We start from the raw sequence: 55,153 nt of genomic DNA, 5'->3' as shown, positions 1-55,153 counted from the left end.
GTGTGGTGGGTGTTGAACACCGGGTGGGCGAGGATGGCGTCGCTGCGCAGCAGGCCGGCGGGCAGGGCGCCGCCAGCGGCGACCACCGCGGCATCCAGCGCGGCGAGGTCGCTGCCGGCGCCGAAGAGCGCCAGCAGGGCGGCAACGTCGTCCGCGGTGGTGGTTTCGTCCATTGCCACGCCGACCGTCTCGCCGGAGGCCTGGCGCAGGTTGAAGCCGGCCGCTTCCGCGGCGACGAGCAGTTGCGCGGTGCGTGCACCGGTATGCACCAGCACGGTGTCGAAGAAGTGCCTGCTGAGCACCTTGATGCCGGCCTGGCGCAGGCCTTCGGCGAAGATCGCCGCCAGGCGGTGGATGCGCGCGGCGATGGTCTTCAGGCCCTGCGGGCCGTGATAGACGGCGTAGAGGCCGGCCATGTTGGCCAGCAGCACTTGGGATGTGCAGATGTTGGAGTTGGCCTTCTCGCGGCGGATGTGCTGCTCGCGGGTCTGCAGCGTCATGCGCAGCGCGGTCTTGCCGTGGCGGTCCTTGGAGACGCCGATGATGCGCCCCGGCATGGCGCGCACGTAGGCCTCGCGGGTGGCGAAGAAGGCGGCGTGCGGGCCGCCGAAGCCCATCGGCACGCCGAAGCGCTGGGCCGAGCCGAGCGCGATGTCCGCGCCCATCTTGCCGGGCGACTTGAGCAGCAGCAGGGCCATCAGGTCGCAGGCCACCGCGCTGATCGCGCCCTTGGCCTTCAGCGCGGCGAGCGGGGCGGCGAGGTCGCGCACCTCGCCATTCACGTCCGGGTATTGCAGCAGGGCGCCGAACACGTCATGGCTGGCGGCCTCGACCGCCGGCCCCAGGATCAACTCGAAGCCGAAGTAGTGCGCGCGGGTGCGCAGCACGTCCAGGGTCTGCGGGAAGCAGGCTTCATCGACGAAGAAGGCGTTCGACTTGGCCTTCGACACGCGGCGCGCCATTGCCATGGCTTCGGCGGCGGCGGTGGCTTCGTCCAGCAGCGAGGCGTTGGCCAGTTCCAGGCCGGTGAGGTCGATCACCATCTGCTGGAAGTTGAGCAGGGCCTCCAGGCGACCCTGGGCGATCTCGGCCTGGTAGGGCGTGTAGGCGGTGTACCAGCCCGGGTTTTCCATGACGTTGCGCAGGATTACCGCCGGGGTGTGGGTGCCGTAGTAGCCCAGGCCGATGAAGGACTTCTTCACCACGTTCTTCGCCGCGATGGCGGCCAGCGCGGCGAGCGCCTCGTGTTCCGGGCGGCTGCCGGCCAGCGCCAGCGGCTTCTCCAGACGGATCGCCGCGGGCACGGTCTGGTCGATCAGCGCGTCCAGGCTGGGCGTACCGAGTGCGGCCAGCATGGTGGCGATCTCGGCCGGGTTGGGGCCGATGTGGCGTTCGAGGAAGGCGTCGCGCTGTTCGAGGCGGGCGAGCGGGGCGGTGAGGAAATCCTGCATGGTCGTGGTCCGGGCCGTGGGGTCGGGAATAGGTCGGCGCCTGCAAACTGTTCGCCCTGAGCTTGTCGAAGGGCGTTTCCGGTGCAGGCTGCTATCGGGCTTCGACTGGCTCAGCCCGAACGGTGGAGGGCGTATCTCAGGCGATCGCGGCGGCGTAGCCGGCGGCATCCAGCAGACCGCCGAGGTCGGCGCCGGCGGCCGGGCGCAGCTTGAACAGCCAGGCGGCGTAGGCGTCGGCGTTGACGCTTTCCGGCGCGTCAATCGCGGCCTGATTGCAGTCGATGATCTCGCCGGCCACCGGGGCATAGATGTCGGACGCGGCCTTCACCGACTCGATCACCGCGCAGGCTTCACCGGCGGCGACCACGCGGCCGGCTTCCGGCAGTTCCAGGAAGACCACGTCGCCGAGCGCTTCCTGAGCGTGGTCGGTGACGCCGATGGTCAGCGTGCCGTCGGCTTCGACGCGGATCCATTCGTGGGACGGGGTGTACTTCAGGTCGGCAGGCATGTTGCTCATGGCGGGCTTCCTTTGTGGGACGGTTTCAGGGATGTTCGAAAGGGTTCAGCAGGCCGATCCCGCAGCCCTCGAAGTCGCGGGTGTTGCGGGTGACCAGGGTCAGGTTGTGGGCCTGGGCGGTGGCGGCGATGAGCATGTCCGGCTGACTGCGGACAATGCCAAGGCGGGCGAACTGCCCGCGCAGTGTGCCGGCCCGGCGGGCGATGTCCTCGGTTACGGGCAGCACGGTGCAGCGCTCCGCGAGGAACTGCTCGTAGCCGGTCAACAGGGCGTAACGCTCCTTGCGCACCAGACCGAAGACGGATTCATCGACCGAAACCGCCGAAAGTGCGTAACGGGCCTGTCCAGAGAGCCAGGCCACGACACCGGCGTTGGGGCGCGGACGCATCAATTCGCTGACGATGTTGGTGTCGACCAGGTACTTCATGCCAGCCGGTCGTCCTCTTCGAGCATCTCGTCGAAGGCGTTCGGGCGCATTGCGGCAAAGCGGTCGGGCTCCGGAATCGGGTCCTCATCACCGCCAGCAAGCGCACGCAGGATGGCGAACTCCTCCAGCAGGGTGCGCTGGGGTTTCTGCTGGCTGGCTTTCCAGTTCTGGAAGGCTTCCAGTTCGTCAGCCGGAATCACCGCGGCCACCGGGCGGTTGCGGTTGTAGATGAGCTGCGGCTCTTCGGCGGCGAGGCGCAGCACTTCGGAGAGGTGCTGCTTGGCTTGGGCGACGTTCCAGTTCATGGCTGTGTCCTCATGTCCATCTTCATGTTCATTATAGACATGATGGATGGTCCTGCTCGCCGCTCAGACCAGCGCCTTGCCGTTGCGCACGAAGGGCAGTTTCACCGTGCGGGCGGCGAGCGCCTTGCCGCGTACCTCCACCTGCACGCTTTCACCGGGTTCGGTGCCGGCGGGCAGGCGCGCGAAGGCAATGGACTTTTCCAGCGAGGGCGAGAAGCTGCCGCTGGTGGTTTCACCCTCGCCGCGCGCGCTGGCCACCTTCATGTGGGCGCGCAGTACGCCTTTGTCTTCCAGGATCAGGCCGAGGAAGGCCTTCGCTTCGGTATGGGTTTCCAGCATGGTGCGGCCGACGAAATCGCGGCCTTCGTCGCGCAGGTCCACGGTCCACGCCAGTCCGGCATCCAGCGGGCAGACCTGCTCGTCCATGTCCTGGCCGTAGAGGTTCATGCCGGCTTCCAGGCGCAGCGTGTCGCGCGCGCCCAGGCCGCAGGGGCGCACGCCGGCGGCGAGCAGTGCCTCCCACATGGCCGCGGCCCGCGCCGCGGGGACGGCGACCTCGATGCCGTCTTCGCCGGTGTAACCGGTGCGGCCGACGAACAGGTCGCCCAGGCGCACGGCGGAGAAGGGGGCGGGAATGCCGCTGGCGGTGTTCAGTTCGGGGATGGCCTGCGCTGCACGCGCCAGTGCGTTGGGGCCTTGCACGGCGATCATGGCGAGGTCGCGGCGCGCCTCCAGGGTGACGTTGGCGCCACTGGCGGCGATGCGCTGGCGCATCCAGGCGACGTCCTTGTCTGCGGTGCCGGCGTTGACCACGATGCGGTATTCCGCCTCGGACATGCGGTACACGATCAGGTCGTCGATGACTCCGCCGGTTTCGTTGAGCATGCAGCTGTAGAGCGCCTTGCCGGGCGTCTTCAGACGTGCGACGTCGTTGGCCAGCAGACCGCGCAGGAAATCGGTGGTGCCCGCGCCGGAGAGGTCCAGGCCAAGCATGTGGGAGACATCGAACATGCCGGCGTCGCGGCGCACCGCGTGATGCTCCTCGATCTGCGAGCCGTAGTTCACCGGCATCTCCCAGCCGGCGAAATCCACCATGCGTGCGCCGGCGGCGAGGTGGGCGGAGTACAGCGCGGTGCGCTTGGCGGGGGCGGTCTGCGGGGTGCTCATGGCGGGCTCCGGAAAGGTGAACGAAAAAGGGCGAGGCCGGCCGCCTTGGCCCGCTTCGCCCCATCTGTCCCTTCTACCTGAGAGATTCCGGCGGATGCGCCGGGTGCCCCTTCGGTGGATGCGCCGGCGCATCCTGCGCCCGCATCGCTCTCCAGACTTGAATTGCCGTGCGCGGTCCTTTTGCCTGAGCGGTTCCGGGGGGTTACGCCTTCGGCGACTCGACTGGGAGTGCTCTCCCGCGCGACCGGCGGACGATAGCACTCCCGGGGGGGCGGAGCAAGCACCGGGCGGTATCAGCCCGTGCCGTCGTGCACGCGCTATGCTCTCGCCTTCGCTTTCCGATCCTTCCGCAGCCCGCATGCGTCCTTCACGTTCCCGCTTCGTCGACATCCGCGGTTTCTCCTGCCATCTGCGCGAATGGGGCGCGGCGGGCGCGCCGCGCCTGTTCATGCTGCACGGCTGGATGGACGTCTCGGCCTCCTTCCAGTTCGTCGTCGATGCGCTGGCCGACGATTGGCACGTCATCGCGCCCGACTGGCGCGGCTTCGGGCGCAGCGCGTGGTGTGGCGATGCGTACTGGTTTGCCGATTACCTCGGTGATCTCGATGCGCTGCTGCGTGCCTTGTCGCCTGAACAGCCGGCGCGTCTGGTCGGGCACAGCATGGGCGGCAATGTCGCCTGCCTGTATGCCGGGGTGCGCCCCGCGCGGGTGGCCGCGGTGGTGGCGCTGGACGCCTTCGGGCTGGCTGACCGCGCGGCGGAAGAGGCCCCCGGGCGCTACGAGAAGTGGCTCGACGAGCTGGCGCGGCCGCAGGCCTTCCGCAGCTATGCCAGCTTCGACGAACTTGCCGCCCGCCTGATGCGCGACAACCCCCGCCTGCCCGCCGATCGTGCGGCCTGGCTGGCCCGCCATCTGGGTGAGGACGACGGTGCCGGCGGCGTGCGCCTGGCTGGCGATCCGGCCCACAAGCGCGTCAACGCGGTGCTCTATCGCCGCGCCGAAGCCGAAGCCTGCTGGCGCCGGGTGCGCGCGCCGGTGCTGTGGGTGGAGCCGGAGAGCGACGAACTGCGTCGTCGGCTGGGCGTGGATGCGCACGCGCATGCTGCCGCCAAGGCCTGCTTCCGCGACTTTCGCGAAATCGTGCTGCCGCATTGCGGCCACAACCTGCACCACGACCGTCCGGCTGATGTGGCGCGGGCAATCGAAGGTTTTTTCAGTAGATGAAGCGTGGCGCCAGCGACGTCAGGTTCAGTTCGGCGAGGATGGCTTCGGCGCGTGCGCGGGCGTTGCCGCGCGGCTGGCCGCTGCGGCGGGCGATGATCAGTTCGTTCTTCATCGAGTGTTCCCAGCCCACCAGCTCGGTCACCGTGAGGCTGTAGCCGTGCGCTTCGAGCAGCAGGCAGCGCAGCACGTTGGTGAGCTGACTGCCGAATTCGCGGGTATGGATGGGGTGGCGCCAGATCTCCGCCAGCGGGGTGCGCGACAGTGATGCGGACTTGTGCTGGCGCAGTGCGGCGGCGACTTCGGCCTGGCAGCAGGGCACCAGTACGATGGACTGCGCCTGCTTGTGCAGGGCGAAGCGGATGGCGTCGTCGGTGGCGGTGTTGCAGGCGTGCAGCGCGGTGACGATGTCCACCTGCGCGGGCAACTGTGCGGAGGTGATCGACTCTTCCACCGACAGGTCGTGGAAGCGCATCCGCGCGAAGCCCAGGCGGTCGGCCAGTGCGCGCGAGCTCTTCACCAGCTCGGCGCGGCTCTCGATGCCGATCACCTTGCCCTGCGCGCGCGCCTTGAGGAAGAGATCGTAGAGGATGAAGCCGAGATAGGACTTGCCGGCGCCATGGTCGACCAGCACCGCATCGGCGCTGCGCGCGAAGCTCTCTTCGAGCAGGGGTTCGATGAAGTTGTAGAGGTGATAGACCTGCTTGAGCTTGCGCCGGCTGTCCTGGTTGAGCTTGCCGTCGCGGGTGAGGATGTGCAGGGCCTTGAGCAGTTCGATGGACTGTTCGGGGCGGATTTCCGGGGCGGCGGGCATGGCTGGTGGCGGCTTGGGGGTGCGGGGGAGGGCGCTCATTCTACCGGGTGGCGCGGTGCCGTGCCGGCAGAGGCGTTAGAATGCGCGTCATGAACGCCGACCTGCATTGCCACTCCACCGTTTCCGACGGCCTGCTGAGCCCTGCGGAGGTGGTCCGGCGCGCCTGTGCCAACGGTGTCGACCTGCTTGCGCTGACCGATCACGATGAAGTCGGCGGTGTCGATGAGGCCGCTGCGGAGGCCGCACAGCACGGGCTGGCCTTCGTGCCCGGGGTGGAGATCTCGGTCTCCTTCGCTGGGGAGACCATCCACATCGTCGGTCTCGGCATCGATCACCGCAACGCCGCGCTGCTTGCCGGTCTGGCGCAAGTGCGCGGCGGGCGCGATGCGCGCGCCGTGCGCATGGGCGAGGAGCTCGCCCGCATCGGCATTCGCGGCGCACTCGAAGGTGCGCGCGCCTTTGCCGGCAACCCGGCACTGGTGAGCCGTTCGCACTTTGCCCGTTTCCTCGTCACCAGCGGCGTGATGCCCGACGTCAAGACCGTCTTCGACCACTACCTGGTGCGCGGCAAGCCCGGCTTCGTCGAGCATCAGTGGGCGCAGCTGGAGGAGGCGGTGGGCTGGATCCGTGGCGCCGGCGGCATTGCCGTGGTCGCCCATCCGGCGCGCTACCGGCTCTCCGGCGACAACATGCGCCGTCTCTTCGACCGCTTTCAGGACGCCGGCGGTGAAGCTGTGGAGGTGGTCTCCGGCGCCCATACGGCGGAGGAGGCCGCCCGCTTCGCCAGCGAGGCGCGCCGCCGTGGCCTGCTGGCGTCGCGCGCCTCCGATTTTCACGGCGAAAGGGAGAGCGCAGTTGACCTCGGGCGCTGCAATCCGCTGCCACCCGACCTCGTGCCGGTGTGGTCGCGCCTGCCGCACTGACGCTGCCGCTGCGCCCGTGCGCACCATAACTACAACAGATTCGAGATCATGGCCCAGTTCTTCGCACTGCACCCCGAGCAACCCCAGCCACGGCTGATCCGTCAGGCCGCGGAGATCATGCGTGGCGGCGGCCTTGTCGCCCTGCCCACCGATTCGGCCTATGCCCTCGCCGCGCTGGCCGGAGACGGCAGCGTGCTGGCGCGCATCCGCCGCATCCGCGACGTCGACGAGCGCCACCATTTCACCCTGATGTGCCGCGACCTCTCCGAGATCGCCACCTTCGCCCGTGTGGACAACGCCCAGTTCCGCCTCCTCAAGGCCACCACGCCGGGGCCCTATACCTTCATCCTGGAGGGCACCAAGGAGTTGCCGCGCCGCGTGCTTCACCCCAAGCGCAAGACCATCGGCCTGCGCGTGCCCGCCCACCCGGTGGTGTCTGCGCTGCTCGAAGAACTCGACGAGCCCATGCTCACCTCCACCCTGCTGCTGCCCGGCGAGGCGCTGCCGCTGACCGACGCCGAAGAGATTCGCGAGCGCCTGGAAAAGCAGGTCGACCTGGTCATCGAGGCCGGCTACTGCGGCCCGGAAGCCACCACCGTGATCGATCTCAGCAGCGGGGCGCCGCAACTCGTGCGTGCCGGACGCGGCGACCTGGCACCCTTCGGGCTGGAAGCGGACTGAGCCGCGGGGGGCTTCATCCCGCTCTGCTAGAATGCCCGCTTTCCGAGCCGAACATCCATGGATTCGCTGATCCCCACGCTGGCCATCTGGGCCCTCCCGGTCCTGCTGGCGATTACCCTGCATGAAGCCGCGCATGGCTACGTCGCGCGCCATTTCGGTGATCCCACCGCGCATCTGGCCGGACGCATCACGCTCAACCCCTTCAAGCACATCGACCCGGTGGGCACCATTCTGGTCCCCATCGCCATCCTCACCCTGAGCACCCTTTTCGGTGGCGGCGGCATCCTCTTCGGCTGGGCCAAACCGGTGCCGGTGGATTTCGGCCGCCTGCGCAACCCCAAGGGCGACATGCTGTGGGTGGCTGCGGCCGGGCCCTTCGTGAACCTGCTGATGGCGCTGGGCTGGGCGCTGGTGTTCAAGATTGCCAGCAGCTCGCCGGAGAACGCCTATACCCTGCCGCTGGAACTGATGGCCGAGGCCGGCATGATCATCAACGCCGTGCTGATGTTCCTCAACCTGCTGCCGATTCCGCCGCTCGACGGCGGGCGCATTGCGGTGAGCCTGCTGCCGGGCCGGCTGGCCTGGCAGTTCTCCCGTCTCGAACCCTACGGGTTCCCCATTCTCCTCGTGCTGCTGTTCACCGGCGTGCTGGGGTCCATCCTCGGGCCGCTGATCGCCGGGTTCCGCTTCGTCCTTGCAACGACTTTCGGGTTCTATCTCTAAGCCATGTACGCAGAACGCGTTCTCTCCGGCATGCGGCCTACCGGCCGCCTGCATCTGGGCCACTACCACGGCGTCCTCAAGAACTGGGTGAAACTGCAGGAGGAATACCCCTGCCTGTTCTTCGTCGCCGACTGGCACGCCCTGACCACCGCCTACGACAGCCCGCAGGTTATCGAGGAGAGCATCTGGGACATGCTCATCGACTGGCTGGCGGCCGGCGTCGACCCCGCCCAGGCCACGCTGTTCATTCAGTCGCGGGTGCCGGAGCACGCCGAACTGCACCTGCTGCTCTCCATGATGTGCCCGCTGGGCTGGCTGGAGCGCGTGCCGACTTACAAGGATCAGCAGGAAAAGCTGTCGGAAAAGGACCTGTCCACCTACGGCTTCCTCGGCTATCCGCTGCTGCAGTCGGCCGACATCCTGATCTACCGCGCCGACAAGGTGCCGGTGGGCGAGGACCAGATCCCTCACATCGAATTCACCCGCGAAATCGCGCGGCGCTTCAACCACCTCTACGGCCGTGAGCCCGGCTTCGAGGACAAGGCGCGCGATGCGGTCAAGAAGCTTGGCTCCAAGCGAGCCCGCCTGTACGAGGAGTTGCGCGTACGCTTCCAGCAGGAAGGCGACGAGGCTGCAGTGGAACAGGCCCACGCCATGCTCGAAGAAGCGCAGAACCTCAGCCTTGGCGACCGCGAACGTCTGTACGGCTACCTCGAAGGCAGCGGCAAGATGATCCTGGTGGAGCCGGAATCCATGCTCACCGAGGCTTCGCGCATGCCCGGCCTGGACGGCCAGAAGATGTCCAAGAGCTACGGCAACACCATCTTCCTGCGCGAGGACGACGAATCGGTCACCAAGAAGATCCGCACCATGCAGACCGACCCCGCACGGGTGCGGCGCACCGATCCGGGCGACCCGGAGAAGTGCCCGGTGTGGCAGTTCCACGTCATCTACTCCGACGACGGCACGCGCGACTGGGTGCAGCAAGGCTGTCGCAGCGCCGGCATCGGCTGCATCGAATGCAAGCAGCCGGTGATCGAGGCGGTGGTCAAGGAGCAGGGCGAAATGCGTGAGCGTGCCCAGCCCTACGTCGACGACCCCAGTCTGGTGCGCAACATCATCGCCGACGGCTGCGAGCGCGCGCGCAAGCTGGCCCAGGACACCATGCGCGACGTGCGCGAGGCCATGGGCCTCAGCTACGGCTGAAGCACGCCTCCGCATGAACATGCCGCTCGACCTCGCGCCGGCCGAGACGCCCAGCGAGGCCGCGGCCGTCGCGCGCCTCTACGGCCAGCCCATGCTGGAGCTGCCGCGCGACCTCTACATCCCTCCCGATGCGCTGGAAGTCTTCCTCGAAGCCTTCGAAGGCCCGCTGGACCTGCTGCTCTACCTGATCCGCAAGTCCAACGTCGACATCCTCGACATCCCCATGGCGCCGCTGACGGTGCAATACCTGGCCTATGTCGAGGCCATGCGCGCCACCAACCTGGAGCTGGCCGCCGACTACCTGCTGATGGCGGCGATGCTGCTGGAGATCAAGTCGCGCATGCTGCTGCCGCGCCCGCCGCGCGAAGCCGAGGGCGAGGAGGGCGACCCGCGCGCCGAACTGGTGCGCCGCCTGGTCGAGTACGAACAGATGAAGCAGGCCGCCGCCCGCCTCGATGCGCTGCCGCGCGTGGAACGCGATTTCGAATGGGTCAGCGTGTTCGTTGCCGAGAAGGTTGTCGAGCGTCTGCCCGAGCTCACCCTGCACGACCTGCAGCACGCCTGGCTGAAGATCATGCGCAAGGCCCGCCTCAACCAGCATCACCGCGTCGAGCGCGAGGAACTCTCCGTGCGCGAGCACATGAGCGAGATTCTGCGCCGCCTCGGCGGCGGCGACTTCGTCGTCTTCGACGCCCTCTTCGATCCGGCGCTGGGTCCTGCCGGACTGGTGGTGAGCTTCCTGGCGATGCTCGAACTGGTCAAGGAAAAGCTCGTCGAAGTCACCCAGAACGACGCCTTTGCGCCCATCTACGTGAAACTGGCCGATGCAAGCACCGAGCACGCCTGAAGAATTCAAGCGCGTCATCGAGACCGCGCTGCTCGCCGCCGCCGCCCCCATGCCGGTGACCACGCTGCGCCGCCTCTTCGAAGAAGACCCCGGCGCCGACTTTGTCCGCCGCCTGCTCGACGAACTGCGCGGCGACTGGGACGGCCGCGGCGTCGAACTGGTGCAGAGCGCCAGCGGCTGGCGCTTCCAGACCCGCCCCGAATACCAGCCCTACCTCGACCGGCTGAAGGAAGAAAAGCCGCCGAAATACTCCCGCGCCGTGCTGGAAACGCTCGCCATCATCGCCTACCGCCAGCCCGTCACACGCGGCGACATCGAGGACATCCGCGGCGTCGCGGTGTCGCCCAACGTGCTGAAGACGCTCGAATCGCGCGGCTGGATCGACGAAGTCGGCCACCGCGACACCCCCGGCCGCCCCGCACTGTTCGCCACCACCCGGCGTTTCCTCGACGACCTCGGGCTGCGCAGCCTCACCGAACTGCCCGCGCTCACCGAGATCGAGCGCATCATGGACCTGGTGGAACTGCCGGGGCTGGGCGCGGCTGCCGACGCCGGTCCGGCGGAAGAGGGCGAATCCTGAACCGCGCGCCACAGCACCTGTATCCTCCCGGTCCGTCCGCTGCACGGCGGCTATAATCCGCTCATCGATGGCCATCCCGCACGGGTCGGCCGACAAATCAATCCTTCAGGAAGCGAATTCCCTTGTCCACACCGCGCAAGAGCCGCAGTCCGCTGCGACCCCCGACCCAGAAGAAGGCGCATGCCGAGCCGGCGGCGCCGGTACGACGTCCGCGTCCTGTCGATGAATCCGCCGAACAGGCGGTGCGCGGCGAGCCTGCGCGTGCTGCACGGGGGCGCGCACCGGCAGGGCGCGGCAAAGCGGCTGAGCCGCAGATCGAACCCGAGCGCCTGCAGAAGGTGCTTGCCGCGGCCGGGGTTGGCTCGCGGCGCGAGATCGAGGGCATGATCGAGGCCGGGCGTATCGAGGTGAATGGCACCCCGGCGACGCTGGGGCTGAAGATCGGTCCGGGTGACCGCGTCAAGGTCAACGGCAAGCTGGTGCCGCTGCGCTTTGCCCAGCGCGCGCCGCGCGTGCTGCTCTATCACAAGCCGGAAGGCGAGATCGTCTCGCGCGAGGATCCGGATGGTCGTCCGACGGTGTTTGAGCGCCTGCCCATCCTGCGCCGCGGGCGCTGGATCGCGGTGGGGCGGCTGGACTTCAATACCTCGGGGTTGCTGTTGTTTACCAACGACGGCGAGCTCGCCAACAAACTGATGCATCCGCGCTACGAGCTCGAGCGTGAGTACGCCGTGCGCCTGCTCGGCTCGCTCGGCGACGAGCAGGTGGCCTCGCTGCGCGCGGGCATACAGCTCGAGGACGGCGAGGCGCGTTTCAACAGCCTGGTTGATGCGGGCGGGGAAGGGGTCAACCACTGGTACCGGGTGACACTTTCCGAAGGCCGCAACCGCGAGGTGCGACGCATGTTCGAGGCCGTCGGGCTGACCGTGAGCCGGCTGATCCGCGTGCGCTACGGCGCGGTGGAGCTGCCTTCGCGGCTCAAGCGCGGAATGTGGATGGAGATGAGCGACGAGGATGCCTGCCGGCTTGCCGGCCTGCCGCCGCCGGTGGTGAAGCCGGGCGAGCGCAAGCGCGAGGCGCGGGTGCACCGCACCACGCCGCGCGCTTGAGCGCAGCCTCCGGCCGTGCCGCCGGGCCGCCGCCGCAGCCTGCGCGCGGTCGGCGGTGGCAAGACCCGTCATGAGCTGTCGCCCGCTTCCGGCGGCGGGGGCAGATCGGTTATCATCGCGCTTTCCCGCAGTTGCATTCCCATGACCAAATACGTCTTCGTTACTGGCGGTGTCGTGTCCTCCCTGGGCAAGGGCATCGCAGCGGCCTCCCTGGGGGCCATCCTGGAATCCCGCGGCATCAAGGTCACGCACCTCAAGCTGGATCCCTACATCAACGTCGATCCGGGCACCATGAGCCCGTTTCAGCACGGCGAGGTCTTCGTGACCGAGGACGGCGCTGAAACCGACCTCGACCTCGGCCATTACGAGCGCTTCACCAGCGCCAAGATGAGCAAGCGCAACAACTTCACCACCGGCCAGATCTACGAGGCGGTGATCAAGAAGGAGCGCCGCGGCGAGTACCTCGGCAAGACGGTGCAGGTCATTCCGCACATCACTGACGAGATCAAGACCTATGTCAAGCGCGGCGCCGAAGGCGCCGACGTGGCCATCGTCGAGGTTGGCGGCACGGTGGGCGACATCGAGTCGCTGCCCTTCCTGGAGGCCATCCGCCAGATGGGCATCGAGGAAGGCCGCAACGCCACCTGCTTCATCCATCTCACGCTGCTGCCCTACATCCCCACGGCTGGCGAGCTGAAGACCAAGCCCACCCAGCATTCGGTGAAGGAGCTGCGCGAGATCGGCATCCAGCCCGACATCCTGCTGTGCCGTGCCGACCGCTCGATCCCGGCCGACGAGCGCCGCAAGATCGCGCTGTTCTGCAACGTGATGCCGGAGGCGGTGATCGAGTGCCTGGATGCGGATTCGATCTACAAGATCCCCGCGGCGCTGCACGACCAGATGCTTGACGAGATCGTCTGTCACAAGCTCGGCATCCTCGCACGCGCGGCCGACCTGGCGGTGTGGGACAAGCTCATCCACGCGCTGGAAAACCCCGAGCACCAGGTCGATGTCGCCTTTGTCGGCAAGTACGTCGATCTCACCGAGTCCTACAAGTCGCTGATCGAGGCACTCAACCACGCCGGCATGCATACGCGTGCGAAGGTCAACATCCACTATCTCGATTCCGAGGATATCGAGCGGGACGGTTGTGCGGTGCTGGCGAAGATGGATGCCATCCTGGTCCCGGGCGGCTTCGGCAAGCGCGGCACCGAGGGCAAGATCGCGGCGATCCGCTATGCGCGCGAGAACAAGGTGCCCTATCTGGGCATCTGCCTCGGCATGCAGCTCGCGGTGGTGGAGTTCGCCCGCGACGTGGCCGGCATGGCGGGCGCGCATTCGACCGAATTCGAGAAGGACAGCCCCTATCCGGTGATCGGCCTGATCACCGAATGGAAGGATCGCAGCGGCAGGATCGAGAAGCGCAGCGAGGATTCCGACCTCGGCGGCACCATGCGCCTGGGCGGGCAGACCTGCCACCTCAGGGACGGTTCGCTGGCACGTGAGATCTACGGTGCCGCCGACATCGTCGAGCGCCATCGCCACCGTTACGAAGTGAACAACACCCTGCTGACGCAACTCGAAGACAAGGGGCTGGTGGTCTCCGGCCGTGCGCCGGTCACCGACCTGTGCGAGATGGTGGAACTGCCGCGCGACGTGCATCCGTGGTTCGTCGGCTGCCAGTTCCATCCGGAATTCACCTCCAATCCGCGCAAGGGCCATCCGCTGTTCACCGCCTACGTGAAGGCGGCGCTGGCGCGCAAGGCGGGCTGAGGAGTCTGACGATGAAGCTGTGCGGTTTCGAGACCGGCCTGGACCGGCCGCTGTTCCTCATTGCCGGGCCCTGCGTGGCCGAGTCCGAGCAGATGTGCCTGGACATCGCCGGGCAGATGAAGGAGATCTGCGCCGAGCTGGGCATCCCGTACATCTTCAAGGCCTCCTACGACAAGGCCAACCGCAGCTCGGGCAGGAGCTTCCGCGGCCACGGCATGGATGCCGGGCTGAAGATGCTTGCAGCGGTGAAGAGCCAGCTCGGCCTGCCGGTGCTCACCGACGTGCACACCGTGGAAGAGATTCCCGCAGTGGCGGCGGTGGTGGACGTGCTGCAGACGCCTGCCTTCCTGTGCCGGCAGACCGATTTCATCCATGCGGTGGCCGCCTCCGGCAAGCCGGTGAACATCAAGAAGGGGCAGTTTCTCGCTCCGGGCGACATGAAGAACGTCGTCGACAAGGCCAAGGAGGCCAACGGCGGGGCGGACACCATCATGGTGTGCGAGCGCGGCGCTTCCTTCGGCTACAACAACCTGGTGTCGGACATGCGCTCGCTGGCGATCATGCGCGACACCGGCTGCCCGGTGGTGTTCGACGCCACCCATTCGGTGCAGTTGCCGGGCGGGCAGGGCACCGCTTCGGGCGGACAGCGCGAGTTCGTGCCGGTGCTGGCGCGTGCCGCGGTGGCCGCGGGGGTGGCGGGCCTCTTCATGGAAACCCACCCGGACCCCGCCAAGGCGCTGTCCGACGGCCCCAATGCCTGGCCGCTGCCGAAGATGAAGGCGCTGCTCGCCGTGCTGCGCGACCTCGACCGGCTGGTCAAGGCCAGCGGCTTCACCGAACTGCAGGCATGAGCAAGCCTGCCTACCTGGTGGTCGATGCCCGTGTGCATGATGCTGAACGCATTTTGCGTTATCGTGAACTCGCCGAGATCGCCGTTGCGCGTTTCGGCGGCCGCTATCTCGCCCGCGGCGGCGCCACCGAGACGCTGGAAGGTGGATGGGCGCCGCAGCGTCTGGTGATCGTCGCCTTTCCGTCGATGGAGGTCGCGCGCAGCTTCCACGACTCGCCGGAGTATCGCGCGGCGCGTGCGGCGCGTGCCGGCATTGCCGACTTCGACATACTGCTGACCGAGGGGCTGGAAGAGGCCCCCGCGGACAGCGTTTGATTTACCCCACTTTCGATCGATACAGGAAGAACCATGAGTGCAATCGTTGATGTGATCGCCCGCGAGATTCTCGATTCCCGCGGCAATCCCACCGTCGAAGCCGACGTGCTGCTGGAGTCCGGCGTGATGGGCCGCGCTGCGGTGCCGTCCGGTGCCTCCACCGGTTCGCGCGAGGCCATCGAGCTGCGCGACGGCGACGGCGGCCGCTACCTCGGCAAGGGTGTGCTGCGCGCGGTGGAGAACGTGAACACCGAGATTTCCGAAGCCATCATCGGCCTCGACGCCGAAGAGCAGGCCTTCATCGACCGCAGCCTGATCGAGCTCGACGGCACCGAGAACAAGTCCCGCCTGGGCGCCAACGCCATGCTGGCGGTCTCCATGGCGGTGGCCAAGGCTGCTTCCGAAGAGGCCGGCCTGCCGCTGTACCGCTACTTCGGTGGTTCCGGCCCGATGACCATGCCGGTGCCGATGATGAACGTGATCAACGGCGGCGCACATGCCAACAACAGCCTGGACATCCAGGAATGCATGATCATGCCGGTCTCCATGACCAGCTTCCGCGAAGCCCTGCGTTGCGGCGCGGAGATCTTCCATCACCTGAAGAAGCTCACCGACAAGAAGGGCTACCCCACCACCGTGGGTGACGAGGGTGGTTTCGCGCCCAATGTGTCCGGCACTGAAGAGGCGCTGAACATGATCCAGGACGCCATTGCCGCCGCCGGCTACGAGCCCGGCCGTGACGTGCTGCTGGCACTGGACTGCGCGGCCAGCGAGTTCTATAAGAACGGCAAGTACGAACTGGTGGGCGAAGGCCTGAGCCTGACCGCCGAAGGCTTCACCGACTATCTGGCCACGCTGGCCGACAAGTTCCCCATCGTCTCCATCGAAGACGGCATGGCCGAAGGCGACTGGGCCGGCTGGAAGACCCTGAGCGACCGTCTGGGCAAGAAGGTGCAGCTGGTGGGCGACGACCTCTTCGTCACCAACACCAGGATCCTTGAGCAAGGCATCGAGCAGGGCATCGCCAACTCCATCCTCATCAAGATCAACCAGATCGGCACTCTCACCGAGACCTTTGCCGCGGTCGAGATGGCCAAGCGCGCCGGCTACACCTCGGTGATCTCCCACCGCTCGGGTGAAACCGACGACGCCACCATCGCCGACATCGCGGTGGGCCTCAACGCCATGCAGATCAAGACCGGTTCGCTGTCGCGCTCGGACCGCATCTCCAAGTACAACCAGCTGCTGCGCATCGAGGAAGACCTCGGCGATACCGCCAGCTACCCGGGCCGCAAGGCCTTCTTCAACCTGCGCGCGCGCTGAGCCCGCAGTAAGCCCGGCACGGGGCCGCTGCGGCGGCCGCGTGCGGTGGCCAAGGGCAAGGGCGTGCCATGCCCGTCTCACACCTGGTGCTGACCTCTGACATGCGCTGGATTCCCATCGCCCTTGCCGTGCTCCTCCTTGCCCTGCAGTACCCGCTCTGGGTTGGCAAGGGCGGTTGGCTGCGGGCCTGGGAGGTCGATGCGCAGCTGCAGGCGCAGCGCGAGGTCAATCTTCGCCTGGAGCAGCGCAACGCCGGCCTCGCCGCCGAGGTCGAGGACCTCAAGTCCGGCAACGAGGCCGCCGAGGAGCGCGCACGCTTCGAGCTCGGGGTGACGCGGCCGGGCGAAATCTATGTCCACGTGCCCCGCGCCGCGCCGGCGCCGCAAGAGGGCGGCGCTACAGCAGCTCGGTAATCTGCTCGCGCCGTTCGAGCTCGTCCTCGAAGGCGCACAGCTCCGCCCCCAGTGCGTCGCGTGCCGACACCATGCCGAGCGGGCGGCCGCCCTCGACCACCGGCACGTGACGGAAGCCGTTGTCGTACATCAGGTGCAGGGCGTGCCCGAGGGCGCGCTGGGCACTGACGCAGAGCGGGTCCGGGGTCATCACTTCGCCCACCGTGGTGGTGTCGGGGTCGCGTCCGGCAGCGAGCACGCGCCCGAGCGCATCGCGTTCGGTGAAAATTCCGCGCAGCTTCCCCTGGTCATCCACCACCATCACCGCGCCCACCCGCCGTTCGGTCATTCTCCGGCAGATCTCGCGTACGCCGCTGTCTGCGCTGCAGGTGAGAATCTGCTGTCCTTCGATGACTTCGCTGATCAGTCTTGTCGGCATCTCTCCGTCCTCCTCCGTTGAAGTTGCGCTTGCAGCGGGAGGCCTGAGACGCCGCCCGCTTCAGTTGCTCAGCAGGCTGCGCGCACCGTCGATGCGCTGGGCGAAATAGGGATTGTCGAGGCGGTCGATGCGGATGCTGCCGCGGCTCGACGGGGCGTGGATGAAGCGGCCATCGCCGATATATACACCCATGTGGGAGTGGCGGCGGTTGAGGGTGTTGAAGAACACCAGATCGCCGGGGTGCAGTTCCCCGACGTTGATCGGCCGGGTGCTGGCAGCGATCTGTGCGGCATTGTGGGGCAGGCGCTGTCCGCTGACCTGCTCGACGATGTAGCTCACCATGCCGCTGCAGTCCATGCCGGCTTCGGGGTTGCGGCCGCCGAAGCGGTAGCCGACATCGAGCAGGCCGAGTGCGAAGAGCACTACTTCCTGGCGCTGTGCTTCGTGGTGGACGGAAAAGTAGTTCGTTGCCGCGGGAGCGGGGCGCGCTGCGGGGGCGCTGCCGGCGGGCGGCGGCGCCGGGCGCGGCGTCGCGCAGGCTGCCAGGATGACGCTGACAGCCAGCACGGCAAGGCGCTGGGCGACGGGAGGCGGATTCATGCCGACAAAGATAAACCAGCGTTGGCCAGTGGTCTAGCAGTCTGTCGGACTTGAGACTGATCTGCTGCGCCAGTGGGAGAAGCGGTCCATATCCGACCGTTCTCTCGTTGCATAGAACCACTATGCGCCTCGACAACGGCCGAATCTGGCCTCGCTTTCCCACTTGGCTCGCGACGATCGCTCAAGCCCGACAGGCTGCTAGCGCGCATTCCTCATGCCGACCCGCAGTTGGGGGAGGGGAGAGAAAACGCGGGCTGGCGTGAAGTGCCGCAATGTCGCCTGCAGCGCGCCGCGAGGGCGGCGATCAATCGATGAGTTCGATGCGCCCGTTGATATTTACGCCGATCAGGCTTTGGCCCGCTTCCATCGGTGCCGGGGCGGCGGACATGGCCATCTCGGCACTCATCCGTGCCATCACCGGGGGAGGGTGGTAGCCGCCTTCGGTGATGCTGAGGTGGGCGATGTGGTACTTGCGGCCCAGGGTGCCGGCGACCAGGCGGGCGCGTTCCTCGAAGGCGCGGATGGCCTCCACGGTGGCCTCGTCGGCGGCCTGGCGGCGGGTTTCGGGTGCCGGCTGCATGGCGATCTGCGACACCGCGAGGGTGTCCTGCAGCTTGCCGAGGAGTTCCGACATGGCGGCGATGTTGCGGCTCTCCAGGCGGATCTCGGATCGCATCCGCCAGCCTTCGATGCTCCGGCTGTTGCGCGCGTAGACCGGCCAGGTCTGCGTGCTGCCGCTCTGGACGCGTACGTCGCCGTAGGTCTTGGCAATCTCCAGGGCGGCGGCGATGGCGCGGTTGACCTGGGTGGCGACGGCGGCGGGGGTGGTCGCGGTGGCTTCGTGGTAGGCGGTGGCGGTGGCCAGATCGTTGGCGGCGGCGCGCTGGGCTTCGGCGGCCAGTTCGACGGTGGCCGGCCGGGGTGCCTCACTGGCCCCGGCAAGGGGGACGGCGCAGGCGAGGATGAGGGTGAGCAGGGCACGGCGCGGCAGGGTCATCACGGATACTCCGACGTGGATCAAGGGCGTTTTATACCGCAACTGCGCCGCCCTTGCCGGTGGCGGACTGTAAAGGGGTGTGAAAGCGCCGCTCAGCGCGACCGCAACGGGTCGATGTGGCGCAGTTCGCCGGCGTAGCGCCGGGCGTTGTCGACGTAGTGGGCGGCATTGGCGCGGATGCCGGCGATGTCGGCATCGCTCAGTTCGCGGATGATGCGTCCCGGCGAGCCGACTACCAGCGAGCGGTCGGGGATCACCTTGCCTTCGGGAATCAGGGCGTTGGCGCCGATGATGCAGTGTTTGCCGATCACGGCGTTGTTGAGGATCACCGCGTTGATGCCGATCAGGCTGCCGTCGCCGACGGTGCAGCCGTGCAGCATGACCATGTGGCCGATGGTGACGTCGCGGCCGATGCTCAGCGGCACGCCATCGTCGTTGTGGAGGATGGAGCCGTCCTGGATGTTGGTGTTGTCGCCGATGGTGATGGGGTCGTTGTCGCCGCGGATCACCACGTTGTACCAGATGTTGACGTTGTCGCCGGCGACCACGCGGCCGATCACCGTGGCGTTGTCGGCCACCCAGCAGCCAGCGCCGAATTGCGGCTCCTTGTCGCCCAGTGCGTAGATTGGCATGCGGAGGTCTCTCTGTCTTGTTTTGTGTGGCCGGCTCGCGCCGACGGAAGGGGCGCAATCATAGCAATTGCTGCGCTGCATGGAAACTTTCCGTTACGTCAAAAGCCGCAGTTGCATCAAACACTTCCGTGCCGTGCCGGGTGCGGTGCTAAGCTCTGCCCTCCGATCGCCCCGTCCCGTCGCGCAGTACCGCTCATGCTCAGTTACCGTCACGCCTTCCACGCCGGCAATCACGCCGACGTGCTCAAGCACTTCCTGCTCGTCGAACTGCTCGACTACTACAACCGCAAGGACAAGCCGTGGACCTACATCGACACCCACGCCGGGGCCGGCTGCTATGCCCTGAACGGTGAGCAGGCGGGGCGCAACGCGGAGCACCTGGGCGGGATGACGCGCCTGTGGAACAGGGCGGAGCTGCCCGCCGACCTGGGTCCCTATGTTGACGCGGTGCGCCAGTTCAATCCGCACGGGCGGTTGAACTTCTACCCCGGCTCGCCGGCGCTGGCGATGACCCGCCTGCGCGCGCAGGACCGCATGCGCCTGTTCGAGCTGCATCCGGCCGACGTCGAACTGCTGCAGAACACCTTTGCCGCCGAGCAGGCGCGGGTTACCGTCAAGCGCGCCGACGGTTTCAATGCCTTGCGCGGGCTGCTGCCGCCGCCGAGCCGGCGCGCGGTGGTGCTGATCGACCCGCCGTATGAGGTCAAGGATGACTACCGCCGCGTGGTCGATTGCCTGCGCGACGCCCTGAAGCGCTTTCCGTCGGGCTGTTACGCGTTGTGGTATCCGCTGCTGGCGCGCAGCGAGGCACGCCAGTTGCCCGAGCGCCTGGCCGAACTGGGAGCGGAGAGCTGGCTGGATGTGCGTCTGGTGGTGAAGGCGCCGGCGCGCGACGGTTTCGGCATGTTCGGCAGCGGCATGTTCGTGATCAACCCGCCGTGGGTGCTGCCCGAGCGCCTGGAGCGGGTGATGCCGTGGCTGGTGCGTGAGTTGGGCGAGGACGGCAGCGCCGGTTTCGATCTCGAGCACCACATCGCATGACGCCCGCCGACGACCCCCTGATCGCGCTGCGCGAGGCCTTGCGCGCGTTTGCCGCCGAGCGTGACTGGCAGCCCTTTCACACCCCCAAGAATCTCGCCATGGCGATGGCCGGCGAATGCGGCGAGGTGCTGGAGCACTTCCAGTGGCTGACCGCCGAGCAGTCCGCCGCGCTGCCGGCCGAGGTGCGTGCGGAAGTGGCCCTCGAACTGGCCGATGTGCTGCTCTACCTGGTGCGTCTCGCCGATGTGCTGGAGGTCGACCTGGCGGCCGCCGCACGGCGCAAGCTGGCGCTCAACGCCGAGCGCTACCCGGTAGAGGCAGCGCGCGGACGGGCGGCCAAGTACGACCGCTTGTGAAAGAAGTGTTTCAGTTGGGTTAAACGTATATTTCTGAAACAATACGCGCTTCGTCAAACAGCGAGTGCGCGTGTGGAATTTCAGCACATCAACGAGATCGAGCGGGCCACCCAGAAGGGGCGTTCGGAGCTTTTCCGGCTGGGCATGGGGCTCATCTTCCTGGTCGGGGTGATGTTGTATGCCGCCATGCGCGGCGACGGGCAGACCAGCCTGATCCTGATCATCGCCGCCGTGGTCGGTGGCTACATGGCGATGAACATCGGCGCCAACGACGTTGCCAACAACGTCGGTCCGGCGGTCGGTTCGAAGGCCCTGACGCTGGGCGGGGCGCTGGTCATCGCGGCGATCTTCGAAGCGGCCGGGGCGCTGATTGCCGGCGGTGAGGTGGTCAGCACCATCCGCAGCGGCATCATCGATCCGGCGCGCATCCCCGATACCGACACCTTCATGTGGGTGATGCTGGCGGCACTGCTGGCCGGGGCGCTGTGGCTGAACATCGCCACCGCGGTGGGCGCACCGGTGTCCACTACCCACTCCATCGTCGGTGCAGTGCTCGGCGCGGGCATCGCCGCCAGCGGTTTCGACGTGGTGAACTGGCCGGTGATGGGCTCGATCGCCATGAGCTGGGTGGTTTCGCCGCTGATGGGCGGGCTGGTTGCCGCCGGCTTTCTCTACCTGATCAAGCACAGCATCACCTACAAGGCCGACATGGTCGCCGCGGCGCGCAAGATGGTGCCGCTGCTGGTGGCTCTGATGGCCTGGGCGTTTGCCACCTACCTGCTGCTGAAGGGGATCAGCAAGCTGTGGAAGGTCAGCTTCGGCGGTGCAATGCTGCTCGGACTGGTCTTCGCGGTGTTGATCTACCTGATTGTCAAACCCATCGTGGACCGCCGCTCGCGACAGATCGCCAACACCAAGCAGAGCGTCAACCAGATGCTCACCGTGCCGCTGATCTTTGCCGCGGCCCTGCTCAGCTTTGCCCATGGCTCCAACGACGTCGCCAACGCCGTGGGGCCGCTGGCGGCAATCGTCGACATCGTCACCAAGGGCGGTGGCGAGGTCGGGCGGGCAGCGCCGATCCCGGTGTGGGTGATGATGGTCGGCGCGCTGGGCATAGCGCTCGGGCTGGCCCTCTACGGCCCCAAGCTGATCCGCACGGTGGGCAGCGAGATCACCGAGCTTGACCAGATGCGCGCCTACTGTATCGCCATGGCAGCGACGCTGACGGTGATCGTTGCCAGCCAGCTCGGCCTGCCGGTGAGCTCCACCCACATCGCCGTCGGCGGTGTGTTCGGTGTCGGCTTCCTGCGTGAATACCTGAAACGCAACTACGACCGCATGGTGGCGGAAATCAAGGCCCACCACCCGGAGGGCAATCAGGCTGCGCTGGATGCCTATCTGGCGCGTTTCGCCAAGGCCTCGGTGCAGCAGAAGGGTGAGATGCTCGCCGAGCTGAAGCGCAAGTCCAAGCTCCAGGAAGATCCGCTCAATCTCTCCAAGAGCGAGCGCAAGGGCTTGCGCAAGGTGTACAAGCACGAACTGGTGAAGCGCTCGCAACTGCTGCGCATCGCCGCCGCCTGGGTGATCACCGTGCCGGCTTCGGCGACCATTGCGGCGATGCTGTTCTTCATGATCCGGGGCATGATGCTGCCTGCCTGATGTAACGAGCGGGCTGTATCATCCCCCCATGAATGCCTTTGAAGTCATCTCCCTGCTGCTCATGGGCGCGCTGGTGTGGCTGTGGTTCGACAGTCTGCAGGCGCGCGAGGCCGGTGTGCGCGGCGCGCAGGCGGCGTGCCGGCGCGAGGGCGTGCAATTGCTCGACGACACGGTGGCTTTCCGCAGCCTGCGCCTGGCGCGCAACGACCATGGCCACATGGCCCTGCAGCGGGTCTATGAGTTTGAGTACTCAGGCAGCGGCAACGACCGCTACCGCGGTTCGGTGATGCTGCTCGGGCGCGAGATCACCATGCTGGATATCACTGCGCACCGCCGCGCGGCCTTGCACTGAGCGCTGCGCTCAGGCAATGAACACCGGGTCGGAGAACACCAGTGTGCCGTCCTTGCGCATCATCAGGTTGTTGGCGTTGAGGATGTCGGGCAGCACCTGATACTCCTCGACGAAGTCCGACAGCGCCTTGAGCGCCTGCTGCAGGCTGTCACCGACATCGAGCGGATGGGTGGTCATGTGATAGAGCGCGATGCGCCCCATGTCCATGCCCAGCCGGTTCCATTGCTGGCAGGCCGACCAGTAGAACTCCATCAGCCGCGTGGCCAGATCGGCCGCGGCGGTATGTTCCTGCAGGGGATACAGGCGCTCCATCTCGATGAGGTGGAAGGGGTAGCCCGAGGAGGCGCGCCCGATGATGCCGTGGTCGGCGTGGATCAGCGGGAAGTGCTTGCCGCGCGGGCGGTCCTCGGCGGTGTACAGGAAATAGTCGGCGGGCGAGCTGATGATCTTGTACACCCGCTCGCCGTCGCCCTTGTCGACGACGATGGAGTATTCGCCGCGACCGATCTCCTGCTTGCCGGCCAGCAGCGGGTGCTCGGGAACAGGATCCGGCAGGATCAGCTGTTCCCGGCCCAGGCGGGCGCGGGCTTCGGCAAGGTCGATCATCGCGGCGCTGCTCCGCACTCAGCCCATGATGTTGTAGCCGGCGTCAACGAAGTGCACGCCGCCGCTGATCAGGCGTCCGGCATCGGAAACCAGGAAGGCGGTCAGCGCGCCGATGTCCTCCGGCGTCACCAGGCTGTGCATCGGCGCGCGCTCCACTGCGGCGGCCATGAGGCCGTCGAAGCCGGCGATGCCGGAGGCCGCGCGGGTCATCAGCGGGCCAGGGGAGACGGCATTGACGCGGATGTTCTTCTCGCCCAGTTCGGCGGCCAGATAGCGCGTTGCGGCCTCCAGCGCGGCCTTGCACAGGCCCATCACGCCGTAGTTGGGGATGACCTTCTCGGAGCCGAGGTAGGTCATGGTCACCAGCGAGCCGCCGCCGGCCTTCACCAGCAGGGGCTCGGCGTGCTTGGCCAGACGCACGAAGGAGTGGGTGGAGACGTCCATGGCCAGTGCGAAACCGTCAGGCGAGGTGTCGACCACGCGGCCGTGGAGGTCGTCGCGCTTGGCGAAGGCCATGCTGTGGATGGCGAAGTCGAGCTTGCCATGGCGTTCCTCGATGCGGGCGAAGACATCGCTCATGGTCTCCGGGCGGGTGACGTCGAGCAGATAGACGTCCTCGACGCCGAGACGCTGGATGATCGGTTCGATGAAGGCGCGCGTCTTGTCGTTCTGGTAGGTGATCACCAGCTTTGCGCCTGCCTGGGCACACGCTTCGGCGACGCCGGTGGAGATCGACTTTTCGTTGGCGATGCCGGTGATCAGACCGACTTTGCCTTCCATGTTGATGATCGGGGTCATGCGGACTCCAGAGGCGGTTGAGGGGCTTGCGGGGCGAATGAAAGCACACGCGGGTTACAGGGCCGGGAAATGCGCCCGGGCGTGACTTGCGTTGCTGTTCATGCGAACGATTAGAGTATATTCTGCATTGCAGCATTGGCAAAACAGGCGGCTTCAAGCCGCCCCCTTCAGAGCGCAAGATGAGCAAGAACGCTTATGTTTTCATGGACTTCGACGGCGTCACCCACCCTTGGGGCGAGGTGGAGGATTTCCGTTGCCTGCCCCTGATCGAGAGCGTGGTGCGTGAGTTCGACGAGGTGCGCATCGTCATCGCCTCCGACTGGCGCATGCTGTTCTCGCTCTCCAAACTGGTGGCACGCTTCGCCGAGGACATCCGTCCGCGCGTGGTGGGGGCGACGCCGCACGTGATTCCCAAGAAGGGCACCGAACTGCACGGCCTGCGCGAACGCGAGGCGATGCTGTGGCTGGGTCAGCACGAAGCCGACGTCGCCAGCGCGGCGTGGTGTGCGCTGGACGATGCGCCGGGCAACTGGCTGACCCGTTCGCGCCTGGTGCTGACCGATTTCAAGCGCGGCTTCAACGAGGAGGATGCGGAGGTGCTGCGCCGCATGCTGACCGCCTTCCGCGCCGGGGTGCCGCACATCGAGCCGCCCAAGTCGGCGCTGCGCTGGGGCTGAGGGCCGGGTTCGTTCAGTCCCGGGTCTGGCCCGCGTGGCGCAGGATGTGTGCCGCGCAGGAGACTCCCGAACGGACTGCCGCCTCCAGCGTGGCGGGGTAGTCGGAGTCGGTATAGTCGCCGGCCAGCCACAGTCCGGGCAGCGGCGTGCGTCCGCCGGATGGCCGCAGCAGGCCGGGGCGGCAGGCGAAGGTGGCGCGTTTCTCGGTGATGACCTGCGACCACTCGGGCGTCGGCAGGCGGCGCCCGAGCACTTCTTCAAGCTGTTTGTGCACCGCCAGCACCAGTTCATCGCGGCCCAGTGCTTCATGGGCGCCGCGAGCGCTGATCACCGCGGCGAGCAGACCGTTGCGGCCGCCGAACTGCGCGCGGTCGAAAACCCACTGGGCAGGGCCACCGCTGACGCCGATCATCGGGTGAGGCAGGCGCACGCCGTCGCCGAGGGCGAGATAGACAGTGGCGATGGGTTCGCTGGGGAGGGCGTCGATCTGTGCGGCAAGGCGCTCGCAGTGGCCGGCGCTGGCAAGGAGGGGGGCTGCGTGGTGGGGGGCGGTGGCGATCACCAGCTGGTCGTAGCCGGCGCGCCCGGGGTCGCCGTCGAGAAAGAAACGCCGGCCTTCGCGGCGGATGGCGTCGATGGCGTTGCCGGTGCGCAGCTTGCCGCGGCGTACGGCGAGATAGCGCGCGGCGGGGACCGGGAAGAGTTCGGAGAGATCGACGCGCGGGATCAGCACTTCGCTGGCGCTGGCATCGGCGCCCAGGCTGTCGCGCAGGACGTTCACGAAGATCTGCGCGGAGGCTTCGGCGAGCGGGGTGTTGAGGGCCGCCACGCACAGCGGCTCCCAGATCAGCTTCTGCAGGGCTTCGCTCTGGCGTTGTGCGCGCAACAGGCCGGCTACCGTCTGCGCGGGGTCTGCGCGCCAGCCGCCGTGGCGCAGCGCATGCATGAAGCGCAGCATCGCCAGGCGGTCTGCCCAGCGCAGGCCGCGGGCGCGCAGCAGGCCGACGGCCAGATGCAGGGGAGCGGGCAGCGGCGCGGCCTGGAGGTGGAGATGGCCGGGGTTGTGGAGCAGCAGTGGGAGGTGCTGGAGGGTCTTCGGGGAGACCCCGGTGAGGCGCAGCAGGCGGGTCAGTTCGGTATACGCGCCGAGCAGGATGTGCTGGCCGTTGTCGACTCGCCAGCCGTCCTTGGCAACCACCCGGGCGCGCCCGCCGAGGGTGTGGGAGCGCTCGAAGACGGTAACCTGCACGCCCCGGCGCGCGAGCTCGACGGCGCAGGCGAGGCCTGCATAGCCGGCACCGATGATGGCGACCTGGTGCAGCACGGCGTTCAGCCCTTGATCCAGGTCCGCCAGGCCAGCCAGAGCTTGCGCAGTGGCGTCAGCGAGGTGCGGCGGTCGAGGACGAGGAAGCCGTCGCGGGCAATCTCGTCGAGCAGGGTGCGATAGATTGCCGCCATCACCAGGCCGGGGCGCTGGGCCTTGCGGTCGGCGGCGGGCAGATGGGCAAAGGCCTGCTCGTAGAACTGCTGCGCGCGTTCGGCCTGAAAGGCCATCAGGGCGCGGAAGCGCTCGCTGTAGCGGGCTTCGAGGATGTCCGCAGCGGGGACCTCGAAACGCTGCAGGTCTTCGATGGGCAGGTAGATGCGCCCGCGACGGGCGTCCTCGCCGACGTCGCGGATGATGTTGGTGAGCTGGAAGGCCATGCCCAGATCATGGGCGTACTTCAGCGTGGCGCGATCGCTGTAGCCGAAGATCTCTGCGGCCAGCAGGCCGACCACGCTGGCGACGCGGTAGCAGTACAGCTGCAGGCCCTTGAAGTCGAGATAGCGCGTCTGCTGCAGATCCATCGCCATGCCGTCGATGATCTCCAGCAACTGCTCGCGCGGCAGGTCGAAACGGCGGATCACCTCCTGCAGGGCCAGGCCCACCGGATGGGTGGGGGTGCCGTCGAAGACGCGCGCCACCTCCTGGCGCCACCATTCGAGCTTGGTCTGCGCCAGGGAAAGGTCGTGGCATTCGTCGACGACGTCGTCGACCTCGCGGCAGAAGGCGTACAGCGCGGTGATCGCCTGGCGGCGCTCGGCGGGCAGGAAGAGAAAGCTGTAGTAGAAGCTGGAGCCGCTGCTGGCGGCCTTGTCCTGACAGTAGGCGTGCGGATTCATGTGTGTCTGCGGTAGTTCAGGGCGCGCCAGGCGAGTACCGGCCAGTCGCCACGGCCAAGGGTGGGGCGGCGGCGGAAGACGTCGCCGCCGGCACGTTCGATGCCTTCGAGGATGCGCAGGCCGCCGAGCACCATCAGACGCAGCTCCCAGCCGATGCGCCCGCGCAGTTGCAGGGCCAGCGGGGCGCCGGCGCACATCATCGCGCGGGCGCGTTGCACCTCGAAGTCGATCAGCGCACGCCAGGCGGCATCCACGGTGCCGGCAAGCACCTGCCCGGCACTGACGCCGAAGCGCGCCATGTCTTCGGCGGGGAGGTAGATGCGCCCCTTGGCGCGGTCGATACCGACATCCTGCCAGAAGTTGATCAGTTGCAGGCTGGTGCAGATGCGGTCGGAGAGGGCGAGGCGGTGTTCGTCCGCGGCATCATAGAGATGCAGCAGCAGGCGGCCGACCGGGTTGGCCGAGCGCCGGCAGTAATCGGTGAGTTCGGCGAAGTCGGCGTAGCGCGTCTTGACCACGTCCTGGGCGAAGGCGTCGAGGAGGTCGTGGAAGGGCTGCAGGGGGAGGCGGTGGCGGTCGATGGTGCGCGCCAGGCGGGCGAACATCGGCGCCAGGGCGGGGTCGGCACAGGGCTGGCCGGCGGCGATGGCGTCGAGTCCGGCACGGTAGGCGGCGAGCCCGGCGAGGCGTTCGGCGCTGCCGGCCGTGCCTTCGTCGGCGATGTCGTCGGCACCGCGCGCGAAGGCGTAGATGGCTTCCACCGGCTCACGCAGGTGCGCGGGCAGGAGCAGGGAAGCGACGGGGAAGTTCTCGTAGTGGTCGACGGGCATGCAGGCAGGCGCGTTAAGGGGCGAGGCTTGGCCCGCCGCGGCGTCCGGAGTATAAGCGAAAGCGCGCCCGGGCACTTTTGCCGTCATCGGCGCTCAACGGCTCATGCTGCAGGTACGCGCACTTCGCAAAGCTTTCCATGGTTCCGCCGGGCAGGCCCTGTTCGGCGGGGTGGAACTCGACCTCGCCGCCGGCGAGTGCGTTGCCATCGTCGGCGAGTCCGGCGCCGGAAAATCCACCCTGCTCAACTGTCTGGCCGGCCTCGAACCCGTCGACGGCGGCAGCATCCGTCTCGCCGGACAGGAACTGAGTGGTCTCGATGATGACGCCTGGTGCGCGCTGCGGCGCCGGCGCTATGGCTTCGTCTTCCAGGCCTTTCACATCCTCCCTCATCTCAATGTCGCGCATAACGTCGCCCTGCCGCTGTGGCTGCTCGATGCCGACGAGCGTGCTGCGCACGGCGCGGCGCTGCACATGCTTGAACAGGTGGGCCTCGGTGGGCGTGGCGAGGCCTGGCCGGCGCAGCTTTCCGGTGGCGAACTGCAGCGGGTGGCGATCGCGCGGGCGCTGGTGCATGGGCCGGCGCTGGTGCTTGCCGACGAACCCACCGGCAATCTCGATCCGGCGCGTGCGGGGGCGGTGCTCGACGTGCTGCTCGGTCGCGTACGCGAGGCCGGCGCGGCGATGCTGCTGGTGACGCACTCGGCGAACGCGGCGGCGCGTGCGGACCGCGTGCTGCGCCTTACCGGCGACGGCCTGGTTGCCGCGGAGGCGCCGTGATGGGCGGTGCCCTGCGCCATGTGTTCATCGCCAGCCTGCGCCGGCGGCGCCTGGCCACCGTACTGTCGCTGCTTGCCATCGCCCTCGGGGTGGCCCTCGGGCTGGCGGTGCAGCTCATTCACAATGCAGCGCTGGCGGAATTCGAGCGCGGTGTCCGGATTCTCGCCGGTGAGGCCGACCTGCAGGTCAGCGGTGCGCGCGGTGGTTTCGACGATGCCCTGTTCCTGCAGCTTGCCGCGCATCCCGGGGTGGCGGAGGCCAGCCCGGTGGTGGAGGTGCACGCCGCGTTGCCGGGGCGCGAAGGCAGCCTGCGGGTGCTCGGTGTCGATGTCTTCCGCCTCGCCGGCGTGCAGCCGGCGCTGCTGCCGGCAGCCGATGGCGAGGCCGGCATGCTGGCGGCGCTGGCGCCGGGGCGCATTTTCCTCAGCCCCGCGGCGGCGGCCTGGCTGGCACTTGAAGCCGGCGACGCGCTGGCGGTGCAGAGCGGTGTGCACGAGCACACGCTGACGGTCTCCGGCAGCGTGCCGGCGGCAGGTGCCGGACAGGTGCTGGCAGTGATGGACATCGCCGCCGCGCAGCAGCTCTTCGAGCGTATCGGGGTGCTGACACGGGTCGACCTGCGTCTGGCGGAGGGTGCATCGCCAGTCCAGCTGCGCCGTGAACTGACCGCACTGCTGCCCGCCGGGGTGTTCGTCGAGGTCCCGCAGCTGGCGCTGAGCGAAGCCGCGACGATGTCGCGTGCCTACCGTGTCAATCTCAGCATGCTGGCCCTCATTGCCTTGCTCACCGGGGGCTTCCTGGTGTTCTCCACGCAGTTGCTGGCGGTGGCGCGGCGCCGTCAGGAGTTCGCCTTCCTGCGCGCGCTGGGGCTGCCGCGCGGCATGCTGTATCGCGGTCTGCTGCTCGAGGGGGCCGTCCTGGGGCTGGCAGGCGGCGTGCTCGGCGCGCTGCTCGGCCATGTGCTGGCAGTGCTGGCGCTGCGTCTGGTAGGGGGCGACCTGGGGGCAGGATACTTCGATGGCATGCGGCCGGCGCTGCACTTCGACGCGCTGTTGACGCTGTCCTTTGTCGCCCTTGGCGTGGGCGCGGGGCTGGCCGGCAGCTGGCTGCCGGCGCGTAGTGCCGCGACCCTGCCGGCCGCGCGCGCACTGCGTGCCGGCGACGACGCCCTGCTGCACATGCGACCGCGCTGGCAGGGTGTGGTGGTCTGTGCGCTGGGCGCGCTGCTGAGCGCTGCGCTGCCCCCGTTCGCTGGCATGCCGCTGGGGGGCTATCTGGCCGTGGCCTGCATCCTTGCCACTGCGGTGCTGCTGCTGCCGCAGGCGACCCGCCTGGTGATGCGGCTGCCGGGGTCGCCACGGGCGTTGCTGTGGCGGCTGGCCCGCGCCCGTTCGCATGCCGCGCCGGGGCAGGCGGTGGTCGCCGCAGTCGGGGTGCTGGCGAGCGTTGCGCTGGCCTCGGCAATGGCGATCATGGTGAGCTCCTTCCGCACTTCCGTGGATGACTGGCTGACGCGCATGCTGCCAGCCGATCTGTACGTCCAGGCTTCGCCCTCGGCGGCCAGCGGTTTTCTCGATCAGGACGCGCTGCGGCGCATCGCCGCCCTGCCCGGGGTGGCGCAGGTGCAGCCCATCCGCGCCGAGCAGGTCCGCCTGCGCAGCGGCGGGGCGCCGCTGACGCTGCTGGCGCGCGAGGTCGGCGGTGGCTGGGGGCTGCCGCTGGTGGCGGGCAGCCTCAGCACAGGCGAGGCCGAACTGCCGCCGGCGTGGGTGTCGGAGGCGGTGGTCGATGTGCATGGCCTGGCCACCGGGGCGCTCATCGAGCTGCCGCTGGGCGGGCAGTGGCACGCCTTCCGGGTTGCCGGGGTGTGGCGTGATTACGCCCGCCAGCATGGCGCGGTGGTCATTGAGCTGGAGACCTACCGCGCCATCAGTGGAGACCGGCGCGCCAACGATGCAGCCCTTGTCGTGCACCCAGGCGTCGACGTCGCGGTGGTGGCCACGGCCCTGGCCGACGCCTTCGGCGAAAACATGCTGCGGGTGGCGACCCCGGGTGAGATCCGCGCCCTGAGTTTGCGCATCTTCGACCGCAGCTTCGTGGTCACCTATCTGATGGAGGCGGTTGCGGTGCTCATCGGCCTGTGCGGGGTGGCGACCACCTTCGCCGCGCTGGCCACCGCCCGTCGGCGCGAGTTTGGCATGCTCCGCCACCTTGGTCTCACCCGTGCGCAGATCGGCCGCCTGCTGGCGCTGGAGGGCGCCCTCGCAACCGCGCTCGGGGTGGCCGGTGGCCTCCTCGCCGGGGGGGCGGTGGCGTGGGTGCTGGTCGAGGTGGTCAATCGCCAGAGCTTCCACTGGAGCATGGACATCAGCGTGCCCTTCGCCATGCTGGCGGTCTTTGCGGCGGCGTTGATCGTCCTTGCCGCACTTGCGGCGCGCATTGCCGGCGCGCAGGCGATGCGCCAGTCCGCAGTGCAGGCGGTGCGGGAGGACTGGTGAAGGTGGGGTGCCTGCGCATGACCGCATTCTGGCGCCTGGTACTGGCGATGCTCGGTGCCGCGGTGCCCGTGGCGCTGCCGGCGGCGGAACCCGCTGAAGGCGCTGCCTATGCGCCGGTGCTGCCGGGGCGGCAACTGGTGTTGCCCGCCGACGGCGGTGCGCACGATGCTCACCGCACCGAATGGTGGTACGTCACCGGTTGGGTGGAGGACGAGCAGCGCCGCGCGCGCGGTTTCCAGATCACCTTCTTCCGCGTGCGCACGCTGATCGGCGAGGACAACCCCAGTCGCTTCGCCCCCTCACAGTTGCTGCTCGCCCACGCCGCGCTCGCCGATCCCGCCCACGGCCGCCTGCGCCATGCCGAGCGCGCCGCCCGCGCGCTGCCGCCGCTGGCCGGCTACGCCGACACCCACACCGAGGTGTGGATCGGCGACTGGTCGCTGCGCTGGGACGGGGAGCGCTACCTCAGCCGTGCGTTCGGGGAGGACTTCGCCTTCGAACTGGCCTTCCGGCCCACCGTCGCGCCGCTTTTCAACGGTGACCAGGGCTTCAGTCAGAAGGCCGCCGATCCCGCGCACGCCAGCTACTACTACAGTCGCCCGCAGCTTGCCGTAGACGGCACCGTGCACGTCGCCGGCGAGGAGCTGGCGGTGAGCGGCAGCGGCTGGCTGGACCACGAGTGGTCTTCCGCCATCATGCCGCCGGGCGCCCAGGGCTGGGACTGGCTGGGCATCAATCTGGCCGATGGCGGTGCGCTGATGGCCTTCCAGATGCGCGCCGAAGACGGCCACGCGCTGTGGGCGGCGGGGACCTTGCGTGCGAGCGACGGCGTGCAGCACAGGCTCGGCGCCGACGAGGTGCGCTTCCAGCCATTGCGCTACTGGCGCTCGCCGCGCACCGGCAACCGTTACCCGGTGGCCTGGCGGGTGGAGATCGCCGCCGCTCAGGGCCGTGCCGCGCGCGTCGTCGAGGTCGAACCGCTGATGGACGACCAGGAACTCGACAGCCGACGCTCCACCGGTGCGGTGTACTGGGAGGGCGCGGTACGCCTGCTGGAGGAGGGCCGGGAGATCGGCCGGGGTTATCTGGAGATGACCGGTTACGGTGAGCGGCTGCGCATGTGAGTGCTTCGCTGCACGGGGTCAAGACTGCGGCAGTTCCAACCAGTCGGTGACCTCGACGGTGCAGATGACTTCGATCATGGGGGCGTGGCTGGATCGTTGTTCGGCGCGACACGGCAGGCCTGCTTTCCTCAGGGTGCCGTTCAGGTGGTCAAGCGGCGTTCCCGGCGTCCGGTACCCCCTCGGCAGGCTGGGGGGGCTGCTTGCCGTGCAATGGAAGTGGTTGGGCCAGCCATAGACCACCTTCTCTCTGCGCCACTGTTCTGGCAGGGCCAAGAGGGGGGCGGATACCTCCGGCGGTGTGCTGCCGGGCACCGCCAGCCAGTTGCTGGCCGACCTTGTCCAGGCGCAGAACTGCTCCTGTGACGGAGGCTGAGGCTTGAGGACTTCGGCGATGGCTTGGGTCAGTGCCGCAGGGTTTCCGCCGACAGCGTTGTTTCGGGCAAGCAGGCGCTCGCGCGCGGCACCCTCGTCGGCAAGTTCATAGATGATGTCGTAGACATTGGGGGCGCCGTAGCTTGGAACGAATCGTCCCCCGGGGGGCAGGATGTGGAAACTGTCTACGTGAGTGGCGTAGAAGGCCGCGAGCTTCACACAGTCGTCGAGTTGCCGAGCATCCGGAAGTCCGAGTGAGCGATCCGTGAAAGGAAAGTCGATGTCATCGAAGCGCGAACGACTTACCGGATACAGAACGGTGCCGATGTTGGAAAGAAGGTTGAGGATGTGCGGCGTGTTCGGCAGCAGCTGCCTTTCAAGAAGAAACTGCGCATAGCGCAGGTCGCAGTGACGGTTGGCAACGAAGTAATCGTAGGACGAGTAGTTGCCGTGCTGTGTCCTGTAGACGTTGCTGATCGTCGGCGCGGTGGGCGTCTGCAGGAAGGTCGGCGCAGGTGTGGGCGCATTGCGACGACTTCGCCGCGGGGCCGATGTGTGTTGTGTGTCGGCGATTGCGGGGTGTTCATCGATACCGGCGCTGAACAGCATGTAGCGGTGATGAGGCAGAACCAGATCGTGTTTGAGAAATTCGACAGGGATGTCGCGAACGCCGCTGATCAGCATGACGTCCAGCGCGGTGAGCGCGTTGGTGAGGGCAGGGGGGATGAAGTGCTCAAGCTGGCTGCGCAGCGTTTCGGGGAGTTTCTCTACCTCCAGTGCGAGGGGGCGGATGGCATGACGTTCCGCGGAGCTCAGTGCGCGGTCGATGAAACGATGGGTGTCTCCTGCGTACACCAGGCTTTCGATGGTCAGTCCGGCCTGCACGGCGGCGTCGGCCTCCTGGCGACAGGCGTTCATCAGCGCCTTGAGTCGATTGTCATCAAGTTGCGACTCCAGCGTTCGGCGGTGATCGAAGGTGACCGTGTGCTGGAAGATCCATGTGTTGCGCTGGTGGGAGTCAACGCAGATGACCCTGGCTGTTTTGGCGGCGCTGCGGATCTCATGGGCCTTCAGCGTGACTTGCTCGCCGCCTGTGCACGGGCTCCGGAGCGAGCATTTGGTGTAGCGCACACTCGCCAGGCTGTCATGCGGGGAGCCGGTTACCGTGATGCTGAACGATGGGCCGAGAAGAACGGTGGCAAGCGTGAGCAGCGCCAGGATGGCGAGGTGCGTGGCAAGGCCAGTCGTGTGGCGATGCAGATTGATTGCCGCCCACAGGCCGAGAGAGAGAGCAAGGGTGAGTGCAAGCTCTGCGCTGCCGTACAGCCTGATGTACCCGTTGGCGCCGAACGATGGTTCGCCCAGTTCGCCATAGGTGGCCCGGACGACTAATCCGTAGGTTGCCGCCAGGGCAGCGAGGCCAAAGAGATGCAGGGCGGCCAGTGCTGCGCCAGAAACGGGGCGGTGCGTCCCCTTCCGAACTCCGCCCAGAGCCAGCCCAATAGTGCCGACGAGTCCGGCCGCGATCGACAAGGCGGCAGCCGTGGGAAGAAAGTCTGTGTTCTCCCCGCTAAGACTAATGCGCAGGAGCATGAGGCCAAAGGCGGAGGACAGGAAGAGCCAGAGTGCGATCGACCTGGGGGGTCTGGGCACTTCAGGCGCCTTCTGCTGCGGCGGGGCGTATATCGACATGCAGGATTCGTTGTCCGTCGGAATGGATCACAGATGCCAGCTTCCGAGCAGGGGCTCGTTTCCTCAGGCCAAGCAGGATGGCGCTGGAGATCTCGTGAGCATATTACATTACGACAAGTGAGAATGTCGGGTGCCAACGGAACAGCGGGTCAAGTATCTCCCCAGCCGTGATTCGCGGTCATGCGCTGCGCGAAGTCGCTCCGCGAGCGGCGCAGATTCGTCGCGCTGGACTGGCCCGACGTGGCTTGGCTGCATCAGGATGAAGGCAGGGTAGTGAGGGAGGTTGCGGGCTTCCTGGCGGCCGTGATGCGTCTGCTTCGCTCAGCGCTGCTCAGGCGGTCAATGCAGGCTGCCTCGGGGGATGGCTCTGGTGCCGGTGGCCTGTCGCGGCCATGCATGAGGGCTAATGAAGCAATGTGTCACTAGCCTTGAAACCCTTGTGGCTGCAGGTGGTGCCCGGCAAGGGACTCGAACCCTCACGCCTTGCGGCACGGGAACCTAAATCCCGCGTGTCTACCAATTTCACCAACCGGGCCTGTCGCCGCCTTGGGTGGGCGGACAGGCCGCCCCCGTGTGGGCGGGCGGATTATACACGTTTGGCGTTCGCTGCCGTTTCAGCGCAGGTACTGGGCCTTGATGCGTGCGACGCTGCCGTCGGCGTGGAGGGCGTCGAGCGCGCCCTGCAGGCGGGCGATGAGGGCGGGGTCGGTGTCCTTGTGGCAGGCGAAGCCCATCATGCCTTCCTGTACGGTGAATACGGGGCCGTAGGCGGCGGTGACGATGCCGCTTTCCTTCATGTTCCACAGCGCCGTGTCGAGGCCGTAGGCGATGGCGTCGAAGCGGCCGCCGGCGAGCATGCGTACGAGGTTGCGCGCCGAGTCGGTGCGCACCAGAGTGGCGCGGGAGCCGGCGGCGAGCAGTGCCTGCTCGCCGATGTCGTCGCGGACGACGCCGATGGTGAGCTTGTCGAGATCGGCGAGGGTGCTGATGGCGGGGGCGCTGGCGCGCGGGGCGATGATGGTCAGGCGGGTGTCCACCAGCGGTTCGATGAAGGTGAACAGTTCGCGCCGCTGCGGGGTGATGGTCATCGAGAACAGACAGGTGCCGGCTTGTTCCTGGGTCATGCGGTAGGCGCGTGCCCAGGGCAGGATGCGGATGTCGCCGGCGTTGCGGGGGACGCCGAGGCGTTGCCACATCTGCACCAGCACGTCGACGGCAATGCCGCGCGGGACGCCCTTGTCGCTGTAGTTGTAGGGGGCGTATTCCTCGCTCAGCCACTGCAGGGTGGCGAGCCCGTCGGCGCGGGCGTGGCTGCCCGGGAGTGCCGCCAGGAACAGCGCAGCGGTGCAGTACAGGGTGTGTAGCATGCGTGGTGCGATGATGGCCATGGCGCGCTCCGGAGGGGCGTGAGGGTCAGCGTTGCTTGAGGATGACCAGGGTGAGATCGTCGTACAGGGTCTGGGTGGCGATGTGGGCCTTGACGTCGAGGATGATGGCGTCCTTGACGGCTTCGGCGCTTTCGTGGCGGTGTTCGGCGACGCGTGCGGTGAGGCGTTCGAGGCTGTAGAGCTTGTGGTTCTCGTCGGCGGCCTCGGTGATGCCGTCGGTGTACAGCACGACGAGGTCGTCGGCATGAAGGTCGAGGACGATCTGGTTGACGAACTCGCCGACCTCTTCGACGAGGCCGATGGGGAAGCCGAGGTTGTCGGTGTCGATGATCTCGATGCTGCCGCTGGCGCGCACGATGATCACCGATTCGTGCTGGCCGCTGATGCGCAGGCGTCCGCGGGCGCCGCCGGGGTCGTCGTGCAGGGCGTGGTAGTCGAGCAGGGCGAGGGTGAGGTTCTTGCCGCAGCCCATGCGCTGGACGTTGTTGTAGATGGTGCTGTTGAGCACTTCCATGACGCGCACGATGTCTTCTTCGCGGCTGGTCAGGGTGGTGCGCACGGCGCTTTGCGTCATCAGCATCACCACCCCGCTTTCGAGCCCGTGGCCGGTGACGTCGCCGATGCCGATGCGCACGCCGCCGGAGTGACGCAGGATGTCGTAGTAGTCGCCGCCGACCTCGCTGGCCGGTTCCATGTAGGTGGCGATGTCCAGCCCTTCGATGGCGTCGAGCTCTTCGCGCGAGGGCAGCAGGATCTGCTGGATGCGGCGCGAGACGTCGAGCTCCGCGCCGAGGCGGGTGTTTTCGTCGCGCGCGCGGTCGCGCTGCTCGAGGCCGCGCTGGAACGCGCCCATGAGGCGGTCGAGGCTGCCGACGATGTGGCCGAGTTCGTCATCGCGGTGGCCACGCAGTTGCGGGCGTGGCCAGTTGCCCGGGTGGGCGGGGTCGATGCGCGAGATGGCGCCGTGCAGGGCGAGCAGCGGGCGGGTGATCATGAAGTAGAAGATCAGTACCACCAGCGCGGCGATGGCTACGGCCTTGATCAGGCCGATGACGACCAGCATGCGGGCGCGCTCCATGAAGCTGGCGGCGATGGCGTCGGCGGCAAGCTTGACTTCGATGCTGCCTACCAGTTCGTTGCCGGGCGGCGCGCCGCGGTGTTCGAGATCGATCAGGTAGTCGGTGATGTCGCCGAACAGGCGCATGGCAAGGCCGTCGCTGGCGGGTGGGGCTTCGGCAGCGCGGCGCACCAGCAGGCGGCCGAAGTTGTCGCGCAGCTCGACGAGGCGCACTTCGCGGCGGGCGAAGAGGCCGTCGGCAACCTGGGTGGCGAGTTCGTCGTTGAACTGGAAGGCGGCTTCGGCGGCCGAGCCGCTTACCAGGTTCAGGGCACTGTCGGTCTGGGTACGGATTTCGGCGCGCATGCTCTGCCAGTCGGCATAGAGTTCGACAGCGCTGGCGAGCAGGCCGAGAACGAGGGCGACTATCAGCGTGGTGGCGGCCTGACGGAAGGTCAGGCTGCGGGTGATGGCGACGCGGGCGGGGGCGGAGGCGGAGGCGGAGGCGGAGGCGTTGTCCGGGGTGTCGCTCAAGGCCGTGTCCGTCAGTCGAAGACCAGTTCCAGGCTGGGCATCAGGCGCTTCAGGTTGTTGAGCGACTTGCCTTGCCAGGGGATGGTGCTGGAACCGCGGATGGTCAGCGCGCAGTCCTTGCGGTTGCGCGCGCTGATGACGAACTTGGAGAGGGTGGCGATGCCCGAGCTGTTGAGGAACTCCAGCGTGCTGAGGTCTACGGTGAGGGCGCTGCGGCCGTCGAGGGCGTCTTCGAGCAGTTGCGAGATCGGTGCGTACTCGGTGAGGCCGCCAAGCCGCAGGGAACCGCACAGGCGCACGCAGCCGGCCGCGCTGTCGAACTCGGCCTGATAGCCATCACCTGCAAGTGCATTCATTAGGCAGTGCTCCATCATAATTTCAGTGTTACCTGGGTGGTCACCCGGCAGGCGCCGCCATCGAGGGGTTCGAAGCGCCAGGCCAGTTCCGCGCCGTAGTCGTTGATCATGGTGAGGTAGCCGAGGCCGGCGCTGCGCTCGGAGACCGCGTTGTGTTCGAGCTGCTGCAGGTAGAGCTCGCCGGGGTCGGCGGCGCGCAGGTGCTCGATGAAGACCTTGAACTCTTCCGTGGCGGCCCTGCCGATGGCGTTGCTCTCGTGGAAGGTGATCAGTTCGGCGTCGAGCGAGAGCTGGATGGTGATCGGCTCGGGGGTTTCGGCGTCGTGAAACTTCATCGCATTCTCGAGCAGCTCGTTGGCGACGAAGCTGACCGCACCGCGGATCTGTGCCTGACGCGGCGCGCTCGCCGGGGTGCTGTCGTCGAGCGGGAAGAAGGTGGTCACGTAGTCGCCGAGAAAGTCCGCCGACAGGCCGTTGTTGCGCCAGCGCTGGCGCAGGGGTACGCGGCCCGGCCAGAAGCTGAGATTGAGGGTCTCGCTGTCACGGTCGGGGTGCAGTTCGCGCATCTGTCCGAAGTCTTCGGTCATCGGTGTCCTTCCTGCCGGGCGGTCATGTGAGGGCGATCTGGTTGCGGCCGCGTTGCTTGGCCAGGTAGAGCAGGCGGTCGGCCTCGGCGAAGAGGGTGCCGGGGTCGCTGCCGTCGGGAATGCAGGCTGCCACGCCGATGCTCATGGTGAGCTGCCAGTAGGGCGAGGCTTCGTGGGGAATGGCGGCCCGGCGCAGGGCCTCCTGCAGGCCTTCGGCGAGCTGGCGGGCGCCGCAGGCGTCGGTGTTGGGAAGCACGATGACGAATTCCTCGCCGCCGTAGCGCGCGGCCAGATCGCCATCGCGACGCAGGGCCGCGGTGAGGATGGCTGCCAGTTGTTGCAGGCAGAGGTCGCCGTGCTGGTGGCCGTAGAGGTCGTTGTAGTTCTTGAAGTAGTCGACGTCGCAGACCAGCATGGCCAGCGACTGACGGCTGCGGCGCGCGCGCGCCCATTCGCTGTCGATGGTCTCGTCGAGCTTGCGGCGGTTGGCGAGCCCGGTGAGCGAATCGATGCGGGCGGTGTGCTCGGCCTCGATGTAGCGTCCCAGCCACTGCAGGTCGATCTGGTCGGAGTGCTCGGTGATGGTCTGCAGCACTACCTCCAGATCGCGGCTCTTCTGCGTGATGGTGGTGACCAGGTCGCGTAGCTGGCGCTCTACCGCGAGGCGCTCGCGGACTTCGCTCTGGAGCTGGCGATTGGCCATCTCGAGCTGCGACTCGATGGCGTCGCCGTGCTCGATGGCGGTGGTCAGGGCGATCTCCAGATCGCTGCGTTCCTGCTGCAGCTGGTCGACCATCGCCTGCAGCTCGGCAAGCGTCTGCTCGATGTCGAGTACCTTGACGTAGGGGCTCTGACCTGACATTGCCTGCCTGTGCTCGGTGGGCCTGCGGGGACGAGAAGGCGCCCGGGCTGGCCGCCTTGGCCCCCGGAGCGCATGAACGGAATATTTTTCCGAAAGGATTCTCCATGACACGGCGCTTTGTCGCAAGCGCCAAATGCGCCGTGCGCCGCATGCCGGGTGCTTCAGCCGGATTGCTTGATTGCCAGCAGGGCCTGGTTGCGCAGGGTGCGCAGCAGCTGCAGTTCCTTGTCGCCGATGACGATGTCGCCGGCCTGGGGTTTGTCGGCATAGATCAGCGCCACCGGATTGCCCTTCACGGTGAGCGGGAAGAGGACGAAGGTCTTCGCCGTCGAGGCGCGGCGGAACCACTCCGGGATGCGTTCGACGATGCTGGGGTCGTCGATGTCGCTGATCAGGATGTCCACGCCGCGGGCGGTGGCGGCGTGGAAGATGTCGGGGCTGAACTTCAGCGAAAAGCGGAAGTCGCGTGCCAGTTCGTCCACCTCGGGGCCGAGTCCGAAGCGCCCCTGCATGGTGCCGCTGCGGGCGTCCCTGATGCACAGCAGGACGCGCTGGAAGCCCATCGCGCGGTACATGGTCTCGAGGATGATGCGCAGGATGTCGTTGAGCCTGAAGTCCGACACCAGGGTGTTGCTGATGTCCTGGATGCCGGCGGTGAGTACGGCCTGGGCGTCCACGACCTGCCGGTCGGAGCCCGGGTAATGGCCGCTGTCGAGGCCGGCGTCGGCTTCGCTGCGTAGTACGGCAGCGTCCGGCAGGGCGTCGGTGGCGGCGCGCTCTGCGCTGCCGTAGCTGCGCAACTGCTGGCCGAACTGGGTGTGGGCGAGGTTGATGCGGATGATGCGGGCGAAGTCGGTGATTTCCTCGATCGCATGTTGCACGAGGGTGTCGAGCGTCTTGCCGCCGACGGCGAGGGCGTCGGCATAACGCGCGGCGATGCGGGCGATCTCGCGTTCGCGCTCGACGCCACTGCAGCTGGCGAGTGCGCTGCCGAGGTCGTTGGCGTAGGCCGACAGGGTGCGCAGGCGCTCTGCGGGGGTGTGGGCCTTGCGCACGGTGCCGGCGGGAAGTTTTTCCATGCTGCCGACGATGAGGGCGGGGAAGCCCCAGCTGTGGGCGATGCCGATGCCCAGCTGCTCGAAGCCGATGCCCAGCACGCGCTGCGCGGCGGCGCCTTCGCTGCAGCTCTGGCGGGCGACGAGGGCACGGATTTCTTCGCATTCCTCGGGAAAGTAGAACTGTGCGAGCAGGCGGCCGAGATTGTGGAAGACGCCGCAGATGAAGGCTTGCTCGCCGTCGCGCGCATTGAGGTGGAGGGCGATGTTCTTGGCGAGGATGCCGGCAAGGTTGGCGCGCAGGAATTCTTCCTTGAGCTGGGCGGCATTGGCCTTGTTCTGCAGGTGCTCGAAGAGCAGTACGGTGACCGCGATGTTGCGCACGGCGTCGAAGCCCAGCACGATCACCGCGCGCGAGATGGTGCTGATGGCGCCGCCACCGGCCTGACGGTAATGTACTGAATTGACCAGGCGGAGGATCTTGTTGGTGAGCGAGAAGTCACGCAGGATGGACAGCGACAGGCGGCTGATGCTTTCCGATTCGTCAGCGGCGATGCGGTTGATGGTGCTCACCGATTCCGACAGCGCCGGAAAGTCGCTCTTGTGGCGCATGCGCCGGAGCAGGAAGGCTACCGTGCTCTGACTGGCCTCCGCCGCGGTGCCGTCATCGTCGTCGCTGGGGGCGAGGTAGCGCCCCAGCGCCTGGATCAGTTCGTCCATGTCGCGATAGCGGTCGAGCGGCTCGCGCGCCACCGCGCGCAGGGCAATCGCCGCCAGGCGCTCGTCGATGGGCGGCTCGGCGGGCAGGGCGACGTCCTCGTTGGCGACCCGGTGCATGATCGCGTGGATGTCCTGGCCGGCGAAGATGCGTTGCCCGCTGAGCAGCTCGATGAGTATCAGGCCGGCCGCAAAGACATCGTTGCGGGCGCTGACTTCACGGCGGCTGACGTACTCCGGGGCCATGTAGGAGGGGGTGCCGGAGAGCTCGCGGGCGCCGGGGTCGGGGCTGTCTACACGGCGGGCGATGCCGAAGTCCATTACCCGTGGTGTGCCGTCGGCGTCGAGGAGGACGTTACTGGGTTTGAGGTCGCGGTGGATGATCCCCTCGCCATGGGCATGGCCCACCGCGGCGGCGATGGCGGCGAGCAGCTCTGCGGCGCGCCGGCCGGGCAGTGGTGCCTCGCGCTCCATCAGCGTGGCGAGACTTTCGCCGGGGACGTATTCGAACACCAGATAGGGGTCGCCGTCTTCCTCGCCGGCCTCGAAGATCGGCACGATGCCGGGGTGGCGCAGGCGGCTGACGATGCGCGCCTCGGCCAGCAGGTCGGCGTTGTGGCGCGCGTCGGCGGCGTCGAAATGCAGGGTCTTGAGCGCGACTTCGCGCTGCAGGTGGGGATCGAAAGCGAGATAGACCACGCTCTGGGTGCCGCGTCCCAGTTCCCTGATGATATCGAAGCGGCCGATGCGGGCGCTCATGGTGCCTTCCCTGCTCTTGTACGTGTCTCCCGTCTGCCAAGCTATTACAAAAGCTCAGGGGCGTCCAGCGCCTGGGGGCGCCGCTGCCATCGTGCATTGCACAATCGTCCTTCCGGGCAGCTAGCCCGCATTCCTCACCCTGTCCCTACTGCGGGTGCCGATACGCTCGCCGTGGCACGCCGTACTCGCTCGCGCCGCCTCGGCGTAGTGTCAGCTACGCCTTCGGCGTCGTTCGCTCCGTGCGGCGCACCACGGCGGCGCCTCGGCCCCCTCGTGACGTGCCAGGGTGAGAAATACGGGCTAGAATTCCGCGCCCGCGCAGGCCCTTGCGCGCCACCGATCCGTATGGAAGCCGTGATGAAGAAAATCGAGACCGCCTTCGAGCATCTGCTGTTCTCCAGCCGCTGGCTGATGGCGCCCGTCTATCTGGGCCTGATCCTGGCGATGGGGGTGCTGCTGGTGAAGTTCGCCAAGGAGGTCTGGCTCCTGCTGGCCGAGATAATGACCGCGAGCGGTGCGGAAATGATCATCGGCGTGCTGACCCTGGTCGACATCGCCCTGATCATGAACCTGCTGATCATCATCATCTTCAGCGGCTACGAGAACTTCGTCTCCAAGATGGAGGATCTGCATTCCCACAAGGATCGTCCGGACTGGATGGGCCACATCGGCTTCGCCGACCTGAAGATCAAGCTGATCGGTTCCATCGTGGCGATTTCCGGGATCGAGCTGCTGAAAGGCTTCATGAACGTCGACAACCTCAGCGACCGCGAACTTGCCTGGATGCTCGGCATCCACCTCACCTTCATCGTTTCCGGGCTGCTCTACGCGGTGATGGACCGCCTGCAGCGCGGCGGCACGCCGCACTGAGAAGGCCTGACCCTGGCCGGCGCAGCGCGCCGGAGGGTGATCCTCAGACCTGCAGGCGTTCGAGCAGCTCCTGCTCCATGCGCAGTACCTGGGCATCCTGGGTGAGGGCGCTGCCGGTGAGCAGGAAGGTGTCCTCGACGCGTTGGCCGAGGGTGGCGATCTTCGCCGCCTGCACGTTGATGTGATAGCGCGCGAGGATTTCGGCAATGCCGAACAGCAGGCCGGGGCGGTCCGCGGCGATTACCGAGAGGATGTAGTGCCGTCCGGCCTCGTCGGCGCGCACGCTGACCTGGGGAGTGATCGGGAAGTGCTTGACCTGGCGTGACAGGCGGCCCGCGGAGGGGCGTTCGATGGGGCCGCCGCCGGGGGTGTTGAGGCGGGCGGCGAGTTCGTGCTCGATGATCGGCACGAGGTCGCGGTAGCTTCCGGCGCGGCTGGGGTCCTGCAGCATGAAGCTGTCGAGGGCGTAGCCGTGGCGGGTGGTGTGTACCTTGGCGTCGAGGATGCTGAAGCCGAGGCGGCCGAAGAAGCCCGTGAGGCGCACGAACAGATCGGGCTGGTCGCGGGTGAAGACCATCACCTGCACGCCGTCCTCATCTTCCGCGACGCGCGCCTTTACCACCGCCTCGGCAGCATCCGGGCGGTGGTAAAGGACGCGTGAATGCCAGGCGATCTCGTCCGGCGAGTGACGCATGAAATATACCGCGTCGAGTTGCGCCCACAGCTCATCCTCGACTCCCGGGCGCAAGCCGTGGAAACGCAGCAGGCGGCGGGCGTCGTCGAGGCGGTCGTCGAGGCCCAGGGCCTGTTGGGGGGTGGCGCCGCGCAGCAGGCGCTGGGTGGCAAAATAGAGGTCTTCGAGGAGTTTGCCCTTCCAGCCGTTCCACACCGTCGGGCTGGTGCCACGGATGTCGGCGTGGGTGAGCAGGTAGAGGGCGGTCAGGCGGCGCTCGCTGCCCACCAGATCGGCAAAGCGGCGGATCACCTCGGGGTCTGTGGTGTCCTCCTTCTGTGCCACCTGGCTCATGCTCAGGTGATGCTCGACCAGCCAGACCACCAGATCGCGGTCGGCTGCCGCGAAGCCATGCTGTTCGCAGAACTCGCGGGCATCTTCCATGCCCAGGCGGGAGTGATCGCCGCCGCGACCCTTGGCGATGTCGTGGAAGAGGGCAGCAACGTAGAGCAGCCAGTGATCCTCGAAACCGAGGATCAGCCGCGTCATCAGCGGATATTCGTGAGCATGTTCGCCCATGGTGAAGCGGCGCATGTTGCGCAGTACCATGAGGATGTGCTGATCCACGGTGTAGACGTGGAAGAGGTCGTGCTGCATCTGGCCGACGATGCGCCGCCAGGGAGCCAGGTAGCGGCCGAGAATGCCGTACTGGTTCATGCGCCGGAACTCATGCACGATGCCGCGCTTCTGCTGCAGGATGGCGACGAACAGCGCCCGGTGAGCGGGGTTGGCGCGATAGGCGGCGTTGATCAGCTTGCGCGCCAGCCACAGTGCGCGCAGGGTGCGCGCGGTCATGCCTTTGAGTTCCGAGCGCTGCTGCAGGATCAGGAAGCATTCCAGCAGCGCCGCGGGATGCTGTTCGAAGACGTTTTCGTGGCGGATGTCGAGCAGCTCGCGCACGGCCTGGAAGCGCGCATTGATGGTGATCGCCGGGCCCTGCTGGTCGGGGAAGATCTCGGCGCCGTAGTTCTGCAGCAGGATGGTGTTGAGCTGGGTGACTTTCTTGGCCACCAGGTAGTAGCGCTGCATCAGCATTTCGGAAGCCCTGCGCGCGGCGCCTGGCTCGATGCCCATGATGCGCGCCAGGCGTTCCTGGTGGTCGAACAACAGGCGATCTTCGGCACGTCCGGCGAGGTAGTGCAGGCGCACCCGCAGGTGCTGCAGGAAGCGCTCGACGCTGCGCAGTTCGCTGGCCTCCTCGCCGGTGATGAGGCGGCGGCGGGCGAGTTCGCGCCAGTTGCGGCCGAGTCCGGCGGCGCGGGCAATCCAGCCGAGCATCTGCAGATCGCGCAGGCCCCCCGGACTTTCCTTGCAGTTCGGTTCCAGGCTGTAGGGGGTGTCGTTGAAGCGCGCGTAGCGTTGCGCCTGTTCGAGTTCCTTGGCCTTGAAGAAGGCGCGCACATCGAGCTGCTCGCGATGACGGCGGGCGAAATCCTCATACAGCGCGCGGTTGCCGGTGAGCAGGCGGGCTTCGAGGAGATTGGTCTGGACGGTGATGTCCTCCGCGGCGGCGCTGAGGCATTCGTCTACGGTGCGTACGCTGTGGCCGATCTCCAGGCCGACGTCCCAAAGGGCGCCGACGAGGGTGGACAGGCGCGCCTGGAGGTCGGCATCGGCGCTTTCCGGCAGCAGGATCAGCAGATCGACGTCCGAGCACGGAAAGAGCTCGCCACGCCCGTAGCCGCCGACCGCGGCGAGGGTGGCCTGTGGGGGCATCTCGCAAGCCCGCCAGAGGCCGATGATGGCCTCGTCGACGAGATGGGCGCGCCCCTTGAGTACCGTGGCGGTGCGGGGGTGGGCTTCGTAGGCGGCGCGCAGTGCCGCTGCGCCGCTGCTCAGGCTCTGCCGGGTGGCGGCGATGAGCGCGCGCAGCGGATCGTCGGCGTGCCCAGTCACGATGCGCTGGTGTGGCCCAGACGGTCGGCGACGAGTGCCGGCGGGGGCAGGCAGAGGGGCGAGACGGTGAGTACCTCGACTCCGCTGGGGGTGACCAGCACGGTATGCTCCCACTGTGCCGACAGGCTGCGATCCTTGGTGACGATGGTCCAGCCGTCGGGCAACTCGGAGATCGCCGCCTTGCCGGCATTGATCATCGGCTCGATGGTGAAGATCATCCCCGCCTCCAGGGTCACGCCGGTGCCGGCCTTGCCGTAGTGCAGCACCTGCGGCTCTTCGTGAAAGTTCCTGCCGATGCCGTGGCCGCAGAACTCGCGTACCACCGAGAAGCCATTGCCTTCGGCGTGCTTCTGGATGGCGTGGCCGATGTCGCCGAGGCGGGCGCCGGGACGCACTTCGGCGATGCCCAGCCACATGCATTCGAAGGTTACCTGGCACAGCCGGCGGGGCAGGATGCCGGCGTCGCCGACGATGAACATGCGGCTGGTGTCGCCGTGGTAGCCGTCCTTGATGACGGTGATGTCGAGGTTGACGATGTCGCCCTTCTTGAGGGCCTTCTCGGCCGGCACGCCATGGCAGACCTGATGGTTGATCGAGGTGCAGATGGACTTCGGATAGGGTGTGTAGCCGGGCGGGGCGTAGTTCAGCGGTGCGGGGATGGTGCCCTGCACATTGACCATGTAGTCGTGACAGAGGCGATCCAGCTCCGCAGTGGTGACGCCGGGCTTGACGAAGGGGGTGATGTAGTCGAGCACCTCGGCGGCGAGGCGGCAGGCGACGCGCATCTTGGCGATGTCTTCGGGGGTCTTGAGGGTGATGCTCATCTGTGCGGGGCGCCGTAGCAAAGTCCCAAGGCTAGCGCATGCGCGCGTCGCGGGCAAATGTGTGGGGGCTGAGGCGCGCGTGACATGCGCCTTGAGTGCGGTAAGACGGCAGTGTTATCATCTCTGGCTTGTCTGTCCGTAAGGGCAGGCAAAATCCACACGCCCGGCTGAGTACCGAAGGGTCCGCCGGTAATCGTGGTGCGCGGGTTCGCGTGCCGCGGGGTGGTCAGGCTGGTTGCGCAATGGTGCGTGGCCGGCCGGGCCGGGCGGCGGTTCAACCCTTATCCGGAGTTACACAATGACTGTCACGATGCGTCAGATGCTCGAAGCGGGCGTCCACTTTGGTCACCAGACCCGTTTCTGGAATCCGCGCATGGCCCCCTACATCTTCGGCCAGCGCAACAAGATCCACATCGTCAACCTCGAAAAGACCATGGCCAAGTATCTCGAAGCCATGGCCTTCGTGCGCAAGCTGGCCGCCAATCGCGGCAACATCCTGTTTGTCGGCACCAAGCGCCAGGCGCGCGAGATCGTCGCCGAGGAAGCCCGTCGCGCCGGCATGCCCTACGTCGATGAGCGCTGGCTGGGCGGCATGCTGACCAACTTCAAGACCGTCAAGCAGTCGATCAAGCGCCTGAAGGAAATGGAAGCGATGATCGAGGATGGCTCCATCGAGCGCCTCTCCAAGAAGGAAGCGCTGATGGCTTCCCGCGAGCTGGAGAAGCTGCAGAAGTCCATCGGCGGCATCAAGGACATGGGCGGCCTGCCCGATGCGCTGTTCGTGATCGACGTCGGCTACCACAAGATCGCCATCACCGAAGCCCAGAAGCTGGGTATCCCGGTCGTCGCCGTGGTCGATACCAACCACTCGCCGGAAGGCATCGATTACGTCATTCCCGGCAATGACGACTCCTCCCGTGCGATCCGCCTGTACGCCCGCGGCGTTGCCGACGCGGTGCTGGAAGGCCGCAGCCAGTCCCTGCAGGACATCGTTGCCGCCGGCGCCGACGAGTTCGTCGAAGTCGAGGAAAGCGCTGCCGACGAGCAGGCCTGAGCGTCATCTTGAGTCGGCGCCCGCGCTGCGGGCGCCTCACCGATTGAATCGATTGTCAGGAGTTAGCATGGCGGAAATCACCGCAAGCATGGTCAAGGAACTGCGCGAGAAGACCGACGCGCCGATGATGGAGTGCAAGAAGGCGCTCACCGAAGCCGCTGGCGACATGGCCAAGGCCGAGGAAATCCTCCGCGTCAAGCTGGGCAACAAGGCCAGCAAGGCCGCCTCCCGTGTCACCGCAGAAGGCATCGTAGGCACCTTCCTGGCTGCCGACGGCAAGCTGGCGGCGATGGTCGAGCTCAACTGCGAGACCGACTTCGTGGCCAAGAACGACGACTTCATCGCCCTTGCCGGCAAGCTTGCCGAGCTGGTGGCGCAGCAGAACCCCGCTGACGTCGAAGCGCTTTCCGCCCTCGATCTCGGTGGCCAGAGCGTCGAGCAGGTGCGCAGCGAGCTGATCGGCAAGATCGGCGAGAACATGACCATCCGCCGCTTTGCCCGCATTGCGGCGCAGGGCCAGGTGGCCAACTATGTTCACGCCGGCGCCAAGATCGGCGTGCTGGTCGACCTGGTCGGTGGCGACGAACAACTGGCCAAGGATCTGGCCATGCACATCGCCGCTTCCAAGCCGAAGAGCCTTGACTCCACCGGCGTGTCCGCCGAGCTGATCGACGCCGAGCGCCGCATTGCCATCGAGAAGGCACGCGAAGCCGGCAAGCCCGAAGCGATGCTGGAGAAGATCGCCGAAGGCACCGTGCAGAAGTTCCTCAAGGAAGTGACCCTGCTCGGCCAGCCCTTCGTCAAGGACGACAAGCAGACCGTCGAGGCGCTGCTGAAGGCGCGTGGCGCCTCGGTTGCCAGCTTCGTGCTGTACGTGGTCGGCGAAGGTATCGAGAAGAAGACCAACGACTTCGCCGCCGAAGTGGCCGCCCAGGCTGCCGCCGCGGCGCAGAAGTAAGAGGGTCGCATGATGACTGCCGCTGCCTACAAGCGCATTCTCCTCAAGCTCTCCGGTGAGGCCCTGATGGGCGACGATGCCTATGGCATCAACGAAGAGGTCGTCAGTCGCATCGTCGGCGAGATCGGCGACGTCGTGCGGCTGGGCGTGCAGGTGGGTGTGGTGATCGGTGGCGGCAACATCTTCCGCGGCATGAAGGGCGCGGCCACCGGCATGGATCGTGCCACCGCCGACTACATGGGCATGCTCGCCACGGTGATGAATGCCATGGCGCTGGCCGATGCGATGCGTCGCAACGAGCTCGAGGCGCGCGTGCAGTCGGCGCTGCGCATCGACCAGGTGGTCGAGCCCTACATCCGCGGACGTGCCATCCGCCACCTCGAAGAGGGGCGGGTGGTGATCTTCGCTGCCGGTACCGGCAACCCCTTCTTCACCACCGATACTGCTGCCGCGCTGCGCGGCTCGGAGATCGGTGCGCAGATCGTGCTCAAGGCCACCAAGGTGGACGGCGTGTATACCGCCGACCCGAAGAAGGACCCGGAGGCCCAGCGCTACCACCGCATCAGCTTCGACGAGGCCATCGGCCGCAGTCTGGCGGTGATGGACGCCACTGCCTTTGCGCTGTGCCGTGACCAGAAGCTGCCGATCAACGTGTTCTCGATCTTCAAGCCCGGCGCGCTGCGGCGCGTGGTGATGGGCGAGGACGAGGGCACCCTGGTTCATTCCTGAGGATTCGCGCATGATTTCCGAACTCAAGAACACCACCGAACAGAAGATGCACAAGTCGATTGAGGCGCTCAAGGCCGATCTGGCCAAGGTGCGTACCGGTCGTGCCCATACCGGCCTGCTTGACCACGTGATGGTGGAGTACTACGGCTCCATGGTGCCGGTCAATCAGGTCGCCAACGTCACCCTCATCGACGCGCGCACCATCGGTGTGCAGCCGTGGGAAAAGAACATGGTCTCGAAGGTCGAAAAGGCCATTCGTGACTGCGACCTCGGCCTCAATCCGGCCGCCCAGGGCGAGCTCATCCGCGTGCCGATGCCGGCGCTCACCGAAGAGCGCCGCCGTGACCTGACCAAGGTCGTCCGCCAGGAAGGCGAGGGCGCCAAGGTGGCGGTGCGCAACCTGCGCCGCGACGCCAATCAGCAACTCAAGGATGCGGTCAAGGAGAAGCTCATTTCGGAGGACGACGAGCGCCGCGCCGAAGACGACATCCAGAAGCTCACCGATCGCGCCGTCGCCGAGATCGACAAGCTGCTCGCGCAGAAGGAACAGGAACTGATGCAGATCTGATCGCCACGGCGATCGAGACTGCAGCTTTCCTGGCGCGCACCGCGTACCGCCGATGACGGAATCCAGCTTCGTCAGCTCGACCCGGGTGATTCCGGAGGTGGGCGGCGTGCCGCGCCACATCGCCATCATCATGGATGGCAACGGGCGTTGGGCGCGCAAGCGCCTGATGCCGCGGGTCGCCGGCCACAGCCGGGGCGTCGAGGCGGTGCGCGCGGTGATCCGCGCCTGCATGGAGCGCGGGGTCGGCTATCTGACCCTGTTTGCCTTCAGCTCGGAGAACTGGCGGCGCCCGGCCGACGAAGTCTCCTTCCTGATGCAGTTGTTCATGCGTTCGCTGCAAAAGGAGGTCGATCGCCTGCACCAGAATGGCATCCGCTTCCGCGTCGTCGGCGATCTCGCCCGCTTCGACACCAAGCTCGTCGACATGATCCGCAACGCCGAAGCACTGACGGCCGCCAACGAGCGTCTCACCCTGACCGTGGCGGCCAATTACGGCGGGCGCTGGGACATCATGCAGGCGGTCAACCGCCTGCATGCACGGGATCCCCAGCGTGCCGGGGCGTACACCGAGGAGGATCTCGCCGCGGAGCTGGCCATGGCCTATGCCCCGGAGCCCGATCTCTTCATCCGCACCGGGGGCGAGCAGCGCATCAGCAACTTCCTGCTCTGGCAACTGGCCTATGCCGAGCTGCATTTCACCGACACCCTGTGGCCCGATTTCGACGCCGCCGCGCTCGATCTGGCGATTGCGTCCTACCGCAAGCGCGAGCGCCGTTTCGGGCGTACCAGCGAGCAGGTTCAACAGGCTGCGCTGGGGTCGGGCAAGCATGCTTAAGACCCGCATCATCACCGCCCTGTTGCTGCTCGGCGGCCTGCTTGCTGCCGTCTTCCTGCTGCCAGCGCTGGGCTGGCTGCTGTTCTGTGCCGTGCTCGGCGCCCTCGCAGCCTGGGAGTGGGGCGGGCTGAGCCGCTTTGCCACGCCGCTGCGGGCGGTGTATGCGCTCGCCATTGCGGCCACCTGCCTGCTGCTCGGCGGCATGGCCGGGCTCGGCGGCAACACCGGCATGCCCGCCGTGCTGTGGCTGCCTTACGCCCTCGCAGCCTTGTTCTGGCTGCTCTGCGTGCCTTTCTGGTTGCGTGCGAAATGGCAGCTGGGGCGCGGCGCCGCTGCGGTGGTGGTGGGCATCGTCGTGCTCGTGCCCCCGGCGCTGGCGCTGGCCCATCTGCGCGAGCTGGGGCCGTGGCTGCTGCTCGCCGCGCTGGCGGTGTGCTGGGTCGCGGACATCGCTGCCTATTTCGCCGGGCGTCGCTTCGGGCGCCGCAAGCTGGCTCCCGCGATCAGTCCCGGAAAAACCTGGGAAGGCGCCTGGGGTGCGGTTGCCGGCGTGCTGGTCTACGGGCTGAGCGCGCTGTGGCTGCTCTTCGCACCCGCCGCGTCAGGGCTGCTGGCGGTTGTGCCGGCCCTGCTGCTGCTCACCGCGCTGAGTATCATCGGCGACCTTTTCGAGTCCCTGCTCAAGCGTCAGGCCGGCATCAAGGACAGCGGCAGCCTGCTGCCCGGTCACGGTGGCATCCTCGACCGCATCGACAGCCTTACTTCCACCTTGCCGCTGCTCGGCCTTGCGGCGCTCTGGTTTGCCCGCTGAAATGAACACCCCGCGACAGCGCATTACCGTGCTCGGTGCGACCGGTTCCATCGGTACGTCCACCCTCGACGTCATCGCCCGCCATCCCGAGCGCTTCGAGGTCTTCGCGCTCAGCGCCCAGCGCCAGATGGATGCGCTGTTCGCCCAGTGCCTGCGTTTTGCTCCGCGTTATGCGGTGCTTGGCGACGAGGCTGTGGCGCTGCAGTTGCGCCAGCGTCTGGGTGAGGCCGGCAGTGCCACCGAGGTGCTTGGCGGGGCGGCTGCGCTGGAGGATATTGCGGCTGCAGGCGAAGTCGACACCGTGATGGCCGCCATCGTCGGTGCTGCCGGATTGCCGCCGGCGCTGGCCGCGGCACGTGCAGGCAAGAAGGTGCTGCTCGCCAACAAGGAGGCGCTGGTGCTGGCCGGTGGGCTGTTCATGGACGCGGTGGCTGGCGCGGGTGCCTTGCTGCTGCCCATCGACAGCGAGCACAACGCGGTCTTCCAGGCCCTGCCGGCGGACTATCGGCGTGATCCGGCCGTGGCGGGGGTGCGCAGGGTTCTGCTGACTGCTTCCGGGGGGCCCTTCCGCACGCGTGCACTGCACGAACTCGATGGGGTCACGCCCGAGCAGGCCTGCGCCCACCCGAAGTGGGTGATGGGGCGCAAGATTTCGGTGGACTCGGCGACGATGATGAACAAGGGGCTGGAGGTCATCGAGGCCCACTGGCTGTTCGGCGTGGATGCAGATGCCATCGAGGTGGTCGTGCATCCGCAGAGCGTGATCCACTCGCTGGTCGATTACGTTGACGGCTCGGTGCTCGCGCAACTCGGCAATCCCGACATGCGCACGCCCATTGCCCATGCCCTGGCGTGGCCGCAGCGTATCGATTCCGGGGTGCGTGCGCTTGATCTGTTCGAGATCGCCCGCCTCGATTTCGAGCGCCCCGACTATCAGCGCTTTCCCTGCCTGGCGCTGGCCTATGGCGCGCTGCGCAGCGGCGGCTGCGCGCCGGCGGTGCTCAACGCCGCCAACGAGGAGGCTGTGGCCGCCTTCCTCGATCACGGCCTGCCTTACCGGCAGATTCCCGCGGTTATCGCCGCGACGCTGGAACGCGTGTGCGATCTGCCGGTCGACAGCGTGGAGGCCATCCTGGCCGCCGATGTACAGGCGCGTGCCGTGGCCCGCGCGGAGATCCACAAGCGCCGATGAATCTGCTCAACTACCTGATTCCCTTTGCCGCCGCCCTCGGGCTGCTGATCCTGGTCCATGAACTCGGGCATTACCTGGTGGCGCGCTGGTGTGGTGTCAAGGTCCTGCGCTTCTCGATCGGTTTCGGCAAGCCGCTGCTGGCCTGGCGGGCCGGGCGCGACCGCACCGAGTGGGCGCTGGCAGCCTTTCCGCTCGGCGGCTACGTAAAGATGCTCGACGAGCGTGAGGGCGAGGTGGCAGCGCAGGAGCTGCACCGCGCCTTCAACCGTCAGTCGGTGTATCGGCGCTTCGCCATCGTTGCTGCCGGGCCGCTGGCCAATTTCCTGCTTGCCATCGTGCTCTACTGGGCATTGTTTGTCGGCGGCGTGGAGGAGTTGCGCCCGCGCCTGGCCCTCGTCGATGGCCCCAGCATTGCGGCCAGCGCCGGGGTGCGCGATGGCGACCTGGTCACTGCGGTCGACGCAGAGAAGGTGCATAGCTGGCAGGAGTTGCGCTGGGTGCTGCTGCGTCACGCCCTCGATGCACGCCGCATCACCCTGCAGGTCACCACGCTCGAAGGCGAGGTGGCGCAGCGTCATTTCGATCTTGCCGGCATCGCCATCGATGCCGACGAGGACCTCGTCGTCCGCCTCGGCATGCGGCCATGGCGGGCGCCCATCGCGCCGCGGGTCGGCGACCTCGTTGCCGGCGGCGCGGCGGCGCGCGCCGGCGTGCAGAGCGGTGACCTCTTTCTCGAGCTGGGTGGCGAAGCCCTCGATTCCTGGGGCGAACTGGTCGAGCGCGTGCGTGCGGCTCCGGGGGTGCCCTTGAGTGCGCTGATCGAGCGCGATGGCGCGCGTATCGCGCTCAGCGTGGTGCCCGATGCAGCCAGCGAAAACGGCGAGACCGTCGGGCGCATTGGCGTGGCGGTGGCGCGCAGCACAGGCGAGGGCGCCGAGGCGATGTTTGCGGTGGTGCGTTACGGCCCGCTGCAGGGCTTCGCCAAGGCGTTGCAGCAGACCTGGGAGACCAGCGTGCTCAGCCTGCGCATGATTGGTCGCATGTTTACCGGTGAGGTGTCCTGGAAGAACCTCTCCGGGCCGGTCACCATCGCCGACTACGCGGGGCAGACGGCGCAGCTCGGCTGGGGGCAGTACCTCAAGTTCGTGGCCCTGATCAGCATCAGTCTGGGGGTCCTCAACCTGCTCCCCATCCCGGTTCTGGACGGTGGTCATTTGATGTACTATACGGTCGAAATCATCAAAGGCGGCCCCGTTCCGGAGCGCGTCATGGAGATCGGTCAGCAAATTGGTCTGGTATTGCTCGCCTTGCTCATGGCATTCGCCTTCTACAACGACATCTCTCGTCTACTTTCCGGCTGATACCCGATGAATCGCAAGCTCCTTTCCGGGCTGATCATGGCCCTGTTCACCTCTGCGCCGGTTCTGGCCTTCGACCCTTTCGTGGTACGCGACATCCGCGTCGAAGGCATCCAGCGCACCGAGGCGGGCACGGTGTTCAACTATCTGCCGGTACGGGTGGGCGACACCTTTACCGAAGAGCAGGCTGCCGAAGCCATCCGCGGCCTGTTCGCCACCGGTTTCTTCCGCGATGTGCGCATCGAGGTCGAGAGCGACGTACTGGTGGTGATGCTCGACGAGCGTCCGGCGATCGCCCGCATCGATTTCGTCGGCGTCAAGGAGTTCGACAAGGACGCGCTGAAGAAAGGGCTGCGTGAGGTCGGTCTCGCCGAGGCACGCATCTTCGACCGTGCGCTGGTCGAGCGTGCCGAACAGGAGCTCAAGCGCCAGTACCTGTCGCGCGGCAAGTACTCGGCGGTGATCACCACCACGGTGACGCCACTGGAGCGCAACCGCGTGGCGGTGAACTTCACCGTTGACGAAGGCAGTGTGGCCAAGATCCGCCAGATCAGCATCGTCGGCGCGAGTGCCTTCGATGAGTCCGATCTCGTAGATCTGTTTCAACTGCGTACGCCCGGCTGGCTGACCTGGTATACCAAGAACGACCAGTACTCGCGGCAGAAGCTCTCGGCCGACCTGGAGACCCTGCGTTCGTGGTATCTCGATCGCGGTTACCTCGACTTCAACATCGATTCCACCCAGGTTTCCATAACTCCGGACAAGCGTGACATCTACATCACCGTGAGCATCACCGAAGGTGAAAAGTACACCATCTCCGCAGTGCGCTATACCGGGGAGTTGGTGCTCGACGAGGCGCAGTACCGCGCGGTAACGCAGATTCGCCCGGGCGAGGTGTTTTCGCGCGAGAGGCTTACCGAGACCACCAAGGCCATTACCGAGTTGCTCGGCAACGAGGGCTACGCCTTTGCCAATGTCAACGCCGCCCCCGAGGTGGACAAGGACAAGCGCGAGGTTGCCTTCACCATCATCGTCGATCCCGGTCGCCGGGTGTATGTGCGCCGTATCAATGTCGGTGGCAACACCAAGACCCGTGACGAGGTGGTTCGCCGCGAGATGCGTCAGATGGAAGGCGCCTGGTACGATGGCGAGGCCATCAACCGCTCGCGCAGCCGCGTCGACCGTCTCGGCTTCTTCGACGAAGTCAACGTCGAGACACCGCCGGTGCCTGGCACCACTGACCAGGTCGATGTCGACTTTACCGTCAAGGAACGCCCCACCGGCAACCTGATGCTGGGCGCGGGCTTCTCCAGCGCGGAGAAGGTCACCCTGTCGGCCTCGGTGTCGCAGCAGAACCTGTTCGGCAGCGGCAATGCGATGACCATCGGCCTGAATACCAGCAAGTCCAGTCGTACCTATGCGCTGTCGTTTACCAATCCCTACTACACCGTCGACGGTGTCAGCCTGGGCTGGGACATCTATCACCGCACCTACGATGCCGGTGACGCGTATTACTCGATCTCGCCTTACAAGACTGTGTCCACCGGCGCCGGCCTGCGCATCGGCTATCCGATCGCCGAAGACGACATGATCAATTTCGGCATCGGCGTCGATCGCACCGAAATTACGACCTATGGCAGTATCAACAGCAACCCCTCGTCGATCCAGTATCGCAACTTCGCCCGCCAGTACGGTTGTGCGAATGCCATCACCAACAACTGCACCTTCTCGGTGGACAGCCTGACGCTGACTGCAGGGTGGGCGCGCGATG

At 67.1% G+C, this 55,153-nt stretch carries 55 protein-coding genes, 1 tRNA gene and 1 riboswitch (2 of these 57 only partly in view); of the genes, 31 read left to right on the top strand and 25 right to left on the bottom strand.

Features of this window, described 5'->3' with window-relative positions; genetic code table 11:
* The 5 genes from gcvP to gcvT all read right to left on the bottom strand — a co-directional run.
* Positions 1-1,451, bottom strand: the 5' portion of a protein-coding gene (gene gcvP / locus C8261_RS06865) for an aminomethyl-transferring glycine dehydrogenase (RefSeq protein WP_107492911.1). It extends 1,438 nt beyond the left edge of the window; 1,451 of the gene's 2,889 nt are visible here — the first part of the coding sequence; the start codon lies at positions 1,449-1,451; the stop codon falls past the left edge of the window.
* 136 nt (positions 1,452-1,587) lie between these two features.
* Positions 1,588-1,968, bottom strand: a complete 381-nt coding sequence (gene gcvH / locus C8261_RS06860) for a glycine cleavage system protein GcvH (RefSeq protein WP_107492910.1) — start codon at positions 1,966-1,968, stop codon at positions 1,588-1,590.
* Between the two features lie 25 nt (positions 1,969-1,993).
* The gene (locus C8261_RS06855) at positions 1,994-2,395 is read right to left on the bottom strand and encodes a type II toxin-antitoxin system VapC family toxin (RefSeq protein WP_107492909.1); all 402 of its coding nucleotides are present in this window, start codon (positions 2,393-2,395) and stop codon (positions 1,994-1,996) included.
* Complete coding sequence (locus tag C8261_RS06850) at positions 2,392-2,700, bottom strand: type II toxin-antitoxin system prevent-host-death family antitoxin (RefSeq protein WP_107492908.1); 309 nt, start codon at positions 2,698-2,700, stop codon at positions 2,392-2,394. Before C8261_RS06850 ends, C8261_RS06855 begins: the two co-directional genes overlap by 4 nt.
* A 63-nt stretch (positions 2,701-2,763) precedes the next feature.
* A complete protein-coding gene (gene gcvT / locus C8261_RS06845) occupies positions 2,764-3,867 on the bottom strand; it encodes a glycine cleavage system aminomethyltransferase GcvT (protein ID WP_107492907.1) in 1,104 nt (367 codons plus the stop codon).
* Positions 3,868-4,029: 162 nt separating this feature from the next.
* Positions 4,030-4,116: riboswitch (glycine riboswitch) on the bottom strand.
* A gap of 109 nt (positions 4,117-4,225) precedes the next feature.
* Here gcvT and C8261_RS06840 point away from each other — a divergent pair.
* On the top strand, positions 4,226-5,092 hold the full coding sequence (locus C8261_RS06840) for an alpha/beta fold hydrolase (protein WP_107492906.1): 867 nt from the start codon (positions 4,226-4,228) through the stop codon (positions 5,090-5,092).
* On the opposite strand, the gene C8261_RS06835 is transcribed toward C8261_RS06840, so the two are convergent.
* The gene (locus C8261_RS06835; RefSeq protein WP_235864856.1) at positions 5,082-5,942 is read right to left on the bottom strand and encodes a class I SAM-dependent methyltransferase; all 861 of its coding nucleotides are present in this window, start codon (positions 5,940-5,942) and stop codon (positions 5,082-5,084) included. The two genes, C8261_RS06840 and C8261_RS06835, sit on opposite strands and share 11 nt — an antisense overlap.
* Before the next feature lie 50 nt (positions 5,943-5,992).
* Here C8261_RS06835 and C8261_RS06830 point away from each other — a divergent pair, with 50 nt between their 5' ends.
* From C8261_RS06830 to ftsB, 12 genes are all read left to right on the top strand, one after another.
* Positions 5,993-6,826: a 3',5'-nucleoside bisphosphate phosphatase gene (locus C8261_RS06830; RefSeq protein WP_107492978.1), complete on the top strand. Its 834-nt coding sequence runs from the start codon at positions 5,993-5,995 to the stop codon at positions 6,824-6,826.
* Positions 6,827-6,874: 48 nt separating this feature from the next.
* The gene (locus C8261_RS06825) at positions 6,875-7,507 is read left to right on the top strand and encodes an L-threonylcarbamoyladenylate synthase (RefSeq protein ID WP_107492904.1); all 633 of its coding nucleotides are present in this window, start codon (positions 6,875-6,877) and stop codon (positions 7,505-7,507) included.
* 57 nt (positions 7,508-7,564) lie between these two features.
* The gene (locus C8261_RS06820) at positions 7,565-8,230 is read left to right on the top strand and encodes a site-2 protease family protein (protein ID WP_107492903.1); all 666 of its coding nucleotides are present in this window, start codon (positions 7,565-7,567) and stop codon (positions 8,228-8,230) included.
* A gap of 3 nt (positions 8,231-8,233) precedes the next feature.
* The gene (locus C8261_RS06815) at positions 8,234-9,436 is read left to right on the top strand and encodes a tryptophan--tRNA ligase (protein WP_107492902.1); all 1,203 of its coding nucleotides are present in this window, start codon (positions 8,234-8,236) and stop codon (positions 9,434-9,436) included.
* Between the two features lie 13 nt (positions 9,437-9,449).
* Complete coding sequence (locus C8261_RS06810) at positions 9,450-10,283, top strand: segregation and condensation protein A (RefSeq protein ID WP_107492901.1); 834 nt, start codon at positions 9,450-9,452, stop codon at positions 10,281-10,283.
* A complete protein-coding gene (gene scpB / locus C8261_RS06805; protein ID WP_107492900.1) occupies positions 10,261-10,863 on the top strand; it encodes an SMC-Scp complex subunit ScpB in 603 nt (200 codons plus the stop codon). Before C8261_RS06810 ends, scpB begins: the two co-directional genes overlap by 23 nt.
* A gap of 122 nt (positions 10,864-10,985) precedes the next feature.
* Entirely contained in the window at positions 10,986-11,972 is a 987-nt protein-coding gene (rluB, locus tag C8261_RS06800) for a 23S rRNA pseudouridine(2605) synthase RluB (RefSeq protein WP_107492899.1), read from the top strand.
* Positions 11,973-12,113: 141 nt separating this feature from the next.
* The gene (locus C8261_RS06795) at positions 12,114-13,745 is read left to right on the top strand and encodes a CTP synthase (protein ID WP_107492898.1); all 1,632 of its coding nucleotides are present in this window, start codon (positions 12,114-12,116) and stop codon (positions 13,743-13,745) included.
* A gap of 11 nt (positions 13,746-13,756) precedes the next feature.
* On the top strand, positions 13,757-14,596 hold the full coding sequence (kdsA, locus tag C8261_RS06790) for a 3-deoxy-8-phosphooctulonate synthase (RefSeq protein WP_107492897.1): 840 nt from the start codon (positions 13,757-13,759) through the stop codon (positions 14,594-14,596).
* On the top strand, positions 14,593-14,910 hold the full coding sequence (locus tag C8261_RS06785; protein ID WP_107492896.1) for a DUF1330 domain-containing protein: 318 nt from the start codon (positions 14,593-14,595) through the stop codon (positions 14,908-14,910). The genes kdsA and C8261_RS06785 overlap by 4 nt, the downstream gene beginning before the upstream one ends.
* A gap of 33 nt (positions 14,911-14,943) precedes the next feature.
* Complete coding sequence (gene eno, locus C8261_RS06780; RefSeq protein ID WP_107492895.1) at positions 14,944-16,233, top strand: phosphopyruvate hydratase; 1,290 nt, start codon at positions 14,944-14,946, stop codon at positions 16,231-16,233.
* Positions 16,234-16,334: 101 nt separating this feature from the next.
* The gene (gene ftsB, locus C8261_RS06775) at positions 16,335-16,646 is read left to right on the top strand and encodes a cell division protein FtsB (RefSeq protein WP_107492977.1); all 312 of its coding nucleotides are present in this window, start codon (positions 16,335-16,337) and stop codon (positions 16,644-16,646) included.
* Here the strand turns inward: ftsB and C8261_RS06770 are convergent.
* The 4 genes from C8261_RS06770 to C8261_RS06755 form a co-directional block, all read right to left on the bottom strand.
* Positions 16,630-17,064 carry a CBS domain-containing protein gene (locus tag C8261_RS06770; RefSeq protein WP_107492894.1) on the bottom strand — a complete coding sequence of 145 codons (435 nt, stop codon included), beginning with the start codon at positions 17,062-17,064 and terminating at the stop codon, positions 16,630-16,632. The genes ftsB and C8261_RS06770 overlap by 17 nt on opposite strands.
* Positions 17,065-17,124: 60 nt before the next feature.
* On the bottom strand, positions 17,125-17,664 hold the full coding sequence (locus C8261_RS06765) for a C40 family peptidase (protein ID WP_107492893.1): 540 nt from the start codon (positions 17,662-17,664) through the stop codon (positions 17,125-17,127).
* Between the two features lie 304 nt (positions 17,665-17,968).
* Positions 17,969-18,661 carry an SIMPL domain-containing protein gene (locus C8261_RS06760; protein ID WP_107492892.1) on the bottom strand — a complete coding sequence of 231 codons (693 nt, stop codon included), beginning with the start codon at positions 18,659-18,661 and terminating at the stop codon, positions 17,969-17,971.
* 92 nt (positions 18,662-18,753) lie between these two features.
* Entirely contained in the window at positions 18,754-19,293 is a 540-nt protein-coding gene (locus tag C8261_RS06755; RefSeq protein ID WP_107492891.1) for a gamma carbonic anhydrase family protein, read from the bottom strand.
* Between the two features lie 195 nt (positions 19,294-19,488).
* Between C8261_RS06755 and C8261_RS06750 the strand changes: the two genes are divergently transcribed.
* From C8261_RS06750 to C8261_RS06735, 4 genes are all read left to right on the top strand, one after another.
* Complete coding sequence (locus tag C8261_RS06750; RefSeq protein WP_107492890.1) at positions 19,489-20,334, top strand: 23S rRNA (adenine(2030)-N(6))-methyltransferase RlmJ; 846 nt, start codon at positions 19,489-19,491, stop codon at positions 20,332-20,334.
* Complete coding sequence (locus C8261_RS06745) at positions 20,331-20,690, top strand: nucleotide pyrophosphohydrolase (RefSeq protein WP_107492889.1); 360 nt, start codon at positions 20,331-20,333, stop codon at positions 20,688-20,690. Before C8261_RS06750 ends, C8261_RS06745 begins: the two co-directional genes overlap by 4 nt.
* Positions 20,691-20,762: 72 nt before the next feature.
* Positions 20,763-22,349: an inorganic phosphate transporter gene (locus C8261_RS06740; RefSeq protein WP_107492888.1), complete on the top strand. Its 1,587-nt coding sequence runs from the start codon at positions 20,763-20,765 to the stop codon at positions 22,347-22,349.
* Positions 22,350-22,377: 28 nt separating this feature from the next.
* Positions 22,378-22,701 carry a DUF3301 domain-containing protein gene (locus C8261_RS06735; protein WP_107492887.1) on the top strand — a complete coding sequence of 108 codons (324 nt, stop codon included), beginning with the start codon at positions 22,378-22,380 and terminating at the stop codon, positions 22,699-22,701.
* 9 nt (positions 22,702-22,710) lie between these two features.
* Here the strand turns inward: C8261_RS06735 and C8261_RS06730 are convergent, their stop codons facing one another.
* Together C8261_RS06730 and fabI are read right to left on the bottom strand one after the other, a co-directional pair.
* Positions 22,711-23,307, bottom strand: coding sequence for a hypothetical protein (locus C8261_RS06730; protein ID WP_107492886.1), 597 nt, complete (start codon positions 23,305-23,307; stop codon positions 22,711-22,713).
* 18 nt (positions 23,308-23,325) lie between these two features.
* Positions 23,326-24,105 (bottom strand): enoyl-ACP reductase FabI, encoded by a 780-nt coding sequence (gene fabI / locus C8261_RS06725; protein WP_107492885.1) that lies wholly within the window; start codon positions 24,103-24,105, stop codon positions 23,326-23,328.
* A gap of 179 nt (positions 24,106-24,284) precedes the next feature.
* Between fabI and C8261_RS06720 the strand changes: the two genes are divergently transcribed.
* Complete coding sequence (locus tag C8261_RS06720; protein WP_107492884.1) at positions 24,285-24,782, top strand: HAD domain-containing protein; 498 nt, start codon at positions 24,285-24,287, stop codon at positions 24,780-24,782.
* A 13-nt stretch (positions 24,783-24,795) separates the two neighbouring features.
* Here the strand turns inward: C8261_RS06720 and hpnE are convergent, their stop codons facing one another.
* The 3 genes from hpnE to hpnC are packed head-to-tail and all read right to left on the bottom strand — an operon-like array spanning position 24,796 to position 27,775.
* Positions 24,796-26,106, bottom strand: a complete 1,311-nt coding sequence (gene hpnE / locus C8261_RS06715; RefSeq protein ID WP_107492883.1) for a hydroxysqualene dehydroxylase HpnE — start codon at positions 26,104-26,106, stop codon at positions 24,796-24,798.
* Between the two features lie 5 nt (positions 26,107-26,111).
* Entirely contained in the window at positions 26,112-26,945 is an 834-nt protein-coding gene (hpnD, locus tag C8261_RS06710; protein ID WP_107492882.1) for a presqualene diphosphate synthase HpnD, read from the bottom strand.
* The gene (hpnC, locus tag C8261_RS06705; protein WP_107492881.1) at positions 26,942-27,775 is read right to left on the bottom strand and encodes a squalene synthase HpnC; all 834 of its coding nucleotides are present in this window, start codon (positions 27,773-27,775) and stop codon (positions 26,942-26,944) included. Before hpnC ends, hpnD begins: the two co-directional genes overlap by 4 nt.
* A gap of 103 nt (positions 27,776-27,878) precedes the next feature.
* On the opposite strand from hpnC, the gene C8261_RS06700 reads away from it, so the two are divergent.
* From C8261_RS06700 to C8261_RS06690, 3 genes are read left to right on the top strand one after another with little or no spacing between them, the layout of a single operon-like run.
* Positions 27,879-28,553, top strand: a complete 675-nt coding sequence (locus tag C8261_RS06700; RefSeq protein WP_107492880.1) for an ABC transporter ATP-binding protein — start codon at positions 27,879-27,881, stop codon at positions 28,551-28,553.
* Positions 28,553-31,051 carry an FtsX-like permease family protein gene (locus tag C8261_RS06695; protein ID WP_107492879.1) on the top strand — a complete coding sequence of 833 codons (2,499 nt, stop codon included), beginning with the start codon at positions 28,553-28,555 and terminating at the stop codon, positions 31,049-31,051. Before C8261_RS06700 ends, C8261_RS06695 begins: the two co-directional genes overlap by 1 nt.
* A gap of 17 nt (positions 31,052-31,068) precedes the next feature.
* Positions 31,069-32,175, top strand: coding sequence for a lipocalin-like domain-containing protein (locus C8261_RS06690; RefSeq protein ID WP_107492976.1), 1,107 nt, complete (start codon positions 31,069-31,071; stop codon positions 32,173-32,175).
* A gap of 18 nt (positions 32,176-32,193) precedes the next feature.
* On the opposite strand, the gene C8261_RS06685 is transcribed toward C8261_RS06690, so the two are convergent.
* The 8 genes from C8261_RS06685 to C8261_RS06645 all read right to left on the bottom strand — a co-directional run bounded on the left by C8261_RS06685 (position 32,194) and on the right by C8261_RS06645 (position 41,554).
* Positions 32,194-34,140 (bottom strand): hypothetical protein, encoded by a 1,947-nt coding sequence (locus C8261_RS06685; protein WP_107492878.1) that lies wholly within the window; start codon positions 34,138-34,140, stop codon positions 32,194-32,196.
* Positions 34,141-34,689: 549 nt separating this feature from the next.
* A tRNA-Leu gene (locus tag C8261_RS06675) sits at positions 34,690-34,774 on the bottom strand.
* 79 nt (positions 34,775-34,853) lie between these two features.
* Positions 34,854-35,627: a substrate-binding periplasmic protein gene (locus tag C8261_RS06670; protein WP_107492876.1), complete on the bottom strand. Its 774-nt coding sequence runs from the start codon at positions 35,625-35,627 to the stop codon at positions 34,854-34,856.
* Positions 35,628-35,652: 25 nt separating this feature from the next.
* A complete protein-coding gene (locus tag C8261_RS06665) occupies positions 35,653-37,218 on the bottom strand; it encodes a PP2C family protein-serine/threonine phosphatase (protein WP_181358871.1) in 1,566 nt (521 codons plus the stop codon).
* An 11-nt stretch (positions 37,219-37,229) separates the two neighbouring features.
* A complete protein-coding gene (locus C8261_RS06660; RefSeq protein ID WP_107492875.1) occupies positions 37,230-37,574 on the bottom strand; it encodes a slr1659 superfamily regulator in 345 nt (114 codons plus the stop codon).
* A gap of 14 nt (positions 37,575-37,588) precedes the next feature.
* Positions 37,589-38,161 carry a slr1658 superfamily regulator gene (locus tag C8261_RS06655; RefSeq protein WP_107492874.1) on the bottom strand — a complete coding sequence of 191 codons (573 nt, stop codon included), beginning with the start codon at positions 38,159-38,161 and terminating at the stop codon, positions 37,589-37,591.
* Positions 38,162-38,183: 22 nt separating this feature from the next.
* Entirely contained in the window at positions 38,184-39,023 is an 840-nt protein-coding gene (locus C8261_RS06650) for a GGDEF domain-containing protein (RefSeq protein ID WP_107492873.1), read from the bottom strand.
* A 161-nt stretch (positions 39,024-39,184) separates the two neighbouring features.
* Complete coding sequence (locus C8261_RS06645) at positions 39,185-41,554, bottom strand: serine/threonine protein kinase (protein ID WP_107492872.1); 2,370 nt, start codon at positions 41,552-41,554, stop codon at positions 39,185-39,187.
* A gap of 357 nt (positions 41,555-41,911) precedes the next feature.
* On the opposite strand from C8261_RS06645, the gene C8261_RS06640 reads away from it, so the two are divergent.
* Positions 41,912-42,424: a TIGR00645 family protein gene (locus tag C8261_RS06640; protein WP_107492974.1), complete on the top strand. Its 513-nt coding sequence runs from the start codon at positions 41,912-41,914 to the stop codon at positions 42,422-42,424.
* A 43-nt stretch (positions 42,425-42,467) separates the two neighbouring features.
* Here C8261_RS06640 and C8261_RS06635 read toward each other — a convergent pair whose 3' ends face one another.
* Both C8261_RS06635 and map read right to left on the bottom strand, forming a co-directional pair.
* Entirely contained in the window at positions 42,468-45,053 is a 2,586-nt protein-coding gene (locus C8261_RS06635; protein ID WP_107492871.1) for a [protein-PII] uridylyltransferase, read from the bottom strand.
* Complete coding sequence (gene map, locus C8261_RS06630; RefSeq protein ID WP_107492870.1) at positions 45,050-45,877, bottom strand: type I methionyl aminopeptidase; 828 nt, start codon at positions 45,875-45,877, stop codon at positions 45,050-45,052. The genes C8261_RS06635 and map overlap by 4 nt, the downstream gene beginning before the upstream one ends.
* A 298-nt stretch (positions 45,878-46,175) precedes the next feature.
* On the opposite strand from map, the gene rpsB reads away from it, so the two are divergent.
* The 9 genes from rpsB to bamA form a co-directional block, all read left to right on the top strand.
* Entirely contained in the window at positions 46,176-46,931 is a 756-nt protein-coding gene (gene rpsB / locus C8261_RS06625) for a 30S ribosomal protein S2 (RefSeq protein ID WP_107492869.1), read from the top strand.
* Positions 46,932-46,998: 67 nt separating this feature from the next.
* On the top strand, positions 46,999-47,889 hold the full coding sequence (gene tsf, locus C8261_RS06620; protein WP_107492868.1) for a translation elongation factor Ts: 891 nt from the start codon (positions 46,999-47,001) through the stop codon (positions 47,887-47,889).
* Between the two features lie 12 nt (positions 47,890-47,901).
* Complete coding sequence (gene pyrH, locus C8261_RS06615) at positions 47,902-48,618, top strand: UMP kinase (protein WP_107492973.1); 717 nt, start codon at positions 47,902-47,904, stop codon at positions 48,616-48,618.
* A gap of 10 nt (positions 48,619-48,628) precedes the next feature.
* The gene (gene frr / locus C8261_RS06610) at positions 48,629-49,186 is read left to right on the top strand and encodes a ribosome recycling factor (RefSeq protein WP_107492867.1); all 558 of its coding nucleotides are present in this window, start codon (positions 48,629-48,631) and stop codon (positions 49,184-49,186) included.
* 52 nt (positions 49,187-49,238) lie between these two features.
* Positions 49,239-50,021, top strand: a complete 783-nt coding sequence (uppS, locus tag C8261_RS06605; protein ID WP_181358870.1) for a polyprenyl diphosphate synthase — start codon at positions 49,239-49,241, stop codon at positions 50,019-50,021.
* Positions 50,014-50,832 carry a phosphatidate cytidylyltransferase gene (locus C8261_RS06600; protein WP_107492866.1) on the top strand — a complete coding sequence of 273 codons (819 nt, stop codon included), beginning with the start codon at positions 50,014-50,016 and terminating at the stop codon, positions 50,830-50,832. The genes uppS and C8261_RS06600 overlap by 8 nt, the downstream gene beginning before the upstream one ends.
* A 1-nt stretch (position 50,833) precedes the next feature.
* Positions 50,834-52,024: a 1-deoxy-D-xylulose-5-phosphate reductoisomerase gene (ispC, locus tag C8261_RS06595; protein WP_107492865.1), complete on the top strand. Its 1,191-nt coding sequence runs from the start codon at positions 50,834-50,836 to the stop codon at positions 52,022-52,024.
* A complete protein-coding gene (gene rseP / locus C8261_RS06590; RefSeq protein ID WP_107492864.1) occupies positions 52,021-53,385 on the top strand; it encodes an RIP metalloprotease RseP in 1,365 nt (454 codons plus the stop codon). Before ispC ends, rseP begins: the two co-directional genes overlap by 4 nt.
* 6 nt (positions 53,386-53,391) lie before the next feature.
* Positions 53,392-55,153, top strand: partial view of an outer membrane protein assembly factor BamA gene (bamA, locus tag C8261_RS06585; protein WP_107492863.1) — the 5' portion only. It continues 584 nt past the right edge of the window; only the first 1,762 of its 2,346 coding nucleotides appear in the window; its start codon is at positions 53,392-53,394; the stop codon falls past the right edge of the window.

It is taken from the genome of Pseudothauera lacus (assembly GCF_003034845.1).
Classification (GTDB): domain Bacteria; phylum Pseudomonadota; class Gammaproteobacteria; order Burkholderiales; family Rhodocyclaceae; genus Pseudothauera; species Pseudothauera lacus.
The sequence above is the reverse complement of the archived record's forward strand: the minus strand, read 5'-3'. Positions and strand labels throughout refer to the sequence as shown.

Excerpts from the sequence above, each read along its gene's own strand:
- C8261_RS06720 (WP_107492884.1), top strand. The coding sequence starts at position 24,285 with ATGAGCAAGAACGCTTATGTTTTCATGGACTTCGACGGCGTCACCCAC.
- rpsB (WP_107492869.1), top strand. The coding sequence starts at position 46,176 with ATGACTGTCACGATGCGTCAGATGCTCGAAGCGGGCGTCCACTTTGGT.
- C8261_RS06850 (WP_107492908.1), bottom strand. The coding sequence starts at position 2,700 with ATGAACTGGAACGTCGCCCAAGCCAAGCAGCACCTCTCCGAAGTGCTG.
- C8261_RS06700 (WP_107492880.1), top strand. The coding sequence starts at position 27,879 with ATGCTGCAGGTACGCGCACTTCGCAAAGCTTTCCATGGTTCCGCCGGG.
- C8261_RS06685 (WP_107492878.1), bottom strand. The coding sequence starts at position 34,140 with ATGCTCCTGCGCATTAGTCTTAGCGGGGAGAACACAGACTTTCTTCCC.
- kdsA (WP_107492897.1), top strand. The coding sequence starts at position 13,757 with ATGAAGCTGTGCGGTTTCGAGACCGGCCTGGACCGGCCGCTGTTCCTC.
- C8261_RS06645 (WP_107492872.1), bottom strand. The coding sequence starts at position 41,554 with ATGAGCGCCCGCATCGGCCGCTTCGATATCATCAGGGAACTGGGACGC.
- C8261_RS06810 (WP_107492901.1), top strand. The coding sequence starts at position 9,450 with ATGAACATGCCGCTCGACCTCGCGCCGGCCGAGACGCCCAGCGAGGCC.
- pyrH (WP_107492973.1), top strand. The coding sequence starts at position 47,902 with ATGACTGCCGCTGCCTACAAGCGCATTCTCCTCAAGCTCTCCGGTGAG.
- C8261_RS06640 (WP_107492974.1), top strand. The coding sequence starts at position 41,912 with ATGAAGAAAATCGAGACCGCCTTCGAGCATCTGCTGTTCTCCAGCCGC.
- scpB (WP_107492900.1), top strand. The coding sequence starts at position 10,261 with ATGCAAGCACCGAGCACGCCTGAAGAATTCAAGCGCGTCATCGAGACC.
- C8261_RS06835 (WP_235864856.1), bottom strand. The coding sequence starts at position 5,942 with ATGAGCGCCCTCCCCCGCACCCCCAAGCCGCCACCAGCCATGCCCGCC.
- C8261_RS06650 (WP_107492873.1), bottom strand. The coding sequence starts at position 39,023 with ATGTCAGGTCAGAGCCCCTACGTCAAGGTACTCGACATCGAGCAGACG.
- hpnD (WP_107492882.1), bottom strand. The coding sequence starts at position 26,945 with ATGAATCCGCACGCCTACTGTCAGGACAAGGCCGCCAGCAGCGGCTCC.
- C8261_RS06660 (WP_107492875.1), bottom strand. The coding sequence starts at position 37,574 with ATGAATGCACTTGCAGGTGATGGCTATCAGGCCGAGTTCGACAGCGCG.
- frr (WP_107492867.1), top strand. The coding sequence starts at position 48,629 with ATGATTTCCGAACTCAAGAACACCACCGAACAGAAGATGCACAAGTCG.
- C8261_RS06695 (WP_107492879.1), top strand. The coding sequence starts at position 28,553 with ATGGGCGGTGCCCTGCGCCATGTGTTCATCGCCAGCCTGCGCCGGCGG.
- C8261_RS06770 (WP_107492894.1), bottom strand. The coding sequence starts at position 17,064 with ATGCCGACAAGACTGATCAGCGAAGTCATCGAAGGACAGCAGATTCTC.
- C8261_RS06830 (WP_107492978.1), top strand. The coding sequence starts at position 5,993 with ATGAACGCCGACCTGCATTGCCACTCCACCGTTTCCGACGGCCTGCTG.
- C8261_RS06735 (WP_107492887.1), top strand. The coding sequence starts at position 22,378 with ATGAATGCCTTTGAAGTCATCTCCCTGCTGCTCATGGGCGCGCTGGTG.
- C8261_RS06600 (WP_107492866.1), top strand. The coding sequence starts at position 50,014 with ATGCTTAAGACCCGCATCATCACCGCCCTGTTGCTGCTCGGCGGCCTG.
- gcvT (WP_107492907.1), bottom strand. The coding sequence starts at position 3,867 with ATGAGCACCCCGCAGACCGCCCCCGCCAAGCGCACCGCGCTGTACTCC.
- hpnC (WP_107492881.1), bottom strand. The coding sequence starts at position 27,775 with ATGCCCGTCGACCACTACGAGAACTTCCCCGTCGCTTCCCTGCTCCTG.
- C8261_RS06745 (WP_107492889.1), top strand. The coding sequence starts at position 20,331 with ATGACGCCCGCCGACGACCCCCTGATCGCGCTGCGCGAGGCCTTGCGC.
- rseP (WP_107492864.1), top strand. The coding sequence starts at position 52,021 with ATGAATCTGCTCAACTACCTGATTCCCTTTGCCGCCGCCCTCGGGCTG.
- C8261_RS06815 (WP_107492902.1), top strand. The coding sequence starts at position 8,234 with ATGTACGCAGAACGCGTTCTCTCCGGCATGCGGCCTACCGGCCGCCTG.
- C8261_RS06825 (WP_107492904.1), top strand. The coding sequence starts at position 6,875 with ATGGCCCAGTTCTTCGCACTGCACCCCGAGCAACCCCAGCCACGGCTG.
- fabI (WP_107492885.1), bottom strand. The coding sequence starts at position 24,105 with ATGACCCCGATCATCAACATGGAAGGCAAAGTCGGTCTGATCACCGGC.
- C8261_RS06670 (WP_107492876.1), bottom strand. The coding sequence starts at position 35,627 with ATGGCCATCATCGCACCACGCATGCTACACACCCTGTACTGCACCGCT.
- C8261_RS06785 (WP_107492896.1), top strand. The coding sequence starts at position 14,593 with ATGAGCAAGCCTGCCTACCTGGTGGTCGATGCCCGTGTGCATGATGCT.
- C8261_RS06795 (WP_107492898.1), top strand. The coding sequence starts at position 12,114 with ATGACCAAATACGTCTTCGTTACTGGCGGTGTCGTGTCCTCCCTGGGC.
- C8261_RS06765 (WP_107492893.1), bottom strand. The coding sequence starts at position 17,664 with ATGAATCCGCCTCCCGTCGCCCAGCGCCTTGCCGTGCTGGCTGTCAGC.
- gcvH (WP_107492910.1), bottom strand. The coding sequence starts at position 1,968 with ATGAGCAACATGCCTGCCGACCTGAAGTACACCCCGTCCCACGAATGG.
- C8261_RS06855 (WP_107492909.1), bottom strand. The coding sequence starts at position 2,395 with ATGAAGTACCTGGTCGACACCAACATCGTCAGCGAATTGATGCGTCCG.
- C8261_RS06755 (WP_107492891.1), bottom strand. The coding sequence starts at position 19,293 with ATGCCAATCTACGCACTGGGCGACAAGGAGCCGCAATTCGGCGCTGGC.
- C8261_RS06820 (WP_107492903.1), top strand. The coding sequence starts at position 7,565 with ATGGATTCGCTGATCCCCACGCTGGCCATCTGGGCCCTCCCGGTCCTG.
- C8261_RS06730 (WP_107492886.1), bottom strand. The coding sequence starts at position 23,307 with ATGATCGACCTTGCCGAAGCCCGCGCCCGCCTGGGCCGGGAACAGCTG.
- eno (WP_107492895.1), top strand. The coding sequence starts at position 14,944 with ATGAGTGCAATCGTTGATGTGATCGCCCGCGAGATTCTCGATTCCCGC.
- ispC (WP_107492865.1), top strand. The coding sequence starts at position 50,834 with ATGAACACCCCGCGACAGCGCATTACCGTGCTCGGTGCGACCGGTTCC.
- tsf (WP_107492868.1), top strand. The coding sequence starts at position 46,999 with ATGGCGGAAATCACCGCAAGCATGGTCAAGGAACTGCGCGAGAAGACC.
- map (WP_107492870.1), bottom strand. The coding sequence starts at position 45,877 with ATGAGCATCACCCTCAAGACCCCCGAAGACATCGCCAAGATGCGCGTC.
- C8261_RS06760 (WP_107492892.1), bottom strand. The coding sequence starts at position 18,661 with ATGACCCTGCCGCGCCGTGCCCTGCTCACCCTCATCCTCGCCTGCGCC.
- ftsB (WP_107492977.1), top strand. The coding sequence starts at position 16,335 with ATGCGCTGGATTCCCATCGCCCTTGCCGTGCTCCTCCTTGCCCTGCAG.
- C8261_RS06840 (WP_107492906.1), top strand. The coding sequence starts at position 4,226 with ATGCGTCCTTCACGTTCCCGCTTCGTCGACATCCGCGGTTTCTCCTGC.
- C8261_RS06655 (WP_107492874.1), bottom strand. The coding sequence starts at position 38,161 with ATGACCGAAGACTTCGGACAGATGCGCGAACTGCACCCCGACCGTGAC.
- C8261_RS06750 (WP_107492890.1), top strand. The coding sequence starts at position 19,489 with ATGCTCAGTTACCGTCACGCCTTCCACGCCGGCAATCACGCCGACGTG.
- C8261_RS06690 (WP_107492976.1), top strand. The coding sequence starts at position 31,069 with ATGACCGCATTCTGGCGCCTGGTACTGGCGATGCTCGGTGCCGCGGTG.
- uppS (WP_181358870.1), top strand. The coding sequence starts at position 49,239 with ATGACGGAATCCAGCTTCGTCAGCTCGACCCGGGTGATTCCGGAGGTG.